The organism is Burkholderia sp. EMB26, from assembly GCF_024730645.1.
In the GTDB taxonomy this organism is placed as follows: domain Bacteria; phylum Pseudomonadota; class Gammaproteobacteria; order Burkholderiales; family Burkholderiaceae; genus Burkholderia; species Burkholderia cenocepacia.
In genome coordinates, this window is record NZ_CP078070.1 from 1410480 (window position 1) to 1468030 (window position 57551).

The 57551-nt window shown below is 64.6% G+C and carries 49 protein-coding genes, 2 tRNA genes, 1 pseudogene and 1 other annotated feature (2 of these 53 cut by a window edge); of the genes and pseudogenes, 37 read left to right on the forward strand and 15 right to left on the reverse strand.

Features of this window, described 5'->3' with window-relative positions; translation table 11 throughout:
• Positions 1–104, reverse strand: the 5' portion of a protein-coding gene (locus KU887_RS06780) for a class I SAM-dependent methyltransferase (protein WP_006490597.1). It extends 709 nt beyond the left edge of the window; the window shows 104 of its 813 coding nt (coding positions 1–104); its start codon is at positions 102–104; its stop codon lies beyond the left edge, outside the window.
• Between the two features lie 18 nt (positions 105–122).
• Between KU887_RS06780 and gloB the strand changes: the two genes are divergently transcribed.
• From gloB to KU887_RS06820, 8 genes are all read left to right on the forward strand, one after another.
• Entirely contained in the window at positions 123–944 is an 822-nt protein-coding gene (gloB, locus tag KU887_RS06785) for a hydroxyacylglutathione hydrolase (RefSeq protein ID WP_006490521.1), read from the forward strand.
• 151 nt (positions 945–1095) lie between these two features.
• Positions 1096–2682: a transglycosylase SLT domain-containing protein gene (locus KU887_RS06790; RefSeq protein ID WP_060211622.1), complete on the forward strand. Its 1587-nt coding sequence runs from the start codon at positions 1096–1098 to the stop codon at positions 2680–2682.
• 155 nt (positions 2683–2837) lie between these two features.
• A complete protein-coding gene (locus KU887_RS06795) occupies positions 2838–4055 on the forward strand; it encodes a nitrate/nitrite transporter (RefSeq protein WP_258255318.1) in 1218 nt (405 codons plus the stop codon).
• A gap of 365 nt (positions 4056–4420) precedes the next feature.
• Entirely contained in the window at positions 4421–5566 is a 1146-nt protein-coding gene (gene carA, locus KU887_RS06800) for a glutamine-hydrolyzing carbamoyl-phosphate synthase small subunit (protein ID WP_006490550.1), read from the forward strand.
• 36 nt (positions 5567–5602) lie between these two features.
• Positions 5603–6262 carry a leucine efflux protein LeuE gene (gene leuE, locus KU887_RS06805; RefSeq protein ID WP_006490589.1) on the forward strand — a complete coding sequence of 220 codons (660 nt, stop codon included), beginning with the start codon at positions 5603–5605 and terminating at the stop codon, positions 6260–6262.
• A 49-nt stretch (positions 6263–6311) separates the two neighbouring features.
• Positions 6312–9566, forward strand: coding sequence for a carbamoyl-phosphate synthase large subunit (gene carB / locus KU887_RS06810; RefSeq protein WP_048989187.1), 3255 nt, complete (start codon positions 6312–6314; stop codon positions 9564–9566).
• Between the two features lie 118 nt (positions 9567–9684).
• Positions 9685–10161 (forward strand): transcription elongation factor GreA, encoded by a 477-nt coding sequence (gene greA / locus KU887_RS06815; protein WP_006476345.1) that lies wholly within the window; start codon positions 9685–9687, stop codon positions 10159–10161.
• 14 nt (positions 10162–10175) lie between these two features.
• Entirely contained in the window at positions 10176–10634 is a 459-nt protein-coding gene (locus KU887_RS06820) for a DUF4149 domain-containing protein (protein ID WP_006497614.1), read from the forward strand.
• 68 nt (positions 10635–10702) lie between these two features.
• On the opposite strand, the gene KU887_RS06825 is transcribed toward KU887_RS06820, so the two are convergent.
• Positions 10703–11230 carry a YhbY family RNA-binding protein gene (locus tag KU887_RS06825; RefSeq protein ID WP_006490572.1) on the reverse strand — a complete coding sequence of 176 codons (528 nt, stop codon included), beginning with the start codon at positions 11228–11230 and terminating at the stop codon, positions 10703–10705.
• A gap of 194 nt (positions 11231–11424) precedes the next feature.
• Here KU887_RS06825 and KU887_RS06830 point away from each other — a divergent pair, with 194 nt between their 5' ends.
• The 11 genes from KU887_RS06830 to phoR all read left to right on the forward strand — a co-directional run bounded on the left by KU887_RS06830 (position 11425) and on the right by phoR (position 23647).
• Entirely contained in the window at positions 11425–12087 is a 663-nt protein-coding gene (locus tag KU887_RS06830; protein WP_006476343.1) for an RlmE family RNA methyltransferase, read from the forward strand.
• Positions 12088–12253: 166 nt separating this feature from the next.
• Entirely contained in the window at positions 12254–14152 is a 1899-nt protein-coding gene (ftsH, locus tag KU887_RS06835; protein WP_006490511.1) for an ATP-dependent zinc metalloprotease FtsH, read from the forward strand.
• A 28-nt stretch (positions 14153–14180) separates the two neighbouring features.
• Entirely contained in the window at positions 14181–15122 is a 942-nt protein-coding gene (folP, locus tag KU887_RS06840; protein ID WP_006497612.1) for a dihydropteroate synthase, read from the forward strand.
• A 27-nt stretch (positions 15123–15149) separates the two neighbouring features.
• A complete protein-coding gene (gene glmM / locus KU887_RS06845; protein ID WP_006497611.1) occupies positions 15150–16505 on the forward strand; it encodes a phosphoglucosamine mutase in 1356 nt (451 codons plus the stop codon).
• A 439-nt stretch (positions 16506–16944) separates the two neighbouring features.
• The gene (pstS, locus tag KU887_RS06850) at positions 16945–17979 is read left to right on the forward strand and encodes a phosphate ABC transporter substrate-binding protein PstS (RefSeq protein ID WP_109341199.1); all 1035 of its coding nucleotides are present in this window, start codon (positions 16945–16947) and stop codon (positions 17977–17979) included.
• 94 nt (positions 17980–18073) lie between these two features.
• Positions 18074–19060, forward strand: coding sequence for a phosphate ABC transporter permease PstC (pstC, locus tag KU887_RS06855; protein ID WP_006490596.1), 987 nt, complete (start codon positions 18074–18076; stop codon positions 19058–19060).
• Entirely contained in the window at positions 19057–19950 is an 894-nt protein-coding gene (pstA, locus tag KU887_RS06860; protein ID WP_034178403.1) for a phosphate ABC transporter permease PstA, read from the forward strand. The genes pstC and pstA overlap by 4 nt, the downstream gene beginning before the upstream one ends.
• A gap of 15 nt (positions 19951–19965) precedes the next feature.
• A complete protein-coding gene (gene pstB / locus KU887_RS06865; RefSeq protein WP_006490515.1) occupies positions 19966–20814 on the forward strand; it encodes a phosphate ABC transporter ATP-binding protein PstB in 849 nt (282 codons plus the stop codon).
• A gap of 18 nt (positions 20815–20832) precedes the next feature.
• Complete coding sequence (phoU, locus tag KU887_RS06870; protein ID WP_006490618.1) at positions 20833–21537, forward strand: phosphate signaling complex protein PhoU; 705 nt, start codon at positions 20833–20835, stop codon at positions 21535–21537.
• Between the two features lie 31 nt (positions 21538–21568).
• The gene (phoB, locus tag KU887_RS06875; protein WP_006750313.1) at positions 21569–22270 is read left to right on the forward strand and encodes a phosphate regulon transcriptional regulator PhoB; all 702 of its coding nucleotides are present in this window, start codon (positions 21569–21571) and stop codon (positions 22268–22270) included.
• Positions 22271–22327: 57 nt separating this feature from the next.
• Complete coding sequence (gene phoR, locus KU887_RS06880; RefSeq protein WP_006490622.1) at positions 22328–23647, forward strand: phosphate regulon sensor histidine kinase PhoR; 1320 nt, start codon at positions 22328–22330, stop codon at positions 23645–23647.
• Positions 23648–23734: 87 nt separating this feature from the next.
• Here phoR and ppk1 read toward each other — a convergent pair whose 3' ends face one another.
• Complete coding sequence (gene ppk1 / locus KU887_RS06885) at positions 23735–25798, reverse strand: polyphosphate kinase 1 (protein WP_006490552.1); 2064 nt, start codon at positions 25796–25798, stop codon at positions 23735–23737.
• A gap of 279 nt (positions 25799–26077) precedes the next feature.
• Here ppk1 and ppx point away from each other — a divergent pair, with 279 nt between their 5' ends.
• Positions 26078–27592: an exopolyphosphatase gene (ppx, locus tag KU887_RS06890; protein WP_006490522.1), complete on the forward strand. Its 1515-nt coding sequence runs from the start codon at positions 26078–26080 to the stop codon at positions 27590–27592.
• Between the two features lie 106 nt (positions 27593–27698).
• Here the strand turns inward: ppx and KU887_RS06895 are convergent, their stop codons facing one another.
• Together KU887_RS06895 and KU887_RS06900 are read right to left on the reverse strand one after the other, a co-directional pair.
• On the reverse strand, positions 27699–28139 hold the full coding sequence (locus KU887_RS06895) for a hypothetical protein (RefSeq protein ID WP_034200760.1): 441 nt from the start codon (positions 28137–28139) through the stop codon (positions 27699–27701).
• Between the two features lie 217 nt (positions 28140–28356).
• Positions 28357–28433: transfer RNA gene (locus KU887_RS06900), tRNA-Pro, on the reverse strand.
• A gap of 161 nt (positions 28434–28594) precedes the next feature.
• On the opposite strand from KU887_RS06900, the gene sixA reads away from it, so the two are divergent.
• On the forward strand, positions 28595–29056 hold the full coding sequence (gene sixA, locus KU887_RS06905; RefSeq protein WP_258255338.1) for a phosphohistidine phosphatase SixA: 462 nt from the start codon (positions 28595–28597) through the stop codon (positions 29054–29056).
• Between the two features lie 171 nt (positions 29057–29227).
• Positions 29228–30034 (forward strand): GNAT family N-acetyltransferase, encoded by an 807-nt coding sequence (locus KU887_RS06910; RefSeq protein WP_006490555.1) that lies wholly within the window; start codon positions 29228–29230, stop codon positions 30032–30034.
• Between the two features lie 207 nt (positions 30035–30241).
• Here KU887_RS06910 and KU887_RS06915 read toward each other — a convergent pair whose 3' ends face one another.
• On the reverse strand, positions 30242–30412 hold the full coding sequence (locus tag KU887_RS06915) for a hypothetical protein (RefSeq protein WP_006476323.1): 171 nt from the start codon (positions 30410–30412) through the stop codon (positions 30242–30244).
• 136 nt (positions 30413–30548) lie between these two features.
• Between KU887_RS06915 and KU887_RS06920 the strand changes: the two genes are divergently transcribed.
• Entirely contained in the window at positions 30549–30731 is a 183-nt protein-coding gene (locus KU887_RS06920; protein WP_006490588.1) for a hypothetical protein, read from the forward strand.
• Between the two features lie 19 nt (positions 30732–30750).
• Here KU887_RS06920 and KU887_RS06925 read toward each other — a convergent pair whose 3' ends face one another.
• From KU887_RS06925 to KU887_RS06945, 5 genes are all read right to left on the reverse strand, one after another.
• On the reverse strand, positions 30751–32130 hold the full coding sequence (locus KU887_RS06925; protein WP_258255342.1) for an MATE family efflux transporter: 1380 nt from the start codon (positions 32128–32130) through the stop codon (positions 30751–30753).
• A gap of 10 nt (positions 32131–32140) precedes the next feature.
• Positions 32141–32464, reverse strand: a complete 324-nt coding sequence (locus tag KU887_RS06930; RefSeq protein ID WP_060211628.1) for a DUF2288 domain-containing protein — start codon at positions 32462–32464, stop codon at positions 32141–32143.
• Positions 32465–32536: 72 nt separating this feature from the next.
• Positions 32537–34156, reverse strand: coding sequence for an acyl-CoA synthetase (locus tag KU887_RS06935; RefSeq protein WP_059721259.1), 1620 nt, complete (start codon positions 34154–34156; stop codon positions 32537–32539).
• A gap of 368 nt (positions 34157–34524) precedes the next feature.
• Entirely contained in the window at positions 34525–35217 is a 693-nt protein-coding gene (locus tag KU887_RS06940; protein WP_006490610.1) for a peptidoglycan DD-metalloendopeptidase family protein, read from the reverse strand.
• 132 nt (positions 35218–35349) lie between these two features.
• Positions 35350–36261, reverse strand: coding sequence for an aldose epimerase (locus tag KU887_RS06945; protein WP_062884628.1), 912 nt, complete (start codon positions 36259–36261; stop codon positions 35350–35352).
• A 479-nt stretch (positions 36262–36740) separates the two neighbouring features.
• Here KU887_RS06945 and KU887_RS06950 point away from each other — a divergent pair, with 479 nt between their 5' ends.
• The 4 genes from KU887_RS06950 (at position 36741) to KU887_RS06965 (ending at position 39402) form a co-directional block, all read left to right on the forward strand.
• Positions 36741–37571: an undecaprenyl-diphosphate phosphatase gene (locus tag KU887_RS06950; RefSeq protein ID WP_006490581.1), complete on the forward strand. Its 831-nt coding sequence runs from the start codon at positions 36741–36743 to the stop codon at positions 37569–37571.
• Positions 37572–37751: 180 nt separating this feature from the next.
• Positions 37752–37828: transfer RNA gene (locus tag KU887_RS06955), tRNA-Arg, on the forward strand.
• Between the two features lie 599 nt (positions 37829–38427).
• Positions 38428–38805: a DUF3592 domain-containing protein gene (locus KU887_RS06960; RefSeq protein ID WP_012492498.1), complete on the forward strand. Its 378-nt coding sequence runs from the start codon at positions 38428–38430 to the stop codon at positions 38803–38805.
• A gap of 24 nt (positions 38806–38829) precedes the next feature.
• Positions 38830–39402: a hypothetical protein gene (locus KU887_RS06965; RefSeq protein WP_043205777.1), complete on the forward strand. Its 573-nt coding sequence runs from the start codon at positions 38830–38832 to the stop codon at positions 39400–39402.
• A 1-nt stretch (position 39403) separates the two neighbouring features.
• Here KU887_RS06965 and tssF read toward each other — a convergent pair whose 3' ends face one another.
• Complete coding sequence (tssF, locus tag KU887_RS06970) at positions 39404–41281, reverse strand: type VI secretion system baseplate subunit TssF (RefSeq protein ID WP_062910791.1); 1878 nt, start codon at positions 41279–41281, stop codon at positions 39404–39406.
• A 139-nt stretch (positions 41282–41420) separates the two neighbouring features.
• On the opposite strand from tssF, the gene KU887_RS06975 reads away from it, so the two are divergent.
• The 10 genes and pseudogenes from KU887_RS06975 (at position 41421) to KU887_RS07020 (ending at position 52386) form a co-directional block, all read left to right on the forward strand.
• Complete coding sequence (locus tag KU887_RS06975; RefSeq protein WP_258255348.1) at positions 41421–43532, forward strand: type VI secretion system Vgr family protein; 2112 nt, start codon at positions 41421–41423, stop codon at positions 43530–43532.
• 11 nt (positions 43533–43543) lie between these two features.
• The gene (locus KU887_RS06980) at positions 43544–44887 is read left to right on the forward strand and encodes a DUF2169 domain-containing protein (protein WP_060263189.1); all 1344 of its coding nucleotides are present in this window, start codon (positions 43544–43546) and stop codon (positions 44885–44887) included.
• Entirely contained in the window at positions 44880–46622 is a 1743-nt protein-coding gene (locus KU887_RS34570; protein ID WP_080331214.1) for a DUF4150 domain-containing protein, read from the forward strand. The genes KU887_RS06980 and KU887_RS34570 overlap by 8 nt, the downstream gene beginning before the upstream one ends.
• A gap of 3 nt (positions 46623–46625) precedes the next feature.
• A complete protein-coding gene (locus KU887_RS06990; protein ID WP_077056230.1) occupies positions 46626–47042 on the forward strand; it encodes an Imm70 family immunity protein in 417 nt (138 codons plus the stop codon).
• Positions 47043–47097: 55 nt separating this feature from the next.
• Complete coding sequence (locus tag KU887_RS06995) at positions 47098–47688, forward strand: suppressor of fused domain protein (protein WP_227746363.1); 591 nt, start codon at positions 47098–47100, stop codon at positions 47686–47688.
• Between the two features lie 117 nt (positions 47689–47805).
• A pseudogene (locus KU887_RS07000) lies at positions 47806–48570 on the forward strand (IS3 family transposase); the annotation flags it as partial.
• Positions 48011–48127, forward strand: a sequence feature (AL1L pseudoknot). (Overlaps the previous pseudogene by 117 nt.)
• A 127-nt stretch (positions 48571–48697) precedes the next feature.
• Positions 48698–50050, forward strand: coding sequence for a nitrate regulatory protein (locus KU887_RS07005; RefSeq protein WP_258255350.1), 1353 nt, complete (start codon positions 48698–48700; stop codon positions 50048–50050).
• Between the two features lie 333 nt (positions 50051–50383).
• Positions 50384–51226, forward strand: a complete 843-nt coding sequence (locus KU887_RS07010) for a formate/nitrite transporter family protein (RefSeq protein WP_077056232.1) — start codon at positions 50384–50386, stop codon at positions 51224–51226.
• 88 nt (positions 51227–51314) lie between these two features.
• Entirely contained in the window at positions 51315–51494 is a 180-nt protein-coding gene (locus tag KU887_RS07015; protein WP_077020057.1) for a hypothetical protein, read from the forward strand.
• Between the two features lie 331 nt (positions 51495–51825).
• Positions 51826–52386 (forward strand): hemerythrin domain-containing protein, encoded by a 561-nt coding sequence (locus tag KU887_RS07020; RefSeq protein ID WP_006492112.1) that lies wholly within the window; start codon positions 51826–51828, stop codon positions 52384–52386.
• A 296-nt stretch (positions 52387–52682) separates the two neighbouring features.
• Here KU887_RS07020 and glmS read toward each other — a convergent pair whose 3' ends face one another.
• The 3 genes from glmS to KU887_RS07035 form a co-directional block, all read right to left on the reverse strand.
• Positions 52683–54500: a glutamine--fructose-6-phosphate transaminase (isomerizing) gene (glmS, locus tag KU887_RS07025; RefSeq protein WP_196433218.1), complete on the reverse strand. Its 1818-nt coding sequence runs from the start codon at positions 54498–54500 to the stop codon at positions 52683–52685.
• 49 nt (positions 54501–54549) lie between these two features.
• On the reverse strand, positions 54550–55638 hold the full coding sequence (locus KU887_RS07030) for a hypothetical protein (RefSeq protein ID WP_048989025.1): 1089 nt from the start codon (positions 55636–55638) through the stop codon (positions 54550–54552).
• A gap of 92 nt (positions 55639–55730) precedes the next feature.
• Positions 55731–57551: the 3' portion of a polysaccharide deacetylase family protein gene (locus KU887_RS07035; RefSeq protein ID WP_006497592.1), read on the reverse strand. The gene runs 318 nt beyond the window's last position; 1821 of the gene's 2139 nt are visible here — the last part of the coding sequence; its start codon lies beyond the right edge, outside the window; its stop codon occupies positions 55731–55733.

Genomic DNA, 57551 nt, shown 5'->3' on the forward strand with positions numbered 1-57551 from the left:
TCGGATACGATCCGGTCGAGCTGCGCCTGCTCCCAGCCCAGCACGTAGCGGCCGGGCGGCGAGTCGGTCCAGGCGGGCCAGTCTATAATTTGACGGTCAGACATAACGATGATTGCGCGCCTATGAACGAGCTGGAATACGTGCCGGTTCCGGCATTCGAAGACAACTATATCTGGCTCGTCTCGGACGGCCGCGATGCGATCGCCGTCGACCCGGGTGAAGCCGCGCCCGTACGCCGGGTTCTTGCCGAACGAGGCTGGCGGTTGACCGCTATTTTACTCACGCACCACCACGCCGACCACGTCGGCGGTGTCGATGCGCTGCTGCATAGCCAACCGGCCGATGCGCCGCTCACCGTTTACGGCCCCGCCGCCGAAGCGATCGACGTGGTCACGCGGCCGCTGTCGGGCGGCGATCGCGTGACGCTCGACGCGCCGGCCGTCGCATTCGACGTGCTCGACGTGCCGGGCCATACGCGCGGCCACATTGCGTATTTTCAGGCGGCCGGCCAAGGCGCGGCCGGCCACGGCAACGCGGTGCCGCACGTGTTCTGCGGCGACACGCTGTTCTCGTGTGGCTGCGGCCGCCTGTTCGAAGGCACGCCCGCGCAGATGCTCGCGTCGCTCGACGCGCTCGCGGCGCTGCCGGATGATACCCGCGTGCATTGCGCACACGAATACACGCTGTCGAACATCCGCTTCGCACTCGCGTGCGAGCCGGGCAATGCGGCGCTCGCCGCGTGGCGCGACGACGCGCAGGCGCTGCGTGCGCGCGGCGTGCCGACGCTGCCCACTACGATCGCCCACGAACGTGCCGTTAACCCGTTCATGCGGGCCGACAGCGCGGCGATCCACGCGACGCTCGAGGCCGAGCTGCACGAAACGGTGACGGATCGTCTGGCGGCATTCACGCTGATGCGCGAATGGAAAAACCGGTTCCGATGACGTTTTCCGGAGGACTCCAAAGCTCAAGCGGTGTCTGTAAAAATTGCTCCAAATGTAGGATTTCGCTGAGTTTTCGGTGTTTTTATTGACGTGAAGCACGCACTTCCGTAGTATCGCCTGCAATTTCCAGCCGTCGGAAGCCGAGATTTTCATGCGACTTATATTGAGTGCGATGGTGGTGCTGCTACTCGCCGCTTGTGCGAGCCAGCCTCCTGTCGCCAACAACGCCGCCGATTCGCAGGCGACGTCCAACTACCTCCGTAAATCAGCCACCGCCAAAGAAACTGTCGACGTCGACAAGCAATCCGTCGGCGACCTGACCAGTGCAGACTCCGATCTCTGGGCGCGCATCCGCCGCGGCTTCCAGATGCCCGATCTGCAGAGCGATCTCGTCGACATGCAGACGACCTGGTATACGCAGCGTCCCGATTACGTGCAGCGCATGACCGAGCGCTCGCAGAAGTACCTGTATCACATCGTCGAGGAACTCGAGGCGCGTCACATGCCGACCGAGCTCGCGCTGCTGCCGTTCATCGAGTCCGCATACAACCCGCAGGCGCTGTCGGTCGCGAAGGCGGCCGGCATGTGGCAGTTCATGCCCGGCACCGGCCGCACGTACAACCTGAAGCGCAACATGTGGCAGGACGAGCGCCGCGACGTGCTCGCGTCGACGAGCGCCGCGCTCGACTACCTGTCCCGTCTGCACGACATGTTCGGCGACTGGTATCTGGCGCTGGCCGCGTACAACTGGGGCGAGGGCAACGTGCAGCGTGCGATCGCGCGCAACCAGGCGGCCGGCCTGCCGACCGACTACCAGAGCCTGCGGATGCCGAACGAGACGCGCAACTACGTGCCGAAGCTGCAGGCGGTGAAGAACATCATCGCGAGCCCGCAGCAGTACGGCCTGACGCTGCCGGATATCCCGAACCACCCGTATTTCGTGACGGTCACGACGTCGCGCGACATCGACGTGGCGGTGGCCGCGAAGCTCGCGAACCTGCCGCTCGACGAGTTCCGCTCGCTGAACCCGTCGTTCTCGAAGCCCGTGATCCTCGGCGCGACCGAGCCGCAGATCCTGCTGCCGTTCGACAACGCGTCCGCGTTCGAGAAGAACCTGAAAGCCTATAGCGGCCAGTTGTCGTCGTGGACCACCTATACGGTCAGCGAGCGTGCGCGTCCGGCTGCGATCGCCGAGAAGATCGGCGTCGACGCCGATACGCTGATGTCGGTCAACAAGATTCCGGCCGGCATGCGCCTGAAGCCGGGCTCGACGATCGTCGTGCCGCGCGGCGATGACGACGACGAGGACATCAGCGCCGACGTCGCCGAAAACGGCGCGCTCGCGATGGAGCCCGACGTTCCCGATACGCGCAAGATGCTGATCCGCGTGCGACGCAAGCAGTCGATGGCGGCGCTCGCCGGCCGCTACGGCGTGTCGGTCGGCCAGTTGAAGGCGTGGAACCGGACGCACCGCGATATCGTGATGCCGGGGCAGGCGCTCGTGCTGCACGTGCCGGTCGGCCGTTCGGTGCCGGCGGAGCCCGGTCCGGAGCGGATCGCGACGTCGACGGGCGGTGCGCACATCGAGCGCGCGAGCCTGGCGGTCGGCGGCAAGTCGCACGGCAGCAAGCGCGGCGCCGCCAAGTCGTCGGCCCGGCCGGCGGCGAAGTCGGCGAAGGCCGCTCCCGCGAAAGCCGCGCCGGCCAAGACCGCCGCGCACAAGGGCAAGAAGAAGTAAGCGCGGCTAGCGTGGCGGCCGGTCAGGCCGGCACGATTGCGCTATCATCCGACGAATTCGACGAAACGCCGTCACCGAGGTGACGGCGTTTTCGTTTGTGCGCGGCGGGCGGCGCTACGTCGCGCGTCTTCATCTTCATGGGGCAAGGGGGAGCGATGTCGTCGGTGCAGGTGAGAGTACTCGCGCTGTTTTCGATCGGGTATTTCGTATCGTATGTGTTCCGCGGCGTCAATCTGGGCTTCGCGCCGTTCGTCACGCACGAGCTCGGCCTGTCGGCCGCCGATCTCGGTCTCCTCACCAGCCTCTATTTCCTCGGTTTCGCGGGGGCGCAGATTCCGGCCGGCGTGATGCTCGACCACTTCGGCCCGCGTCGCGTGACGGCCGGCATGCTGCTGTTTGCGGCGGCCGGCGCGGCCGTGTTCGGCGCGGCGCACGGCATCGGCACGATGATGGTCGGCCGGCTGCTGATCGGCGTTGGCGTATCGGTGTGTCTCGGCGCGGCGTTCAAGGCGCTCGCGCAGCATTTCCCCGTCGGCCGGCTGCCGCTCGTCAACGGCCTCGTGATGGCCGTGGGTGGCCTCGGCGGCGTGATGGTCGGTTCGCCGCTGACCTGGCTGCTCGGCTGGGCGAGCTGGCGCGCGATCTGTCTCGGCCTCGCGCTGCTGACGGTGGTCGTCGCGGCATCGATCGGCTTCGGCGCGCCCGACGCGCAGCAGGCGCGCCATCAGGGCGGGCTCGTCAGCCAGTTCAAGGGCACGTGGCACATCCTGGGTAGCCGCGCGTTCTGGAAGATCGCGTCGTTCTCCGTCGTCACGCAGGGCGTGTTCTATGCGATGCAGTCGCTGTGGGTCGGCCCGTATCTGCGCGATGTCGGCGGGTTCGATGCGCCGCATGCCGCGCGCCTCGTGTCGGTGCTCGGCTTCGCGATGATGGCCGGCTGCGTCGGCTTCGGCGCGGCGGCGCGCGTGCTCGAGCGGCGCGGCGTGTCGGTCTACGCGACTTGCGGCATCGGCATGGCGCTGTTCGTCGCGACGCAATTCGCGATCGTCGCGCGCGTGCCGTTGCCGCCGGCCGTGCTGTGGGCCGCCTACGGAGTGTTCGGCGGCGTGGGCATCCTGACCTACGCGGTGATGGCCGGCCACTTTCCCGCTCATCTGATCGGCCGCGCGAACACGACGCTCACGCTCGTGATCTTCCTGCTGATCTTCGCGTTCCAGATCGGCGTCGGCGCCGTGCTGTCGCACTGGCCGGCGGTCGATGGCCGTTATCCGGCCGCCGCGCACTTCACCGCCTGGGGCGTGCTGCTCGCGCTGCAGCTCGCGAGCGCGGTCTGGTATGTGTGGCCCGCGCGCGGCGCTGGCCAAGCGCACTGATCCGGCGGTACGCTGACAGGCAGGGCGGCCGCGAAAACAGGGCCGCAGCACGTCGCGCCGGGCGGCAGGGCGCGGCGCGCGTACGATCGGACGGCCATATCGATTGAAGATAGGCCCATTTTCAGGCTATAATTTGAAAGTTTGTGCTGATCAACCTCGCACCCTAGCGCCTACCTCATTCATCCCGTTCATCCGCCGCACGCCGCCTGCCGGGCGATGCCGCGAAGCCTCGTGCGCCACGCGCCGGGTTCGCGTCTCGACAACGCAGGCCGCGTCCAGCTAGCGACCACGCGCGCCCACGCAGCGCGGCGCTCGCGCGGCAGGGTAAACAGGTCGGCAGCAGGGTGTTCCCCAAGGAGCCTCCCGTGTTGCCGTCTTTTTCTCCCGCCTTGCTTGCACTCGCCGACGGCACGGTCTTTCGTGGTTATTCGATCGGGGCCGAAGGCCATACGATCGGCGAAGTCGTGTTCAATACCGCGATCACCGGCTATCAGGAAATCCTGACTGATCCGAGCTACTCGCGCCAGATCGTCACGCTCACCTATCCGCATATCGGCAACGTCGGCGTCAACGCCGAGGACGTCGAAGCCACGAAAGTCCATGCCGCCGGCCTGATCATCCGCGATCTGCCGACGCTCGCATCGAACTTCCGCATGGACCGCACGCTCGGCGACTACCTGCGCGACGAAGGCGTCGTCGCGATCGCCGGCATCGATACCCGCAAGCTGACCCGCATCCTGCGCGACAAGGGCGCGCAGAACGGCTGCATCCTGACGGGCTCCGACGACGAAGCGAAGGCGATCGAGCTGGCGCGCTCGTTCCCGGGCCTCGCCGGCATGGATCTCGCGAAGGTCGTGTCGACCACCAAGCCGTTCGAGTGGAAGCAGACGGAATGGCGTCTCGAAGGCGGCTACGGCATGCAGGAAGCGCCGAAGTACCGCGTCGTCGCGTACGACTTCGGCGTCAAGTACAACATCCTGCGCATGCTGGCCGAGCGCGGCTGCCATGTGACGGTGCTGCCGGCGCAGGCGAGCGCGGAAGATGCGCTCGCGCTGAATCCGGACGGCGTGTTCCTGTCGAACGGCCCCGGCGATCCGGAGCCGTGCGATTACGCGATCGCGGCCACGAAGGCATTCATCGAGCGCGGCGTGCCGACCTTCGGCATCTGCCTCGGCCATCAGATCATGGGCCTCGCGGTCGGCGCGAAGACGCTCAAGATGAAGACGGGCCACCACGGCGCGAACCATCCGGTGAAGGACCTCGGCGACGGCCGGGTCGTGATCACGTCGCAGAACCACGGCTTCGCGGTGGACGCCGATTCGCTGCCGGCCAATGCGCGCGTGACCCACGTGTCGCTGTTCGACGGCACGCTGCAGGGTTTCGAGCTGACCGACAAGCCGGCGTTCTGCTTCCAGGGCCACCCGGAAGCGTCGCCCGGCCCGCACGACATCGGCTACCTGTTCGACCGTTTCACCGCGCTGATGGATGCGGCGAAGCAGCGCAACGCGTAAGTCACTGACGCAACCGAAGGACGGGAGATTCACATCATGTTCGGCCACGCACTCGGCATCACGGATATCTGGACCTACGTGTTCGGCGTGATCTTCATCATCCTGCTGCCGGGGCCGAACTCGATGTACGTGCTGTCGCTCGCCGCGCAGCGCGGCGTGAAGGCCGGCTACCGCGCGGCCTGCGGCGTGTTCGTCGGCGATACGGTGCTGATGGTGCTGTCCGCCGCGGGCGTCGCGTCGCTGCTGAAGGCGAACCCGCTGCTGTTCTCCGTCGTCAAGTACGGCGGCGCCGCGTACCTGCTGTACATCGGCACCGGGATGCTGCGCAGCGCGTGGAGCAAGCTGCGCGCGCGCGGCGATGCACCGGTCGATGCGCCGCAGGCGGTGGACGGCGAACGTCCGTTCCGCAAGGCGCTGATCGTGAGCCTGCTGAATCCGAAGGCGATCCTGTTCTTCATCTCGTTCTTCATCCAGTTCGTCGACCCGGCATTTCCGCATCCCGCGCTGTCGTTCGTCGTGCTCGGGGCGATCGCGCAATGCGCGAGCTTCCTGTACCTGAGCACGCTGATCTTTGCGGGCGCGCGGCTCGCCGAGCATTTCCGCCGCCGCCGCAAGCTCGCGGCAGGCGCGGCGAGCAGCGTGGGCGGCCTGTTCATCGGTTTCTCGGTGAAGCTGGCGCTCGCGACCATGAGCTGAGCGCCGCCGGCCGACCCACGACAACGATTACTTATTGAATTCACAAGCCATGCCAAAACGCACAGACATCAAGAGCATCCTCATCATCGGCGCCGGCCCGATCATCATCGGCCAGGCGTGCGAGTTCGACTATTCGGGCGCGCAGGCTTGCAAGGCGTTGCGTGAGGAGGGCTACAAGGTCGTTCTCGTCAACAGCAACCCGGCGACGATCATGACCGACCCGAACACGGCCGACGTGACCTACATCGAGCCGATCACGTGGGAAGTCGTCGCACGCATCATCGAGAAGGAGCGCCCGGATGCGATCCTGCCGACGATGGGCGGCCAGACCGCGCTGAACTGCGCGCTCGACCTGCACCACCACGGCGTGCTCGAGAAGTTCGGCGTCGAACTGATCGGCGCGTCGCCGGAAGCGATCGACAAGGCTGAAGACCGCCAGAAGTTCAAGGACGCGATGACCAAGATCGGTCTCGGCTCCGCGAAGTCGGGCATCGCGCACTCGATGGAAGAAGCGACCAAGGTGCACGCCGAGATCATGGCGGCCACCGGCGGCAGCGGCTACCCGGTCGTGATCCGTCCGTCGTTCACGCTCGGCGGCTCGGGCGGCGGCATCGCGTACAACCGCGAAGAGTTCGAGGAGATCTGCAAGCGCGGTCTCGACCTGTCGCCCACGCGCGAGCTGCTGATCGAAGAGTCGCTGCTCGGCTGGAAGGAATACGAGATGGAAGTCGTGCGCGACCGCGCCGACAACTGCATCATCGTCTGCTCGATCGAAAACCTCGACCCGATGGGCGTGCACACCGGCGACTCGATCACGGTCGCGCCGGCGCAGACGCTCACCGACAAGGAATACCAGATCCTGCGTAACGCATCGCTCGCGGTGCTGCGCGAGATCGGCGTCGACACGGGCGGCTCGAACGTGCAGTTCTCGATCAACCCGAAGGACGGCCGCATGGTCGTCATCGAGATGAATCCGCGCGTGTCGCGTTCGTCGGCGCTCGCGTCGAAGGCCACCGGCTTCCCGATCGCGAAGGTCGCCGCGAAGCTGGCGGTCGGCTACACGCTCGACGAGCTGAAGAACGAAATCACCGGCGGCCAGACGCCGGCGTCGTTCGAACCGACGATCGACTACGTCGTCACGAAGATCCCGCGTTTCGCGTTCGAGAAGTTCCGCGAAGCCGATTCGCGCCTGACCACGCAGATGAAGTCGGTCGGCGAAGTGATGGCGATCGGCCGCACGTTCCAGGAATCGTTCCAGAAGGCGCTGCGCGGCCTCGAGGTCGGGGTCGACGGCCTCGACGAGAAGTCGACCAACCGCGACGAGATCGCGATCGAGATCCACGAGCCGGGCCCGGACCGCATCTGGTACGTCGGCGATGCGTTCCGCATCGGCATGACGGCCGAGGAAATCTTCGCGGAAACCGCGATCGACCCGTGGTTCCTCGAGCAGATCGAGCAGATCATCCTGAAGGAAAAGGCGCTGTCGGGCCGCACGCTCGCGTCGCTGACGTTCGACGAGCTGCGCTACCTGAAGCAGAGCGGCTTCTCCGACCGCCGCCTCGCGAAGCTGCTCGGCGCGACGCCGGAAGACGTCCGCCGCCGTCGCGTCGAACTGAACGTGCGCCCGGTCTACAAGCGTGTCGACACGTGCGCGGCCGAGTTCGCGACGAAAACCGCCTACATGTACTCGACCTACGAGGAAGAGTGCGAGGCGCAGCCGACCACGAACAAGAAGATCATGGTGCTGGGCGGCGGCCCGAACCGGATCGGCCAGGGCATCGAGTTCGACTACTGCTGCGTGCACGCGGCGCTCGCGATGCGCGAGGACGGCTACGAAACGATCATGGTCAACTGCAACCCGGAAACGGTGTCGACCGACTACGACACGTCCGACCGCCTGTACTTCGAGCCGCTGACGCTCGAGGACGTGCTCGAGATCGTCGACAAGGAAAAGCCGGTCGGCGTGATCGTCCAGTACGGCGGCCAGACGCCGCTGAAGCTCGCGCTCGACCTCGAGGCGCACGGCGTGCCGATCGTCGGCACGTCGCCGGACATGATCGACGCGGCCGAAGACCGCGAACGCTTCCAGAAGCTGCTGCAGGACCTCGGCCTGCGCCAGCCGCCGAACCGTACCGCCCGCGCCGAAGACGAAGCGCTCGCGTTGGCCGACGAAATCGGCTATCCGCTGGTCGTGCGCCCGTCGTACGTGCTCGGCGGCCGCGCGATGGAAATCGTCCACGAGCCGCGCGACCTCGAGCGCTACATGCGCGAGGCCGTGAAGGTGTCGAACGATTCGCCGGTGCTGCTCGACCGCTTCCTGAACGATGCGATCGAGTGCGACGTCGACTGCATCTGCGACGGCGAAGCGGTGTTCATCGGCGGCGTGATGGAGCACATCGAGCAGGCGGGCGTTCACTCGGGCGACTCGGCATGCTCGCTGCCGCCGTACTCGCTGTCGAAGGAAACCGTGGCCGAGCTGAAGCGCCAGACGGGCGCGATGGCGAAGGCGCTGAACGTGGTCGGCCTGATGAACGTGCAGTTCGCGATCCAGCAGGTGCCGCAGGCGGACGGCTCGAAGCAGGACATCATCTACGTGCTGGAAGTGAACCCGCGCGCGTCGCGCACGGTGCCGTACGTGTCGAAGGCGACCAGCCTGCCGCTCGCGAAGATCGCGGCGCGCGCGATGGTCGGCCAGAAGCTCGCGCAGCAGGGCGTGACGAAGGAAGTCGAGCCGCCGTACTTCAGCGTGAAGGAAGCTGTGTTCCCGTTCGTCAAGTTCCCGACCGTCGATCCGGTCCTCGGGCCCGAAATGCGCTCGACCGGCGAGGTGATGGGCGTCGGCCAGACGTTCGGCGAAGCGCTGTTCAAGTCGCAGCTCGCGGCCGGTTCGCGCCTGCCGGAGTCGGGCACGGTGCTGTTGACCGTGATGGACGCGGACAAGCCGAAGGCCGTCGAAGTCGCGCGCATGCTGCACGACCTCGGCTACCCGATCGTCGCGACCAAGGGCACGGCAGCCGCGATCGAAGCGGCCGGCGTGCCGGTGAAGGTCGTGAACAAGGTGAAGGACGGCCGTCCGCACATCGTCGACATGATCAAGAACGGCGAGATCGCACTCGTGTTCACGACGGTCGACGAGACGCGCCAGGCGATCGCCGATTCGCGCTCGATCCGCATGAGCGCGCAGGCGCACAAGGTCACGTACTACACGACGATGTCGGGCGCGCGCGCGGCGGTCGAAGGCCTGCGCTACCTGAAGGATCTGGAAGTCTATGATTTACAAGGTCTTCACGCTCGCCTAAACTAAGCGGTCAGTTACCTGTCGAAGCAACACGTGCCGCGATTAGGCGGTGTTTCCAGTGCATCGGAAGCGCGCTTAATCGCGGTGATTTTTTTTATAGCCGTTTTTAGCGATTGAGCCGTTTATGAGCACCATTCCGTTGACAAAGCGTGGCGCGGAGCAACTGCGCGATGAATTGCAGCGCCTCAAGTCCGTCGAGCGGCCGGCCGTGATCAACGCGATCGCGGAGGCCCGCGCACAGGGCGATCTGTCCGAAAACGCCGAATACGACGCAGCGAAGGAAAAGCAGGGCTTTATCGAGGGCCGCATCGCGGAACTCGAATCCAAGCTGTCCGCCGCGCAAATCATCGATCCCACGGTGCTCGACGCCGATGGCCGCGTGGTGTTCGCCGCGACGGTCGAACTCGAGGATCTCGAGTCGGGCGACACCGTCAAGTACCAGATCGTCGGCGACGACGAAGCCGATATCGATCACGGCCTGATCTCGGTCAGCTCGCCGATCGCGCGTGCGCTGATCGGCAAGTCCGAAGGCGACGTCGCGGCCGTGCAGGCGCCGAGCGGCGTGCGCGAGTACGAAATCATCTCGGTCAGCTACATCTGAAGCGGGGCGACGTGATGCCGCATCGCGTGTTCCGTCTGCTGTCGGCCGTGTGGGTCGGCAGCCTGCTGACGATCGGGTATGCGGTCGCGCCCGTATTGTTCAAGACGCTGGAGCGGATGACGGCCGGTTCGGTCGCCGCCCAGCTGTTCCGCATCGAGGCGATCCTCGGCGTCGTGTGCGGCGTACTGCTGCTCGCGCTGTCGAATCAGCAGGTGCGGCGCGGCAGCAGCGAGTATCGCCGCGTGCGCTGGATCGTCGCCGCGATGGTCGTATGCGTGCTGGTCGGGTATTTTGCGCTGCAGCCGTTCATGAACGCGCTGCGCGTGGCCGCGATGGATGCGGGCACCGATATCGCGAATTCGCCGTATGCGAGCCGCTTCGGGATGCTGCACGGCGTCTCGAGCGTGTTCTATCTCGTCGAAAGCGTGCTGGGGCTGATGCTGATCTGGCGTCTGCCGGCGCGCGACGCCTGAACGCCCGTCGCTGCGCGTTGCGCAACGACGGGGCAGGGCGGCACGGCAATCCGTGCCGCACCGGCGTGTTACTTGTCCTGGAACGGCCGCTTGGTGCTGGCCTGGCGCTTTTTCGCGCGCTTCACGGTACCGCCTGCCGTCACGCGTTCGTTGCCGCGCACCGTGACCTTGACCGGCCGCGGACGGCGCACGGGGCTCGCGTTCGGCGACACCTTGACGACCTTGACGGTGCGCGGTGCACGGCCTTTCTTGTCGTCCGCGGCTTCTGCCGCGCTCGGCAGCGCACCGGCACGACGGCCGCGGGCCGGCGCCGCAACCGCGGCCTCGGGCTTCCAGATCACCAGCAGCTTGCCGATGTGTTGAATCGGCGCCGCGTTCAGGCGGTCGCAGATCTCGTCGTAGATCGCGATGCGCGTGTCGCGCTCGTCGCCGAACACGCGGATCTTGATCAGCTGGTGCGCATCGAGGTGCACCTTGATTTCCTTCAGCACGGCGTCGGTCAGCCCTTCGGCGCCGATCAGCACGACGGGCTTGAGCGCATGGGCCTGGGAGCGCAGCGCGGAGCGCTCGGCGGGAGAAAGCGAAAGGGCGGGCATGGAAATGTCGAAATCTAAAATAAGGGCGCGCTGGCTGAAAAGCGATCGCGGGACGTTACCGCGTCAGCCGTGCGCCGAAACCACGTAAAATCGCGGCTTGGGCCTGAAAAGGGGCCGCAGCCGCGCGAAGAAGACGCGTATTATCCGCTAAAAGCGCGGCTTCACGAAGCAATTGGCAGCAATCTCTCTCTCGAATGGCAAAAAACCGCTTCAACCAGCACTGGCTGCACGACCACATCAACGACCCGTACGTCAAAATGGCGCAGCGGGAGGGCTATCGCGCGCGCGCCGCGTACAAGCTGAAGGAAATCGACGAGCAGGACAAGCTGATCCGTCCGGGCCAGGTGATCGTCGATCTCGGCGCCACGCCGGGCAGCTGGAGCCAGTATGCCCGCAACAAGCTCGCGCAGGGCAAGAAGCGCGACGCGGAGCGCGAAGGCGGCATCGACGGCACGATCGTTGCGCTCGACATCCTGCCGATGGAGCCGATCGCCGACGTCCACTTCCTGCAGGGCGATTTCCGCGAGGACGACGTCCTTCACCAGCTCGAAGAAGTGCTCGAAGGCCGCGCGGTGGACCTTGTTATTTCCGACATGGCCCCCAACCTCTCTGGCGTGGCCTCGGCGGACGCGGCGCGCATCGAGCATCTCTGCGATCTGGCGCTCGAATTCGCGCAGAACCATCTGAAGCCGGACGGTGCGCTGCTCGTGAAGTGCTTTCACGGCAGCGGCTACAGCCAGATCGTCGAGAAATTCAAACAGCAGTTTAAGGTTGTCGCGCCGCGCAAGCCCAAGGCATCCCGCGACAAATCGTCCGAAACGTTCATTTTGGGTCGGCAGCTGAAGCATCCGCGCTGATGCGGAGTGCGGTGCCGCAAACGGGCTCCGGCCCTTGCCAGACAAGCGAAGCGCTATCGCCCCGGTTGTCAATGCTTATGGCGGGGGTGGTCGGACTGGATTAGAATGACCGAGGGGCGCCGCAAGGAAAATGTAGGCGCTCGTCTACGAGTGAAGGAGTGGTGCTTTGAACAACAATATGTTTTCGAAGGCAGCGGTGTGGCTGGTGATCGCACTGGTGCTGTTTACGGTGTTCAAGCAGTTCGACAAGCCCCGCGTCCAGGAAGGCGTGTCCTATTCGCAGTTCATGGACGACGCCAAGAACGGCAAGGTCAAGAACGTCATCGTTCAGGGGCGCAACCTCACCGTCACTCCGGCTGATGGCCAGAAATACCAGATCGTGTCGCCCGGCGACATCTGGATGGTCGGCGATCTGATGAAGTACGGCGTGCAGGTCAGCGGCAAGGCTGACGACGAGCCGAACGCGCTGATGTCCGCGCTGTACTACCTCGGGCCGACGATCCTGATCATCGTGTTCTGGTTCTACATGATGAGGCAGATGCAGGGGGGCGGCAAAGGCGGCGCATTCTCGTTCGGGAAATCGCGTGCGCGGCTGATCGACGAAAACAACAACGCGGTGAACTTCTCCGACGTCGCGGGCTGCGACGAAGCGAAGGAAGAAGTGTCCGAGCTCGTCGACTTCCTGCGCGATCCGCAGAAATTCCAGAAACTGGGCGGTCGCATTCCGCGCGGCGTGCTGCTGGTCGGCCCTCCGGGTACCGGCAAGACGCTGCTTGCCCGCGCGATCGCGGGTGAAGCGAAGGTGCCGTTCTTCAGCATCTCGGGTTCGGACTTCGTCGAAATGTTCGTCGGTGTCGGCGCGGCCCGTGTGCGCGACATGTTCGAGCAGGCGAAGAAGCATGCGCCGTGCATCGTGTTCATCGACGAAATCGACGCGGTCGGCCGTCATCGCGGCGCCGGCATGGGCGGCGGCAACGACGAGCGCGAGCAGACGCTGAACCAGATGCTCGTCGAGATGGACGGCTTCGAGGCGAATTCCGGCGTGATCGTGATCGCCGCCACCAACCGTTCCGACGTGCTCGACAAGGCGCTGCTGCGTCCGGGCCGTTTCGACCGCCAGGTCTATGTCGGCCTGCCGGATATCCGCGGCCGCGAGCAAATCATGCGCGTGCACCTGCGCAAGGTGCCGATCGCGAACGACGTCGACGCGGCAGTCATCGCACGCGGCACGCCGGGCTTCTCGGGCGCCGATCTCGCGAACCTCGTGAACGAGGCCGCGCTGTTCGCCGCACGTCGTGGCAAGCGCATCGTCGAGATGCAGGACTTCGAGGACGCGAAGGACAAGATCTTCATGGGTCCGGAGCGCAAGTCGGCCGTGATCCGCGAGGAAGCGAAGCGCGCAACCGCCTATCACGAGTCGGGCCACGCGGTGATCGCGAAGCTGCTGCCGAAGGCCGACCCGGTGCACAAGGTCACGATCATCCCGCGCGGTCGCGCGCTGGGCGTCACGTGGCAGTTGCCGGAGCATGACAACGAGACGTATTCGAAGGATTACCTGCTGGACCGCCTCGCGATCCTGTTCGGTGGCCGGGTGGCCGAAGAGCTGTTCATGAACCTGGTCAGCACCGGCGCATCGGACGACTTCAACAAGGCCACGCAGACGGCGCGTGCAATGGTCGCCCGGTTCGGCATGACCGACGCGCTCGGGCCGATGGTCTATGTCGACGACGAGAACGATGCGTCGCCGTTTGGCCGGGGCTTCACGCGCACGATCTCGGAAGCGACGCAGCAGAAGGTCGACTCGGAAATCCGCCGCGTGCTCGACGAACAGTACGGCCTCGCGCGCCGCCTGCTCGAAGAGAACCGCGACAAGGTCGAAGCGATGACGGCCGCACTGATGGAGTGGGAGACGATCGACGCCGATCAGATCAACGACATCATGGAAGGCCGTCCGCCGCGCTCGCCGAAGAGTTCGCCGGCTGTCGGCGGCGATTCGTCGGGCGGCGGCAGCAGCGCCGAGGTGAAACCGGGCAACGCGCCGGCGCCGGCCACGCCGGCGGCATAATCTCCGCTTTAACGCCGTTCACGGGCTGGTGTGGCTTCACACCGGCCCGTTTTGCATTCATCCACATCCGTTGCTCGTGTCCGACTCCGCAGTGTCCCCGTTCCTTCCCGCGCCGCTCCAGTGCGGCCGCTTCGAACTGACGTTCGAACGCCCGCTCGTGATGGGCATCCTCAACGCCACGCCCGATTCGTTCTCCGACGGCGGCCGCTTCCTCGCGCGCGACGATGCGCTGCGCCGGGCCGAGCGGATGATTGCCGAAGGCGCCGACCTGCTCGATATCGGCGGCGAATCGACGCGCCCCGGTGCGCCGCCCGTGCCGCTCGACGAAGAGCTCGCGCGCGTGATCCCGCTCGTGGAGGCGCTGCGGCCGCTGAACGTGCCGCTGTCGATCGATACCTACAAGCCGGCCGTGATGCGCGCGGCGCTGGCCGCCGGCGCGGACCTGATCAACGACATCTGGGGGTTCCGCCAACCGGGCGCGATCGACGCGGTGCGCGACGGCAACAGCGGCCTGTGCGCGATGCACATGCTCGGCGAGCCGCAGACGATGCAGGTCGGCGAGCCCGACTACGGCGACGTCGTGACCGACGTGCGCGATTTTCTCGCCGCGCGCGCGCAGGCGTTGCGCGACGCCGGCGTGGCGGCGGAGCGCATCTGCGTCGATCCCGGCTTCGGGTTCGGCAAGGCGGTCGTCGACGACAACTATGCGCTGCTGGCCGCGTTGCCGGACACGGCGCCCGCGCGGCCCGACGGGCGCGCCTACCCGATTCTCGCGGGCATGTCGCGCAAGTCGATGCTCGGCGCGGTGATCGACGGCAAGCCGCCGCTCGAGCGCGTCGCGGCGAGCGTGGCGGCCGCGTTGTGCGCTGTCGAGCGTGGCGCCGCGATCGTGCGCGTGCACGATGTCGCGGCGACGGTCGATGCACTCAGCGTCTGGAACGCCGTGCGCGCAGCCGCGCGGCAACGATAAGTCAGAAAACGAAGGAGGAAGGACCCCATGGGACGTCGATATTTCGGCACGGACGGTATTCGCGGCACGGTGGGCGACGCGCCCATCACGCCGGATTTCGTATTGCGTCTCGGTTATGCGGCCGGCAAGGTACTGGCCGGCTCGGCCGACGTCGCGGCAGGCTCGCGTCCGACCGTGCTGATCGGCAAGGACACGCGCGTGTCGGGCTACATGCTCGAAGCCGCGCTCGAGGCCGGCTTCTCGGCAGCCGGCGTCGACGTGATGCTGGCCGGCCCGATGCCGACCCCCGGCGTCGCGTACCTGACGCGTGCGCTGCGCCTGTCGGCCGGTGTCGTGATCAGCGCGTCGCACAACCCGTATCACGACAACGGGATCAAGTTTTTCTCGGCTGACGGCAACAAGCTGCCGGACGACACCGAAGCCGCGATCGAAGCGTGGCTCGACAAGCCGCTCGAATGCGCGGCGTCCGACGGGCTCGGCAAGGCGCGCCGCCTCGACGACGCAGCCGGCCGCTACATCGAATTCTGCAAGAGCACGTTCCCGGCCGCGTTCAACCTGCGCGGACTGAAGCTCGTGATCGATTGCGCACACGGCGCCGCGTACCAGATCGCGCCGCACGTGTTCCACGAACTCGGCGCGGACGTCATTCCGATCGGCGTCGCGCCGAACGGCTTCAACATCAACGACGGCGTCGGCGCGACCGCGCCGGACGCGCTGGTGCGCGCGGTGCGGGCGAACCACGCCGATCTCGGCATCGCGCTCGACGGCGACGCCGATCGCCTGCAGGTCGTCGACGCGGCCGGCCGCCTGTACAACGGCGACGAGCTGCTCTACGTGCTGGTGAAGGACCGCATCGTCACCGACGGCAAGGTCGAAGGCGCGGTCGGCACGCTGATGACCAACCTCGCCGTCGAAGTCGCGCTGCAGCGCGAGGGCGTGAAGTTCGTCCGTGCGGCGGTTGGCGACCGCTACGTGCTCGAGCAGTTGCGCGAGCATGGCTGGCAGCTCGGCGCGGAAGGGTCGGGCCACATCCTGTCGCTCGACCGGCATTCGACCGGCGACGGCATCGTGTCGGCGCTGCTGGTGCTGGCCGCGCTGAAGCGCAGCGGCCGTACGCTCGCGCAGATGCTCGACGGCGTCACGCTGTTCCCGCAGAAGCTGATCAACGTGCGGATGAAGCCGGGCGCCGACTGGAAGGGCAGCGCGTCGATTCGCGCGGCGATCGACGCAGCCGAAGCCGCGCTTGCCGGCAGCGGCCGCGTGCTGATCCGCGCATCGGGCACGGAGCCCGTGCTGCGCGTGATGGTCGAGGCGCAGCAGGCGGCCGACGCGGTGCGCCATGCGGAGACGATCGCCGACGCGGTGCGGGCGGCGACGACCTGACCGGGACAGGGCGCGCGGCGGCCCGGCCGCTTGCGCGCCCGTTTTCGGTGAATGTGCATGCGGCGCCCTCGGGCGCCGCGGTTTTGTCGGACGCAAAGGTTTGCGACACCTAATAGAAGGGTCCTTCGCCAAACATTCTTCCGATCAATTCAGGCATCCGACCCCGGAATCACGCCTGCCGCCGAACCGGGCTTCCCGTCCGGCCGACCCTGCGCTACGATGCGCGCGCACGCCCTTGAAAACGGGCGTTCACCCCGTCCCTCCGAGGCAGGCAATTCGTGCCGCCAGCGCCGCTGCGGCGCCCCGACGCGCCACCCGATACTCCCTTTCAACCAGTCATGTTACTGTCACGCCAGTTTCATCGATTGTCACATTACCGTCATGAGCAGCCCCTAACCTTCGCGGTGCCGTAGTCATCCGCTCACACACTGGAGGTCTCATGAAATTGATGCAAACCGCGATTGCCGGCCTGGCTGGCGCGCTTTTCGCCCTCGCCGCCCACGCTGCCGACATCACGGGCGCAGGCAGCACGTTCGCGATGCCGATCTATACGAAATGGGCCGCGGACTACCAGCAGTCCGGCGGTTCGAAGGTCAACTACCAGGGCATCGGCTCGTCGGGCGGCCTGAAGCAGATCGTCGCGAAGACGGTCGATTTTGCCGGTTCGGACGCACCGCTGAAGGATGAAGAGCTCGCGAAGGAAGGCCTGTTCCAGTTCCCGACGGTGGTCGGCGGCGTGGTGCCGGTCGTCAACGTGCCGGGCGTGAAGGCCGGCGAACTGACGCTGTCGGGCCCGGTGCTCGGCGACATCTACCTCGGCAAGATCAAGAAGTGGAACGACCCGGCGATCGCCGCGCTGAACCCGAAGGTCAAGCTGCCGGATACGGACATCGCCGTGGTCCGCCGCGCTGACGGTTCGGGCACGAGCTTCATCTGGACGAACTACCTGTCGAAGGTCAACGACGAGTGGAAGTCGAAGATCGGCGAAGGCACGACGGTCAACTGGCCGACGGGCACGGGCGGCAAGGGCAACGACGGCGTCGCGGCCTTCGTGCAGCGTCTGCCGGGCGCGATCGGCTACGTCGAGTGGGCGTACGCGAAGAAGAACAACATGACCTACACGGCCCTGAAGAATTCGACGGGCACGGTGGTCGAGCCGAAGACGGAAACGTTCAAGGCCGCGGCAGCCGGCGCGAACTGGTCGAAGTCGTTCTACCAGATCCTGACGAACCAGCCGGGCAAGGAAGCATGGCCGGTCGTCGGCGCGACGTTCGTGCTGCTGCACGCGAAGCAGGACAAGCCGGAGCAGGGCGCGGAAACGCTGAAGTTCTTCAGCTGGGCGTTCAAGAACGGCGAGAAGGCTGCCGACAGCCTCGACTACATCTCGCTGCCGGCGACGGTCGAGACGGAAATCCGCAAGCAGTGGAAGACGAAGGTGACGGACGCTTCGGGCAAGCCGGTCGCCGCCGAGTAAGCCATCCAGCGGTTCGCTGCCCGGCCGTGCCGGTCGGGCAGTGTGTGCGGTAAAGCCGGGCGTCACGGCGCCCGGCGATCAAAAGCAGGCACCCATGTCTGATATTTCATACACGTCCTCCCGATCGCCCGACAGTGCGCAGCAGCGCGCGCCGAGCCGTCTCGGGGATGTCCTGTTCGGCGGCCTCGCACGGCTCGCCGCGATCGTGACCCTGCTGCTGCTGGGCGGGATCATCGTTTCCCTGATCATTGCGTCGATGCCGACCATCCAGAAGTTCGGCATCGGCTTCCTGTGGCAATCCGAGTGGGATCCGAACTCGGATGTGTACGGCGCACTCGTGCCGATCTACGGCACCATCGTGACGTCGATCATTGCACTCGTCATCGCGGTGCCGGTCAGTTTCGGCATCGCGCTGTTCCTCACCGAGCTGGCGCCCGTGTGGCTGCGCCGTCCGCTCGGCATCGCGATCGAGCTGCTCGCCGCGATCCCGTCGATCGTGTACGGCATGTGGGGCCTGCTCGTGTTCGCGCCGATCTTCGCCGAATACTTCCAGAAGCCGCTCGGCCGCCTGTTCAAGGACGTGTGGGTGCTCGGCCCGCTGACGTCCGGCCCGCCGATCGGCATCGGCATCCTCGCGGCCGGCGTGATCCTCGCGATCATGATCATCCCGTACATCGCATCGGTGATGCGCGACGTGTTCGAAGTCACGCCGGTGCTGCTGAAGGAATCGGCATACGGGATCGGCTGCACGACCTGGGAAGTGATGTGGAAGGTCGTGCTGCCCTACACGAAGACCGGCGTGATCGGCGGCGTGATGCTCGGCCTCGGCCGCGCGCTCGGCGAAACGATGGCCGTGACGTTCGTGATCGGCAACACGAACCTGCTCGACAGCGTGTCGCTGTTCGCGCCCGGCAACAGCATCACGTCGGCGCTCGCGAACGAATTCGCGGAAGCGCAGCCGGGCCTGCATACGTCGGCGCTGATGGAACTTGGCCTGATCCTGTTCGTCATCACGTTCATCGTGCTGTCCATCTCCAAATTGCTGCTGCTTCGTCTCGAGAAGGGAGAGGGCAAGAAATGAGCGAGCCCATCATGAATTTCCCGGGGCCGGACGGCGCCGTGCTCGACGCGATGCGCAATCGTCTGCAGCGCCAGCGCAAGGTCGTCAACGCGATCGCGCTCACCGCGTCGCTCGGCGCGATGGCTTTCGGCCTGCTGTGGCTCGTGTGGATTCTCTACACGACCGTGCACCTCGGCGTCGGCGGCCTGTCGCTGCAACTGTTCACCGAGTCGACGCCGGCCCCGAACACGGAAGGCGGCGGTCTCGCGAACGCGATCGTCGGCAGCCTGCTGCTGTGCGGCTTCGGCACGCTGGTCGGCACGCCGATCGGCATCCTCGCGGGCGTCTATCTCGCCGAATACGGCCAGAAGAACCTGCTCGCCAGCACGATCCGCTTCATCAACGACATCCTGCTGTCGGCGCCGTCGATCGTCATCGGCCTGTTCGTGTACGCGATCGTCGTCGCGAAGTCGGGGCGTTTCTCGGGCTGGGCCGGCGTGATCGCGCTCGCGCTGCTGCAGATTCCGATCGTGATCCGCACGACCGAGAACATGCTCAAGCTCGTGCCGAACGCGCTGCGCGAAGCGGCCGTCGCGCTCGGCACGCCGAAGTGGCGCATGGTGCTGAAGATCACGCTGCGCGCGTCGGTCGGCGGGATCGTGACGGGCGTGCTGCTCGCGGTCGCGCGGATCGCCGGCGAAACGGCGCCGCTGCTGTTCACCGCGCTGTCGAACCAGTTCTTCTCGGTCGACATGAGTCAGCCGATGGCGAACCTGCCGGTCACGATCTACAAGTTCGCGATGAGCCCGTTCGCTGAATGGCAGTCGCTCGCATGGGCGGGCGTGTTCCTGATTACGCTCGGGGTGCTCGGACTGAACGTCCTGGCGCGCTCGATCTTCTCGAAAAAGTAACGGCGGAGCAATCCGATGAATATGGCAGAAAGCCACCTGAATCCCGTCGAGCGCACCGCTGCGCCCGCCGGCACGCAAGACGCGGCGCACGGCCGTCCGCTCGCGCCGCTGAACGCGAAGATCGAGGTCAACAACCTCAACTTCTTCTACAACAAGTTCCACGCGCTGAAGAACATCAACCTGCGCATTCCCGAAGGGAAGGTGACGGCGTTCATCGGCCCGTCCGGCTGCGGCAAGTCGACGCTGCTGCGCACGTTCAACAAGATGTTCGCGCTCTATCCGGAGCAGCGCGCCGAAGGCGAAATCCTGATGGACGGCGAGAACCTGCTGACGACGAAGCGCGACATCTCGCTGCTGCGCGCGCGGATCGGCATGGTGTTCCAGAAGCCGACCCCGTTCCCGATGTCGATCTACGACAACATCGCGTTCGGCGTGAAGATGTTCGAAAAGCTCACGCGCTCGGAAATGGACGACCGCGTCGAGTGGGCGCTCACGAAGGCCGCGCTGTGGAACGAAGTGAAGGACAAGCTGGGCCAGAGCGGCTACGGGCTGTCGGGCGGCCAGCAGCAGCGTCTGTGCATCGCGCGCGGCATCGCGATCCGTCCGGAAGTGCTGCTGCTCGACGAGCCGTGCTCGGCGCTCGACCCGATCTCGACCGGCCGCATCGAGGAGCTGATCGCGGAGCTGAAGAGCGACTACACGGTCGTGATCGTCACGCACAACATGCAGCAGGCCGCACGCTGCTCGGATTACACGGCCTACATGTACCTGGGCGAGCTGATCGAGTTCGGCGAAACCGAAAAGATCTTCATCAAGCCGGTGCGCAAGGAAACGGAAGACTACATCACCGGCCGCTTCGGCTGATGACGGAGAACAACAGTCATGTCGGATAAACATCTGTCGAGCCAGTTCGACGCGGACCTGAATGCCGTGTCGTCGAAAGTGCTGGAAATGGGCGGACTCGTGGAGTCGCAGATCGTCGGCGCGATGCACGCGCTGAACGAATTCGATCGCGAGCGTGCCGAGAAGGTGATCGCGGCCGAGGAAACGCTAAACGCGATGGAAGTGGACATCGACCAGGAATGCGGCAACATCATCGCGCGGAGACAGCCTGCCGCGCGTGACCTGCGTCTTTTGATGTCGATCTCGAAAACGATTACGAACCTCGAGCGTGCCGGCGACGAAGCGGAGAAGATCGCGAAGCGCGTGCGTCGCCTGATCGACGAGCCGGCCGCGCGCGCGGTCAACATCGCCGAGATCAAGGTGTCGGGCGAGATGGCCGTGACGATCCTGCGCCGCGCGCTCGACGCGTTCGCGCGCCTCGATACGGTGGCCGCCGCGCAGATCGTCAAGGACGACAAGGAAATCGACCAGGAATTCCGCGCGTTCGTGCGCAAGCTCGTGTCGTACATGCAGGAAGACCCGCGCACGATCTCGGTCGGCCTCGAATACCTGTTCATCGCGAAGGCGATCGAACGGATCGGCGACCACGCGAAGAACATCGCCGAATTCATCATCTACATCGTGAAGGGCACCGACGTGCGGCACCAGCCGCGCGACACGCTCGATCGCGAAGCCAACAGTTAATCGACTCCGTACAGGAAGAACAGAGGTGCCGATGCCCAGCAACATTCTCGTCGTTGAAGATGAGCCCGCGATTTCCGAACTGATCTCGGTGAATCTCCAGCACGCCGGTCACTGCCCGATCCGTGCGTACAACGCCGAACAGGCGCAGAACCTGATCAGCGACGTGCTGCCCGATCTCGTGCTGCTCGACTGGATGCTGCCGGGCAAGTCCGGCATCGCGTTCGCGCGCGACCTGCGCAACAACGAACGGACCAAACACATCCCGATCATCATGCTCACCGCCCGCGGCGACGAGCAGGACAAGGTGCTCGGCCTCGAAATCGGTGCGGACGACTACGTGACGAAGCCGTTCTCGCCGAAGGAACTGATGGCGCGGATCAAGGCCGTGCTGCGCCGCCGCGCGCCGCAGCTGACCGAGGACGTCGTGTCGATCAACGGGCTGCGCCTCGACCCGGCCACGCATCGCGTCGCCGCGCACGGCGACGGCAGCGAGATCAAGCTCGATCTCGGCCCGACCGAGTTCCGCCTGCTGCATTTCTTCATGACGCATCCGGAGCGCGTGCACAGCCGCACGCAACTGCTCGACCAGGTGTGGGGCGACCACGTGTTCGTCGAGGAGCGTACCGTCGACGTGCACATCAAACGATTGCGCGCGGCCTTGAAACCGGCCGGCTGCGATGCGATGATCGAAACCGTGCGCGGCAGCGGCTACCGCCTCGCCAAGCACGCGTAACGTATCCGGGCATGCCGTGTGCCGCGGCATGCCGTTCCTTCTTTCGGACGCTGAATCATGAACATCATCTGGGCGCGCTTCCTGGTGTCGCTCGTGCTGCTCGTGCTGATCGGCGTATTGGTCGGCGTCTTCGCCGGCCCGACCGCGGGCCTCGTGTTCGTGGTCGTGATGCTGGTCGCGCAGGGCTTTTTCAGCACCTTCCATACGCAGCGTCTGTGGCGCCTGCTCGATGCGCCGGTCTACGGCGAAGTGCCGAGCGCGCCGGGCATCTGGGGCGAGATCTACTATCGGCTGCACAAGCTCGCGAAACAGTGGCATGCGCAGGTGCGGCAGGTCGAACAGCAGCATTCGCGCTTCATCCAGGCGATCCAGGCGTCGCCGAACGGCGTCGCGATGCTCGACGACCACGACCAGATCGAGTGGTGCAACGCGATCGCCGAGGTGCATTTCGGCCTCGATGCGAAGCGCGACCTGCGCCAGCACATCACGAACCTCGTGCGTCATCCCGATTTCGTCCGCTACCTGAACGCGCAGCATTACGACGAGACGCTGTTGATGCGCGGCATGGGCGACTCGCGGCAGAACGTGCTGGCCGTGCAGGTGTTTCCGTACGGCGAGAACCGCAAGCTGCTGCTCACGCAGGACATCACCGAGCTCGAGCGTACCGACGCGATGCGGCGTGACTTCGTCGCGAACGTGTCGCACGAGCTGAAGACGCCGCTCACCGTGCTGTCGGGCTTCCTGGAGACGATGCGCGAGCTGCCGCTGAACGAGGAGGACCGCGCGCGCTATCTCGACATGATGGAGCAGCAGGCGTCGCGGATGCGGCACATCGTGACCGACCTGCTGGTGCTCGCGAAGCTGGAAGGCGAGAGCAAGCCGCCGGTCGATCACGCGATCGACATGCGTGCGGTGTTCGACCATCTGAAGGAGGATGCGCAGACGCTGTCGAGCGGGCATCACGACATCGCGTTCTCGATCGACGAGACGCTCGGTGTCACCGGTGCGCAGACGGAATTGTTCAGCGCGTTCGCGAATCTCGTCACGAACGCGATCCGCTATACGCCGGACGGCGGCAAGATCGTCGTGTCGTGGCGGCGCGAGGGCGCGCAGGGCGTGTTTTCCGTCACGGACAGCGGCTTCGGGATTCCGGCCGCCGACCTGCCGCGGCTCACCGAACGCTTCTACCGCGTCGATCGCAGCCGTTCGCGCGACACGGGCGGCACGGGCCTCGGCCTCGCGATCGTCAAGCACGTGCTGCAGCGGCACGATGCGCATCTGTACGTGCAGAGCGAGGAAGGGCGCGGCAGTACGTTCACCGCGCGGTTCCCGGGCTCGCGCATCATCGCGATCCGGCCGGCCGCCTACGAAGCATGATCGCGTCGCGTTCCGGCGTTAAAAAAGCAGCCCGCGGGCTGCTTTTTTCATGGCGATGCGGTACGTCGCCCGCATCGCACCGACGGCTCACGAACAGAACTTCGCGAGCAGCCCGAGTTGCGCGTTGCGAATCGTCTTGCCCGCGCGGCGCCGGCGATAGTGGCCGTCGCTGTGCATCTGCCATGCCGACTGGTTGTCGCCGAGGCACACCGACAGCCCCTCGGCGATCACGCGCCGCTTGAGTTTGCGATCGCGGATCGGGAACGCGACTTCGACGCGGCGGAACAGGTTGCGGTCCATCCAGTCGGCACTCGACAGGTAGACGTCCTCGGCGCCGCCTGCGTGGAAATAGTAGATCCGGTGGTGTTCGAGGAAGCGGCCGACGATCGAGCGCACCGTGATGTTTTCCGACAGCCCCGGCACGCCGGGCTTCAGCGCGCAGACGCCGCGCACGATCAGGTCGACCTTGACGCCGGCCTGCGACGCTTCGTACAACGCAGCGATCACCGACGGCTCGAGCAGCGCGTTCATTTTCGCGACGATGCGCGCGCGCTTGCCGGCCTGCGCGTTGTCGATCTCCGCGCGAATCGAATCGATGATGCGCGGATGCAGCGTGAACGGCGACTGCCACAGCTCGTGCAGCGTCAGTTCGCCGCCGATGCCGGTCAGTTGCTGGAACACGTGATGAACGTCCTCGCAGATCTTCTGGTCAGCCGTCATCAGCCCGAAGTCGGTGTAGAGGCGCGCGGTGCGCGGATGGTAGTTGCCGGTGCCGAGGTGCACGTAGCGGCGCAGCGATGCCTTGCCGGCCTGCACGACGCGCCGCACGATCAGCATCATCTTCGCGTGGCACTTGTGGCCGACCACGCCGTACACGACATGCGCGCCGACGGCTTCGAGCTGCGACGCCCAGTTGATGTTGGTTTCCTCGTCGAAGCGCGCGAGCAGCTCGACGACGACGGTCACTTCCTTGCCGTTGCGCGCGGCTTCCATCAGCGCGTCCATCAGCGGCGAGTCGGTGCCGGTGCGGTAGATCGTCTGCTTGATCGCGACGACGCTCGGATCCTTCGCGGCCTGCTGCAGCAGCTCGAGCACCGGCTGGAAGCTCTCGTACGGGTGGTGCAGCAGGAGGTCGCCGGCGTCGATCGCATCGAACATCGTCGGCGCGTTGGCGATTGCCGCGGGAGTCGACGCGGTGAACGGCGTGAACTTCAGGTCGGGTCGATCGACGAGATCGGGAATCTGCATCAGGCGCACGAGGTTCACGGACCCGGCCACGCGATAGCAGTCCTTGTCGCCGAGTTCGCTTTCCTCGAGCAGGCGTCGCACGATGTGCAGCGGCGTGTCCGCCGATACTTCGAGGCGTACCGCGTTGCCGAGGTGGCGCGCGGGCAGCTCGCCCTGCAGCGCGACACGCAGGTTGGTGATTTCGTCTTCGTCGACGAACAGCTCGCTGTTGCGCGTGATGCGAAACTGGTTGCAGCTCTTCACGACGAGTTGCGGGAACAGTTCGCCGACGAAGCGCTGCATGAACGAGCTCAGCAGCACGAAGCCGTGCTCGAAACCCGACAGCGCGTGCGGCATGCGCACCACGCGCGGCAGCGCGCGCGGCGCCTGCACGATGCCCATCACGGCCTGGCGGCCGAACGCGTCGCGGCCTTCGAGCTCGACGACGAAGTTCAGGCTCTTGTTCAGCACGCGCGGGAACGGGTGCGCCGGATCGAGGCCGATCGGCGTCAGCACGGGCAGCAGCTCGTCGAGGAAGTAGTGTCGCGCCCATTCGAGCTGCTCGTCGTTCCACGTGTCGCTCGCGTGGAAGTAGATGCCTTCCTGTTCGAGCGCGGGCAGCACGGTTTCGTGCAGCATCGTGTACTGTCGATGGACGAGCCGCTGCGCGCGTTCGACGACGAGATCGTAAGCGTGCTGTAACGACATGCCGTCGGGCGTCAGCGCGCCGGGATTGTCGCGGATCTGCTCCTGCAGGCCGGCCATCCGGACTTCGAAGAATTCGTCGAGGTTGCTGCTGGTGATGCAGATGAAGCGCAGGCGCTCGAGCAACGGGACTTGCGGATCGGCCGCCTGGGCCAGCACGCGCTCGTTGAAACCGAGGATGCCGAGTTCACGATTGAGAAGCGGGTAACGGACGGACATCGGCAGAGTAGGGGGTAATTCAGGCGATGATTCGAAAGGACGCTCGGAAACTCTCACGGTACGATGACGTGCTGATGACAATAATGGTTTTATATCGGGAAATTCTACGCCGTAACCCTTTCGTCGCATAAATGTTTCGGCTATATGGAATCGAGCAGTGTGCATGCCCGTGAAGCGTGGCAACGGCAAGCGTTCCACGCTTAAAATGTCGCCTTTGATTGATCGCCCTCGGTTGCCGGAACGGCTGCCGCGGAAGAACGCGCACGGAGCCCCCTTCTGATGGTTACAACTCCCCACTTGCTGGCTGCCGTGGATCTCGGCTCGAACAGCTTCCGGCTGATCGTCGGGCGCGTCGAGGAAACGCCGGCAGGCAGCCAGATCTATCCGGTCGACGCGCTGCGCGAGCCGGTCCGGCTGGCCGCGGGCCTGTCGAGCGACAAGATGCTCGACCGCGCGTCGCAGGAGCGTGGCTGGGAGGCGCTCAAGCGGTTCGGCGAGCGCCTGCGCGATTTTCATCCCGATCATGTGCGCGCGGTGGCGACCAACACGCTGCGTGTCGCGAAGAACGCCGCGGAATTTCTCGGCGAGGCCGAGGCGGCGCTCGGGTTCCCGATCGAAGTGATCGCGGGCCGCGAAGAGGCGCGCCTCATCTATGCGGGCGCCGCGCACTCGGTGCCGGCGAGCGCCGGCAAGCGGCTCGTCGTCGACATCGGCGGCGGCTCGACCGAATTCATCATCGGCTCGCACTACACGCCGATCGTGATGGAGAGCCTCTATATCGGCTGCGTGAGCCATAGCCGCACGTTCTTCCCGGCCGGCAACGTCGACGAGTACACGATGCGGCAGGCCGAACTCGCGGCCAAGCGCGAGATCCAGATCATTTCGAGCGAGTACAAGAAGGCCGGCTGGGACCAGGCGATCGGCTCGTCCGGCACCGCGCGCGCGCTCGCGGAACTCGTCGAGGCGAACGGCTTCAACGATCCGGGCATCACGCACGGCATTTCGCGCGGCGGCCTCGAGCGGCTGAAGCGCGCGCTGATCAAGTCGGAGAACGTCAACCGGCTGAAGCTGATCGCGCTGAAGCCCGACCGCGTGCCGGTGCTCGCGGGTGGCCTGGCGATCATGCTGGCGGTGTTCGAGGAACTCGGCGTCGACTACGTCGACACGACCGACGGCGCGCTGCGCCTCGGCGTGCTGTACGACCTGCTCGGCCGGACGCAGCACGAGGACATGCGTGCGGTGACCGTCGAGGGTTTCACGCGCCGCTACGGCGTCGATCGCGCGCAGGCCGAGCGGATCGGGGCGCTCGCGGCGCGTTTCTACGACGAGCTCGAGGAAGACGACGAGGAAGCGCGCGAGGAAGGGCGGATGTTCCTCGGCTGGGCGGCTGCGTTGCACGAGATCGGCCTGTCGATCTCGCACAGCGCGTATCACAAGCATTCGGCCTATATCGCGAGCAATGCGGACATGCCGGGTTTTTCGCGCACCGACCAGGCCCGGCTCGCCGCGCTCGTGCTCGGCCATGCGGGCAAGCTCGGCAAGCTGTCGCAGTCGCGTGAGGTCGAGTGGCCGCTGCTGTTCTGCCTGCGGCTCGCGGCGCTGCTGTGCCGGCGCCGGACCGATGCGGGGCTCCCCGATATTTCCGTCTCGCAGATGAAGAAGGGCGGTTATGAGGTGCGCCTGCCGAACGCGTGGGTCGAGCAGAACCCGTTGACCGACTACAGCCTCAGCCAGGAGGCGGCGGAGTGGGAGAAGGTCGGTATCCCGTATCGCGTGGTGTATACCGGCGCGTGACGGGGCGATAGCGGGCCCGGAAGGTGTTTCGGGATGCCACGAGCCGGGTGGGCGGTATGCTGCGCCATCCGTTCGGCGCGGCCGCACGCTCGTGCTGGCGGCCCGCTCAGTCCGACGAGCAGACGATCGCGGTCAGGAACGGGAATGCCTGCTTGACGGTGGCGTCGCTGCCGGCCTTGCGCACGGCTTCCTCGACCGAGCCCTTCGTGCCGCGTACGACGACGCCGTAGGCCCAGTCGCCGATCGGCGTGCCGTCGCCCGGACGGAAGATCGGGTCGTTCGCCTGGTAGCCGAGCACGACATAGACGCCGAAGCCGTAGGCCGTCAGCGGGTGGTTCGTGCGGAACGCATTGACCGAGTTCGATTCGACGTGCATCGGCTCCGACTGGATGTCGCCGGCGGCGAGCAACGGTGCGACGAACTTGTGGCCGGTCGAATGGCAGTCGAGCGCGTCGTCGAGCGCTTTCGCCGACGCGGTGCCGGCGGCGGTGGTCGCGAGCATGAGCAGCGACGCGCAGAGGGCTGGCTTGAGAACGTTGTTTTTCATGCGCGGTTGCCGGGTTGTTTCACACGTATTATCGCGTGTTCCAGCAAGTTTCGTGCGCGGGCTTGACGGCGGATGCGCGGGCGCATCGACGTGGTGGCGGGCCCGTACCCGGGCCGCCGCGCGCTGCGGGAAATGGGTAGGCGATTCAAGGGCCGGTAAAAAGCGCCCGTAAACGGAAAAGGGGCTACGGTGTTCAACCGTAACCCCTTGATTCCTGTGGTCGGAGCGAAAGGATTCGAACCTTCGACCCTCTGATCCCAAATCAGATGCGCTACCAGGCTGCGCTACGCTCCGACGAGCCAAAGATAATAACGTCGAATGGCCGATTCGGTCAATCACGATATGCGGGTAAATGCCGCGGCGGCGAGCGGTCCGCGATTTGCGACAATTCACGGGACGATCGGCCGGCCCGTACGCATGCGCGCGCGGGCGCTCGCCGAAGCAAGGAGAACATCATGATGAACCTGATCCTGTGGCGTCACGCCGAAGCCGAAGATTACGCAACGAGCGATCTCGCGCGCCAGTTGACCGTGCGCGGCCGCAAGGACGCGCAGGCGATGGCCAAATGGCTGCGCGGGCGGCTCGAGACGAATACCGTGATTCTCGCGAGCCCGGCGGCGCGCACCGTGCAGACCGCGGAGGCGCTGACCGACCAGTACCGGACCGTCGACGCGCTCGCGCCGGGCGGCGGCGTCGACGACGTGCTGACGGCGGCCGGCTGGCCGGAAGGCATCGCGCCGACGGTCGTGATCGTCGGCCACCAGCCGACGCTCGGCAGCGTCGCCGCGCAGCTGGTCGCCGGCAGCGACGACAGCTGGAGCGTCAAGAAGGGCGGAATCGTGTGGCTGGCGAGCCGCACGCGCGACGGCAACCGGCAGGCCGTGCTGCGGGCGGTACTGACGCCCGAACTGGTGTAAAGCCCCGTCTGAATAGGTTTGAAGGGATTGATCATACGGTTTCGCAAGCTTTCTGCTAAAGTCAATTCGGCGACACGTCATTGAAAGGACACGGTCGTGCCACATAACGGTCACGGCCGATTACTACATTGGCGGGCATGTCGTCCTATTCCTTACGACCAGGAAAGCCTAATGCGAGAACTGCCGACGCCTACGCTCCCCTTTGCCTCGCTGCCCCTCGACACGTCGCGGCGCCACCTGCCGCGCGCCAGTGAAACCGTCACATCCGAGTATCGCCTGCGCGCCGCATGGGCGCGCACGGAAGACGAATTGCGCGAAGCGCAGCGCCTGCGCTTCAGCGTGTTCGCCGAAGAGATGGGCGCGCAGGTCAGCGGCCCGTCCGGTCTCGACGTCGATCCGTTCGACGCGTATTGCGACCACCTGCTGGTCCGCGATCTCGACACGCTGAAAGTCGTCGGCACGTACCGCGTGCTGCCGCCGCACCAGGCAGCGCGGGTCGGCCGCCTGTACGCCGAAGGCGAATTCGACCTGTCGCGCCTCACGCACCTGCGCGGCAAGATGGTCGAGGTCGGCCGCTCGTGCGTGCACAGCGACTATCGCAGCGGCGCCGTCATCATGGCGCTGTGGGGCGGGCTGGGTGCGTACATGATGCAGAACGGCTACGAGACGATGCTCGGCTGCGCGAGCGTGTCGATGGCCGACGGCGGCCACTACGCGGCGAACCTGTACCAGTCGCTGTCGGCCGGCTCGCTGACGGCGCCCGAGTATCGCGCGTTCCCGCACACGGCCCTGCCGGTCGACGAACTGCAGACGGGCACCGTCGTCGCGCCGCCGCCGCTGATCAAGGGTTATCTGCGTCTTGGCGCGAAGATTTGCGGCGCACCGGCCTGGGATCCCGACTTCAACTGCGCGGATTTCCTGACGCTGTTCCGCCTGTCGGACATCAACGCGCGCTACGCCCGCCACTTCCTGGGCTGAGCGGTCCGAATCGCATCGCGCCCTCTGAGGGCGCGCTGCGCGCAAGCGAACGCCGTCGCGTGGCAGACGTCACGCGACGGCGTTCGTGTATCCGGTCGATGTGTGTGTATCGGGCCCCGATAATTTCGGCGACATGCGGCGATCACCGTGCCGCCGAGCGGCACGTTCGCACCGGCCCCGGGGACGGGCCGGACGGCAGCGACGCACTCAGTGCTTGCGCCGCCAGTCGAGCAGGTGGTGTTCCGCCATCCAGTGGTGGATCATCCCTTCGCCTTCATGGCTGCGCTTGTATTCGCGCGACTCGAAGTACGACAGCGCGACGAGCACCATCAGACCGATGAACAGGCCGATCAGGCCCGCAATTTCTTCAGACGACATGGCAGCCTCCTTTCAACGGCACAGCGCCATGCGTACATAGTAGGACATGCGCGGCGCAACCCCGAAACCCGATTTCCGCTAGACTCGGCGCGGTCTCGGCGTGCGTTCGGCGCGCCGTTTTCCGGAGCCCTACCTGATGACCCGTTTCGTGCTGGCCGTGCTGGCCGCATCCCTCCTTGCCGCTTGCAGCAGCGATCCCCGTCAAGCGCGCCGCGGCCACCCGCCGGAAGATCCGGCCGACTATCACGGCGTGCCGACCGACATGACGCCGCCGTCGATGCTCGACGCGCCGTCGCCGAAACCCGTGCAGTCGCAGTAACGGTCGGCCGGGGCCGCTGTCACGCGCGGGCTGCCGATGCGGCCTGCGGGTCGGCGCCGACCCGCCGCAACAGCGCCGGCAGATAGCGCGCGAGCGTCGCGCCGCGCGCCGCCATGAACAGCAGCAGCGCGAACCACAGGCCGTGATTGCCGAACGTGCCGACGGCGGCGAGCGTGGCCGCGACGAAGATCGACAACGACGCGACCATCGCGCGCATCAGCGATTGCGTCTGCGTGGCACCGATGAACACGCCGTCGAGCAGGAAACCCCAGACCGACACGATCGGCGAGATCGCGGCCCACGGCAGGTAGCGCAGTGCGACGGCGCGGATCTCGGCCTGATCGGTCAGGCGCGCGACGATCCAGCCGCCTGCGGCCCAATAAACGAGCGCGAACAGCAGCGCGCCGAGTGCCGACCAGAACAGCGTGACGCGCACGGCTTGCCGGAATGCGCGGCGATCGCGCGCGCCGGCCGCCGCGCCGACGAGCGCCTCGGCCGCATGCGCGAAGCCGTCGAGGCCGTACGCCATGAAGGTCTGGAAATTCAGCAAGAGCGCATTCGCGGCGAGCGTCGCGTCGCCTTGTTGTGCGCCGAGATGCGCGAACCATCCGAAGGCGCCGAGCAGGCACAGCGTGCGCAGGAAGATGTCGCGATTGAGCGCGATCAGCCGCTTGAGCGCCGCACGGTCGGCAAGCGCGCGTACCGCGAGCGGTGCAAGGCCGCGCGGCCGCAGCCGCCACAGCGTCCATGCACCGAGCGCGAAGCCGCACGCGTCCGCGGTGGCGGTCGCGGCGCCGATGCCGGCGATCCCCCAGCCGAAACCATACACATAGAGCAGCACGGCACCGATGTTCACCGCATTGATGAACACCTGCGCGACGAGCGCGAGTCGGACGCGCTGCATGCCGAGCAGGTAGCCGAGCACCACGTAGTTCGCGAGCGCGAACGGGGCGCTCCAGATCCGTGCGTGGCTGTACCCGAGCGCCGTCGCGCGGACGGCCTCGCTGCCGCCGAGCGCGGACAGCGCGAACGACAGCAGCGGCACCTGCAGCGCAAGCACCGCGGCGCCGAGCGCGAACGCGACGATCAGCGCGCGCAGCAGGTTCAGGCGGATCCCGGCCGCGTCGCCGGCGCCATGCGCCTGCGCGACGAGGCCGGTCGTCCCCATCCGCAGGAAGCCGAAGCCCCAGAACACGAAATTGAAGAACAGCCCGCCGAGCGCGACGCCGCCGAGATATTGCGCGCCGTCGAGGTGGCCGGCGACGGCCGTGTCGACGGCGCCGAGGATCGGTTGCGTCAGGTTCGCGAGGACGATCGGGAACGCGAGCGCGAGGACGCGCCGATGCGTGACGGCGGCCGACGCGCTACCGGCCCCGTGCGGTAAGGCGGATTCGGACATGGTGGACGCGTCAGGCGCGTTCCTGCACGCAGACCCACGGCGAGACGACGACCGCCCACAGCTCCGGATTGCGCGCCGCGTAGTCGACGGCGGTCTCGGCCGGCATGCGCGCGACGAGGCCGGACGACAGCCAGCGCGTGACCTGTTCGGTGTCGTCGCTGGCGACCGCTTCCGCGACGCTGACGAGATCGAGGTCGCGCGCAACGGACAGCAGCTTGCCCTGCGCGAAGAAGCGCTCGAGATCGCACCAGTCGATCTTGGCGGTTTCGCCGAGGAGTTTGGCGTAGAGCGGGCTGTGCGACGCGCCCGCGGCGGCGTGTTGATCAGAGGACATCGGTTTCTTGGAAAGACTGCGTGGCGCCACTATAAACCATCCGGCCGGGCGGGCCGAGCGGGGACAGTGCGCTCACGCGTCGCGCAGCGCGCGCCGCACGATCTTGCCGGTCGCGGTCATCGGCAGGCTGTCGACGAACGCGATCGCGCGCGGATACTCGTGCGCGGCGAGCCGCGTGCGCACGTGGGCCTGCAGTGTGCTGACGAGCGCTGCGTCGCCGACGTGGCCGGGGTTCAGCACGACGAATGCCTTGACGATCTCGGTACGCGTCGCGTCGGGCACGCCGACGACGGCCGCCATCCGCACCGCCGGATGCGTGAGCAGGCAGTCCTCGATCGGGCCGGGGCCGATCCGGTAACCGGCGCTCGTGATCACGTCGTCGTCGCGGCCGACGAAGCGCACGAAGCCGTCGGCGTCGATCGTGCCCGTATCGCCGGTGAGCAGGTAGTCGCCCGCGAACTTGTCGCGCGTCGCGTCGGGGTTGCGCCAGTATTCGAGAAACATCACCGGGTCGGGGCGGCGCACCGCGATGCGGCCTTCGACGCCGGGCGGCAGCGGCGTGCCGTCCGCATCGACGATCGCGACCGCATGACCGGGCACCGCCTTGCCGATCGCGCCGGGCTGCGCATCGAACAGCGCCGCGCATGACGACAGCACCATGTTGCACTCGGTTTGCCCGTAGAACTCGTTGATCGTCACGCCGAGCGCGTCGCGGCCCCACGCCGTCAGTTCGGTGCCCAGCGATTCGCCGCCGCTCGCGACCGATTTCAGCGACAGCGCGTAACGTTCGCGTGGCGCCGTGACCGCGCGCATCAGCTTCAGCGCGGTGGGCGGCAGGAACGCGTGAGTGACGCCGTGCCGCGCCATCAGCGCGAATGCCGCGTCGCCGTCGAATTTCTCGAAGCGGCGCGCGAGCACCGGCACGCCGTGATGCCATGACGGCAGCAGCACGTCGAGCAGCCCGCCGATCCATGCCCAGTCGGCGGGCGTCCAGAACAGGCGCGCGTCGCGCGGGAAGCACTGCTGCGACATCTCGACGCCGGGCAGGTGGCCGAGCAGCACGCGATGCGCATGCAGCGCGCCCTTCGGCTTGCCGGTCGTGCCGGACGTGTAGATGATCACGGCCGGATCGTCGGCGGCCGTATCCACCGGCACGAAATCCGGCGCTTCGGCGGCGAGCGCCGCGTCGTAGCGCCACACGCCCGGCACGTCGGGCGCATCGTCGCCGATGCAGTAGACGGTATGCAGCGCCGGCAGTTGCGCGCGCAGCGGCGCGATCTTCGCGTAGCCGGCCGCGTCGGTGACGAGCGCGGCTGCCTCGCTGTTCGCGAGCCGGTACTCGAGCGCGTCGACGCCGAACAGCGTGAAGAGCGGTACCGCGATCGCGCCGAATTTGTACGCGGCGAGGTGCGCGATGGCCGTTTCGGGCCCTTGCGCGAGAAAGATGCCGATCCGGTCGCCGCGCCGCAGGCCGGCACGCGCGAAGCTGTTCGCGAGCCGGTTAGAAGCATTCCTCAGGTCGTCGAACGTGAGGCGCGAAACGTCGCCTTGCGCCGTTTCGTGGATCAGCGCGAGGCGTCCGCTGCCGTCGGCCCATTTGTCGCACACGTCCACGCCGATGTTGTAGCGCGCCGGAAGGTCCCATCGGAAGCGGGCGAGGAGGTGATCGTAGCGGTCGGCGGCGGGCAGCATCGCGTGGTCTCCTGATGTCGAGCGGGGCGTCCGGTGAGCGGCTTACATCAGGATTTCACGCAGACGAATCCACAATGGTGTTTGCTGATAGGGAATGTTCGGACTCGTCCAGTAGGCGAGCCTCAGTGCACGATTTCACAATGACGCATAAGATCAAGACAAAACAGTGGTGTGACCATGGATTTGCTTCTGATAGCTGCGGGGTTCAGCCTGATCGGAATCGGTGTGCTGGTGGCGTTTGCTCGTCATGTCGATCCGTTGTCCGGCCGTGTCACCGGACGTCTGCGCAAGCGCTGACGCGACTTTTTTCCGTTTTCGCCGCGACGGCACGCGATGCGTGCCGGCATCGCGCGCCGTCTGTCGTGCGCTCAACGCGCCGGCAGGTAGCGTGACGGATCGATCGAGCGGCCGCCATAGCGCAGCTCGAAATGCAGCGCGACACGATCGCTGTCGCTGTTGCCCATCTCGGCGATCGATTGCCCTTGCGTGACCGATTGGCCTTCCTTCACCAGCAGCGCGCGGTTGTGCGCGTAGGCCGTCAGGTAATCGGCGTTGTGCTTCAGGATGATCAGATTGCCGTAGCCGCGCAGCCCGTTACCGGCATAGACGACGACACCCGGCGCGGCCGCGACGACCGGCGTGCCCGGCGAATTCGCGATGTCGATGCCCTTCGATTTCGAGCCGTCGAACGTGCGTACCACGTTGCCGGCCGCCGGCCAGATCAGCGCAATGCTCGTGGCCGGCTTCACGGCCGATTCGACCGGCGCGGAAGGGGCCGGGCGTGCGCGGCCCGCGCTGCCGGTGCCGGTGGTCGATGCGGTGGTCGTGCCGGGCGGCGGCGCGACGCGCAGCACCTGGCCGACTTCGATCGCATCGGGGTTCGTCATCTGGTTCCAGCGCACGATGCTCTGTACCGACGTGCGGTTGTCGCGCGCGATCTTGTAGAGCGTGTCGCCACGCTCGACGCGATAGAACCCGGGGCCGACGGGCGCGGAGCCGCACGCGACGAGCAGGGCGGCGCAGGCGGCTGCGAAGAGTCGCTTCGTTGTTGTTCCGAACATTGAACCTCGCAAAACCCTGCCGCGCGTGACGCGGCAGGCAACACAAAACGTCCGATTTTAACGGGTTCGACCCGCGCACCGCAGTTTCGGTCGCTACCGGGGCCGCCGTGCCCCGGTTCGGTGCGTGTCGAATCAGCCGGCGAGCGGGGCGACACGGATCCGCAGCGTGGCCGTTTCAGTCGCGCCCGGCGCGAGCATGCGCAGGCCGCGGCCGTTGTGGATCGCATCGGGCAGGCCGAGCCACGGCTCGACGCAATAGAAGTCCGAATCCGGCTTTTCGGTCCACGTCGTGACTGCGTACCACGGGATCGAGCCCGGCACGTCGAGTGCGATCTCGATCGTGCGGCGGCGGCCCGGCATCACGATGCGCACCGGTGCGGACGGCTCGCCGTCGAGGCAGTGGAAGCGGTCGAGGATCTCCGGATCGTCGAGGCGGTAACGGACCTCGCCCGGTTCGAGCGGGCTGATCGAGCCGTCCGCGCGCTGGTGGCAACGGCGGGTCGGTGGCAACTCGAGGCGGGTGTCGGCCCGCTCGCCGTGCGGCAGCGCGAAATAGAAATGGTGGCCGGCGTAGTAGGGCAGCGGCGTGTCGCCGCGATTGGTCGTCGTCAGCGCGACTTCCAGCGTATGGGCGTCCGCCAGGCGGTAGGTCGTTTCGAACCGGAAATCGAACGGATAGCTCGCGCGCAGCGTGTCGTTCGCGTCGAGCGTCATCGACAACGCGGCGCCGTCGGCCGACGGCTGCGCGTCGAACGGCAGATCGCGCGCGAAACCGTGCATCGGCAGGTCGCGAACCACGCCGGCGGCGTCGCGCCAGCGGCCGAGTTCGCCGTCGACGCGGTGGCGGCCGAGGAACGGGAACAGCAGCGGATTGCCGCCGCGCACGCGGGCGAGGTTGCTCCAGTCGGCGGTTTCCGGCCAGAAGATCACCGGTTCGCCATCGACGTGCCAGGACAGCAGGCGGCCACCGAATTGCGGGGCGACCCGGACGAGCGACGGGCCGGCGTGAAGTTCGTGAATGTCGTGTTGCTGGAAGATCGGCATGGCGAATCGGGTTGGGCGGGTGAGGGGAGCAACGTGCGTTCCATTATCGGGCCGCGACCGCTCGGGGAAAACCCTTCTCGGGAAATTGCGAGTTTTTAACACTGTCGACGGTCTGGATAATGCCTCTAAACCGGTGATGTTGCCGGGTCATGACACTTCGTGGAGGGGGCCATGGATCTGGCAATGGCAATGGGTATCGCACTGTTCGGCATGTTTACCGGCAGCACGGTATTATTTTTCTATCAGATCGGCCGCTGACGGCAATTCCTGCCGAAGTGGACAAGCCCGCCATGCAAATGGCGGGCTTTTTGCTTTCTGCGCGCTTACAAATTGCAAGTGTTTGTGTGCATTGCCGCAATATCCTGCCAAATGCCTTGGCGCAGTAATCCTGGCTCGGCATAATCGGGGCGCGTTTTTCAGGACGCGCATCGCGTCGTCCGCCTTCCTTCCCGCTTAATCTTTACTAAAAGGACCGACGCGTGAGCCTCTGGTTTCTGGTATTCCTGAGCGTCCTGCAGGGCGTCACCGAACTCTTCCCCGTCAGCAGCCTCGGCCATACGCTGCTCGTGCCGGCGCTGTTCGGCATGCACATCGACAAGCATGCGCCGCAACTGCTGCCCTTCCTCGTCGCGCTCCACCTCGGCACCGCGCTGGCGCTGCTGTGGTACTTCCGCGCGCGCTGGATCGCACTGATCGGCGGTTTCTTCGCGCAGCTCGGCGGCCGCAAGAACGACGACGGGCACCTGATGTGGGCGCTGATCATCGGTACGATCCCGACCGGCATCGTCGGCCTGCTGCTGGAAAAGCGCATCGAGCGCGTGTTTCATGATCTGCGGATCGTCGCGATTGCGTTGATCGTCAACGGCGTGTTGCTGTGGCTCGGCGATCGCATCCAGCGCAGCCGCGCCCATCAACCGCCCGAGAAGATGACGTTCAAGCAGGCGTTCTTCGTGGGCCTCGCGCAGATCGGCGCGCTGATTCCGGGCTTCTCGCGCAGCGGGCTGACGATGATCGCCGGCAACGCGGCCGGGCTGACGGCGGAGAAGGCGGCGGAATTCTCGTTCCTGCTCGGCACGCCGATCATCTTTGCCGCGGGCGTGCTCGAATTGCCGAAGCTGTTCCATGCGCGCGACCAGCTCGCCGATGCGCTGCTCGGCGGCGTGCTGACGGCGATCGCCGCGTACCTGAGCGTGCGATTCCTGATGCGCTATTTCGAGGGGCGCGGCCGGCTCGCGTCGTTCGGCGTGTATTGCGTGATCGCCGGCGTGTTCTGCCTCGGCTGGTTCATGCTGCATCCGCAGCCGGTTTGATGCTGCGAGCGCCGGTCTCCGTGATCTGGCGCGATGATCGGGTATAATTTCGGGCTCGGCTTCGTGCCGGGCCCGTTTTGTTTCGGGGTTTCGAGTTGTTTGGGGCGGCGTCGCTGCTGCTTCGTGACTCAAACCCGATGCCGAATGCGGCCCGTGTCAGACCGTGTCTTTTCTCTTTGACCGCCCTTAGCTCAGTTGGATAGAGCAACGGCCTTCTAAGCCGTAGGTCACACGTTCGAATCGTGTAGGGCGGGCCAGGATTCTTCGCTTATTCAGTCACTTAGTCACGCGAGCGACTGCTGTCAAGTTGGCTCCCTTCGCCGTTCGGTGTGAACGGAGTGTGAATGAATTCCACCCGATGACCGCCCGATACTTTGCCGGAGGCCGCGTCATCATCTGTTGAGCGCTTGGGTTAGCAGTGTTCCTCCAACGCCCTGCACTGCGCCCATGACGGCCGCTATCAATTTAGCGAGGATGTCATTGCGCTTTCGCTGCCAGAACGATTTCCGGGCGTCACGTCGGATGCCATAAAACACAGTGTCCCGTCTTGGGTCTGGCCTAAATACGGCTATGCACATCGCAAGGCCGATACCGGCTAGGCAGGCGAAGGGCGCCACTTGCCACGATTTGTAGTGGAGCGCTGCTTGCCCAATTCCAAACCAACTTACGGCTCCCGAAATGAACACAACCCATCCTCGATCTCGGAGACCATTCGCAAGCGCGCCACTTGCCGAAGGCCTGATAGCGCACCAGCCGGACAGTCTGGCGTCCAGGTGAGGATGTTTTAGAATTTGGCAGGCTGATACGATCAGCATGGAGCACCCGAATAATTGTAGGGAATGTAAACGAGGGCGTCATGTTTAAGGGCATCAGTGCCATTGTGATTGGGGTGGGCCTTCTTGTCGCTGCTGCAATCAGCGCACAGTCGACTAGAGAATTTCTTCGAACATCGATTGTGGTACCGGGCCTCGTCGTTAAGCTCAATGCTGGCGGATACCATCCCGAGATTCAATTCACCACCAAGACAGGACAGCAGATTTCGTATCCGCAAGGCGGGATTGTCACGAAAGTGGAGCTCGGTCAGCGAGTCGAGGTGCGGTACCAGGCCGACGATCCTGATGGCAGCGCAACGATGAATGTCTTCGCCGCGATCTGGGATTCGACGATTGTTTTTGCCTTCATGGGTGCAGTTGCAATCGTGTGCGGGATTATGAATCTGCCGTCACGAACATAACGAGAAGCAGAAGAGAGAGGGCGTATGTCGTATCTTCGAAAGAGCAAGTGGAAATATGACACTGGCGCGGGCGGTGGGGTGAGCGTTGACATCGTAGTTGCGACGGGGGGGAATATCATTCTCACTGATCCACAGAAACATTCGCAAAGCTTCTACTACGGTGGTGTGGGTATTGGTTACGGCTGGGGCGCCAGGATTCCGAAAATCAAATTGCCGAGGTTCACAATCCCAGAATTGAAATTGCCGAACTTCGGTAGCCATGATGCAAGTGCTGCTGGCTCGACGTATGATTTCCCGAGTCATGGGACCGTTTACATGACCAGTGCATTCAAGGGCAGTGAACTTACGCGGTCGGATTTGCAAGGCGGAACCGTTTATCTCGACGGTTACGGTGGGGTGGTTGTCGCACAGGGAGCGACTGTGATGCTGTTGGGCATCAATCCGGCAATGCTTGCGTTGGGCTTGACAAGCCCGGCCATGTCGATGATTTTGGCGGACGCCGTTGCGAATGCTCCGGCGCTGCTATATATGCACGGTCGAACGGCTGGCTTTCAAGCTGGTGTGGGTGGGGGGATTCTGGCTGGCTATCTCCACTGACCTATACCAGCGGTTGTGTCCCAGGGCGTGGAGCGCATCGCAACAGCTCCTTGCCGCTCTCGGCCGACAACACGACGAGTTGAACGTAGCTGTTTGACTGAGCGTACGGGCCGAAGAATCGGTCCATGACAGCCGAGAACCGATGCAGGCTGACATCTCGTGTCGCCGCCTCGGAGAACGAAAGCAGGATCTCCACACCGCGAACAAATGACGGGAAGTGATTGTCGAGAGACATCCACCTGATCGCTGGTTTGCAGTCGAGAGATGCGATCGCGTCGATGCAGCGTTGGGCAACCACGCTGGAACGCGGAGCATGGAAACGGAGAAACTCCTTCAGCGCGGGTAGTCCGGTCCGCGTCAGGTCGAGCGGATGCGGCGCCAGTGCCGACAGGACGCGCCAAAGTGCACCGCCCCGCGGCAAGGCAGCCGGCAAGGTGGGGCGGGAGAGCAGCATGATCGGGCACGCCAATGCCGAACCCTCGTACAGAAGATCGCTATCGGGGGCCCCGATCGGCAACCGGGACGGCATTGCTCCGTTGGTTGCCAGGACATCGACATCGACCTGAGGGTGTCGCGGATGAGCGGTTTGACCCTTTAAGTCGACCAACGCCAGTTGCGATTCCGCCAGCGCGCCGTCCGGCATGGTCTCCGGATCTCGGTAGGCCAGCCAATAGATGGCGGACGAATCCATGGGCCGCGCGTGACTGAATGCACGATACGGCCACACCTGCGTGCGCGGTGCCGCATGTGAAGCGATGGCGGCCTTGTCTTCGCCCGACTTCGTACGCTCGCCCAGATACACGGCCTCAACCGAGTAGACGCTCAGCGGAATGCCGGTTGCCAACGGGGTCGGCGTGATCGGATAGGTGGCATCGTGACTGGTTAGCTGGATAGGCGTTGCCGCGCGTTCGAACAGGTTGACGACCGGTGTGCAAAACAATCGGAACGTGCTGGTGTTCAGCGTTGCCAGGATCTGAGCGGTGCCGGAATCATGGGCGGTGCCTTGCACGGCGACGTGAAGCGTCAGTCGTCGAGCTGCTTCGGCGCGCGCGGCGCGACGCATTCGACCCAGGTCGATGTCGACGAAATCAAACTTCTCGGGGAAGGCAAAATACTCGATCAGATGCCTGAACGATTGTGCGCTTGTATCGTCTTGCTTCGGCAACAATCGCTCGCCATCGGCAAAGCCGGCCGCCTCAATGGGGACTTTCGACAAGCGGGTCCAGCGTCCGCTTTCGTCCACCTCCACGTAGGCGGCCGATGCACGAAGCAACAGCGTATCGGAAAGCGCAGCGACGAGCGGCCGCTCTCCGGACAGATGTACCCGCACTGGGGTGGACGGAATGGCGTCATCGAATGCTTGCGACGCGGATTCGCTTGTAAAGGTAATCGAAATGATCCCCGTCACTTCTGCCGGGATGCGCGCCGCTGCTGGCGCGAGCGTCGCTGATGAATAGCGTGCCGAGTAAATACGCAACGGCGATAACGTGACGTCGTAGAGTGTACGGAAGCGGCACGGTGCGGCATTGGCGTCCAGCATCGTGCCGCGCGCTATCGTCAGCGGTTCGGTAAGCTGACCGAACAGAACCGATGGGTCGAACGAGGCAACCGCGCATGACGGGACCGTGCGCAGATAGTGCGGATAGGCAATTTCGAGAAGTGCCTCGGTGAATTGCGGATAATCGTCATCAAGCTTCGCATCGACACGAGCCGCTAGCAGCGCGAACGTCTGTACCATTCGGTCGACGTGCAGGTCTTCGACGTGGCCACCAGACATGCCCAGGCGTGCTGCAATCTTCGGAAAGCGTCGAGCAAAGTCCGCCAGACTGCGTGCAAGCAGTCCGACTTCACGTTCGTAATGTGACAGCAGATGGTCCATTCGCTGCAATATTCAATAATCCGCGATAATCGGTCCCCGTTTTCCGGAGCCGACATCTAGTCAAAATGGCGCGCAGGCATATTAAAATGGCCGCGCCGACAAAAAATTGCCCCTCCGCTGAGAGATTCCGAGGCTATATATGCAAATGTCCGAAATTGCGAGCTTCTTCCAGCTCCAGAGCAATCGCCTGTTTACGATTGAAACGCCATTGAAAGGTCGATCGGATCTCGTGCTCGTCGATTTCCATTGTACCGAGGGGTTATCTCAGAATTTCGAGATGCATGTCCGGCTCGCGTCGCAAGACAAGAATATCGAGCTGAAGAAGTTGATCGGCCAACCTGTGACAATCACGTTGCAGTTGACCGATGCGCTCGCCAGCTCGGAAGAGCGTTACTTCCACGGGTACGTCGCGGCGTTTTCGCATCTCGACACCGATGGTGGTTTTGCGATGTATAGCGCAACGATCCTGCCGTGGCTCTGGATGCTCTCTCGCCGACAGGACATTCGGATCTTTCAGGAAGAGAACACAGAGGCGATTCTCGCGCGCGTGTTTCGGGAGTACGGCAAGCTCGCGTCGTTCGAATTCCGGCTCTCGAAAGGAACGCAGAATCGCAGCTATTGCACGCAGTACCGTGAGACGGATCTTGCTTTCGTCGAACGGCTGATGCGAGAGGATGGCTTGTTCTATTACTTCGAGCATGCGAAGGATGGGCACAAGCTGATCATCGCCGATAACTCGGTGACCGCGAAGCCGATCGACGGGCGCAGTCCATCGCTGCAATACAATCAGGGCGAGGCGATGGACAATCTCGCCGTCATCACGTCATTTCAAGCACAGCGTCAGCTTGCACCGGACACGGTCGGACTGAAAACGTTCGACTACAAAATTCCTCATGCCCGGCGATTCGTGTCGGGCGGCACGGAAGTCAATCAAGGCGACGTACCGTCCTACGAGATCTACGACTACCTCGGCGAGCATGGTTTCGCTGACAGTGATCGGGGCGAAGAGCTCGCGCGCTTCCGGACGGAAGCGCTGGCTGCACACAGCAAAACGTTCGTCGGGGTGACGACGGGTCGGCGGATGATGCCGTGCCGATACTTCGAGCTGGACGACCACTACGATCACGCCAGTACCAAACAGGAAGACCGGCAATTCCTGTTGCTGACTGTGTCGCACACAGGCACGAACAACTACGAGCCTGGCGAGGGGACTTCTGCGTATTCATGCAGCTTCACCTGCATTCGCAAGAAAATTCCGTACCGTCCGGCATTCGAGGGCGAGCGTCCGACGATCGTCGGGCCGCAGACGGCGATCGTCGTAGGTCCGAAAGGCGAGGAGATTTATACGGATAGTCTCGGCCGGGTGAAGGTGCAGTTCCACTGGGATCGTCTCGGCAAACGCGACCAAGGGAGTTCCTGCTGGGTGCGCGTGAGCCAGCCGTGGGCGGGTAGCGGTTTCGGGATGATTCAGATCCCGCGAATCGGGGATGAGGTGGTCGTGAGTTTCCTTGATGGAAATCCGGACCGTCCCCTCGTGACGTCGCGCGTTTACAACTCGCAGAACATGCCGCCGTGGGCGTTGCCAGCCAACGCGACACAGAGCGGGATTCTGACGCGTTCGACCAAGACCGGTAACGTCAACACGGCCAATGCGATCCGCTTCGAGGACAAGAAGGGTGAGGAAGAGGTCTGGCTTCACGCCGAGAAGGATCAGCGCATCGAGGTCGAGCACGATGAGTCGCATTGGGTAGGTAACGACCGCACCAAGAACATCGATCACGATGAGACTGTGCACGTCGGTCACGATCGTACGGAAACGGTCGACAACAACGAGACGATTCACATTGGGGTGGATCGCACCGAGACCGTTGGTAACAACGAGACGCTGACGGTCGGCGGCAACCGGAACGAGACCATCCAAGGGATGGAGAATCTCCTGATTGCGCTGACGTCGACGGAGACGGTGGGGCTTGCAAAAGCACTGACCGTGGGCGGCGGCTATCAGGTGACAGTGGCCGGCGCAGTCAACACGTCGGCGGGGCTGGCTAGCGCTGAAGAAGTCGGCCTGTCGAAGACCACGATGGTCGGCAAGACGTACACGATCACGGCTGGCGACCGTATCGAGCTCAAGACCGGTAGCTCGGTGCTCATTATGGAGAGCAACGGACACATCACGCTGCGCGGCACGCAACTGCTAATCGAGGGCTCAGGGCCGGTGCAGATCAACGGCAAGGATGTTGACGTCAACTGACGGGAGCGGCGATGGAGTTCTCCAATCACACGCCTTTCCCGGCATTGGCGTTCGAGTCGTTTGCGCCGGACGGCGCATCGTTCCATACCGTTGTCTTGCGCCAGACTTTCGAGCTGCGAGACGGCGTGTTGATGCTTGCACAGGAGCAGAGACCGCTCGCGACATCAGATCGTTTCCACGGCGAGCCGAATCAGTCCAGCGTGGCAGAGGAAAGCGATCTCGCGCCATATAAACCGCTTTGCGATGTACTCATCAACGGGACGGCCTATGCGCCGCAGGGGCGATCGTTGCCGCGATTCGCAGCGGGCATTCGAATTGTGTCGGCACCCATGCGATCCAACAACGACACGGGTGTGCCGACGACGAAAGTCCTGCTAGATCGTAGGTTGTTCGTGACCGGCCCAAGGTACTTTGCTCGACGATCGACGTTTGGTCGAAGCATGAACCGACTCGTGAAGATCGCCTCGCTCGGCATCGTGCGTCCCATCGACTGGTGGTTGACGCCGCCTGAGCCAATCGCAGCGCTGCCTATGCGTTACGAATACGCATGGGGCGGGCAGTGTCGGATCGACGCGCAGGATCCGGCTGCGAAACGTGTGCCGAAGGCATCTCGGCTCGATGACAAGCAGCAGGCTGCGCATCCCGATCAAGATAACGTCCCGGTGGCGCATACGGCCTGCGAAAACAATCCGATCGGTCTGGGATTTGCTGAACGTTGGTTCCTTGATGCGACGAAGCTGCAGCGGGTCGCTGCTCCGCAGATCGAAGCCAGCAGCGAACCCATCTCAATACAAGCGTGGCTCGCAGCTGTGAATGGGCAGGCGCCTCCGTCGCTGCATCCGGCTGGCGTCGGTATCGTCGGGAAGGCGTGGAAATCGAGGCGTGAGCTTGCTGGCACGTACGATGACCAGTGGCTCGCTGAGCGCCATCCGGGCTTGCCGGACGATTTTCAGTTCAGGTACTGGAATGGCGCGCACCCACAGATGCAGGTGCCGCACCTGAAGGGTGACGAGACGATCGTGCTGACGAATCTTGTTCCAGTTGGCACGCCCGGATCGACCGTCGGCGAACGGGGCAATACGATCCTGCGCATCGCCTTGCCAGGCCATCTACCGATGGGATGGGTCTACACCGACCAGTCGCTCAAGTTCGCGCCGCTGCTGCTCGATACGTTGTCAGTTGATGTGTCGGACGCAGCGAACCCCGTGGTGACGTTGGCGTGGCGCGCAACGCTGATGAAATCAGTGCGTGCGCAGCGCTTCGAGGCAAGGTTTGTCGACCGGGCGGGGCTGGAGCGGCTTGCCGCGACATCGTCGGGTAACGCGGTCGATCCGGCGGAGGTGCGGCATGGCTGAACCACTAACGGTCACCATCACCGGAGATGCGGGTGACGTTTTTCGGGAGCATTTCAACATCCAGAGTGTGGAGCAGGCTCGTGACGCAGTAAAAAATCTCGACTCTTTGTGGAATACGCCGAATCCGTGGAGCGATCGCCCGGACCTGCGCGATATATTCGATGAAGCGGGGAAGTCAGTCCAGAGGCGCTTTGAAACGGGCGTCTATAAGCCGCAGGATCAGGCGCAGCCGTCCGATCACTTCTCCAAGGGCAATCGGATTGCGTCGAGGCAGGACGGCAGCTTCAAGGCCGTGAGTAGCACGCCCGATGTGTGCAAGACTCCGATGGGCAGCTCGACACCACCGGTACCCTATCAGGTCGTGTCGGATCTGAGCGGGTCGTCGGGCGTCGTGCCGAGCGTGCGATTCAACGGCAAGCCGGCGTACGTGCTCGATCAGAGCGTGGTCCCGACATGTACGGGCGACGAAGCGGGCTCAGCCGATGGGGTACGTTCCGGCACGGTGGGAGGCGAGACCAAGCCGACGAAGGGAAGCACGACGGTTCGCGCGGGTGGCCATCCCGTTATTCGTGACGGTGACCCGTGCACGATGAACTCCGGCAACTGTACGGGCACTTACGTAACTGCGCCCGCGCCGGGTAGCTCGGTGGATGCGAGCGGGAACGTCGTGGGGGATGCGAATCCGCCACCCGAGAAGGGCGTCATGCATCAAGTTGGCGGGTTCTTCAAGGGGGCCGGCGGCGCGGTGTGGGACATGGCGAAGGGCTTGGGCGGGCTGGCGGTCGGAGCGGCCAAGCTATCGCCAGTGTCGCAGGCTGCTGAGGGTCTGTCTGATCTGACAGGGTTATACGACTACCACGGGTACTCGCAGACGTTGGACTCAGCCGGAAAGACGGCGCAGGCGATCTACGATCATCCTGGCGCGATCGTCGATGGCATCACCAAGCCGTATATGGAGGCGTGGAGCCAGGGCAACTATGGTGAGGCGCTGGGGCGCGGCGCGGTCGACATCGGCGGATTGTTTGTTGGTGGTGTTGGTGCTGCCGGCAAGGTCGGCGAAGCGGGGAATGTGGCAGGCAAGGTTGGCGAGGCGGTGAATGTTGCCGGAAAGGCAGGCGAGCTTGCTGACGTTGCAAATGTCGCGGGAAAAACGGGAGAGGTTGCGAACGCGGCTGGGAAGACTGGCGAGGTTGCCGAGGCGGCTGGCCAAGCAGGCAAGGCCTCTGACATTGGAGGTGCGGCGGCGAAGGGAGGCGAGACAACCGAGGCGACCGCTGATGCAGCGAAAGCCGCAGGGGAGGCCAACGCAAAACCTGCGGGAGATGGACTGAAAGTCCAAGCCAAGCCTAAGAGGCCGTCTTGGAGGCAGAGTGAGAAGGATGTAGGGAAGAAACTCGGGCAAGGATACAAAGAACAAAGGTCCTTCAAGGACGGGAAAGAGGTTCCCTATGGCACCAAAGGAAGCACACGTCCTGACTGGTATAAAGATGGTTCGAGCGTTGAAGTGAAGAACTACAATATTGAGACGCCCGCAGGCCAGGAACGATTGATCGATAACGTATCGAATCAGGCGATCTATCGTGCGCAACAATTGCCTCCGGATACCGTCCAATCGCTTTTTGTAGATATTCGTGGTCAAGTAGTCAGTCGTGGTGAGCTGCAAAACGTTATTCAGTCAATCTCCACGCGCAGTAACGGTATAATTCAGCCAAGTAACATTACCATATTGAGGTAGCACATGTCAGTTGGCGTACGAGTCGGATCGATAGTTGACGAGGTCGGAGCATCGAGCTTTTTTAACTCGTTCTTTTCCACAATCTGGGGGCTCTTGGAGTCCAACGGTCCGGGAACCAAGTTTCCCGTTATATCGAAAGAGTTTTATGAGGGGCGTGTGCCAGCGGAGCACGTTGGGCAGGCGCTAGAGGAGTTGAAGAAAATTCGTGAAGAGTTGAATAATTTTCCGCCCTCTTCGGTAATATGGGATTATGAAGATCGAACCAAGCAACCTCCTTGGGGGGCGGATATTAGTTCAGATATTACTTCGATGGGTAATTACTTTGTATCTAGTACGGGGCGCGATTTGTTTGATCTGTTGATTGAAGCTTTTGATGATGCGCTGAAGAATAAAGCGGATGTTGTGATTGAAGAGATTTAGTCTATCTCGTTTACGCATCGTGCTTCAACCGTGAGCGCTCATCTCGAATCGTGACATGACAAAAGGCCCAATTTCTGCTGGCCGAAAAGCTGTGGGGCGGCACGCCTTGTCGGTGTTCGACGGCATGCCCAAGGTGCAGGAATATCTGCACGATGACTTGCCCATGGCGGTCGACGTACTCTCAGTCGCGGACTCGCCTGACCCCGATCTCGTGTCTTACAGCACGATAGGTCTCTTTGAGACTGCTCTTGGCGGCGAGACGGAGTTAGGGACTCGTGTTGAGTTGTGTGGTGCAATGCCCGCTGATATTGAGCACTGGCCAAATGTGCTTGCGTTTGCTGCTTTTGCGCTAATGCGATCACGGTGGGCGGTGATGCCAGGGGGCGTGCTGGAAGGGTATGTCGCGGAATGCTACAGCGACACGTTAGTCCCACATCTGTATCTGACAGCACCGTTTCTGTGGAATGACGGGCATTTCAAGCAACTTGACTTGGAGAGCGGAGAGAAAGTCAATTGGTTGCAAGGAATCCCTATTTCTGATGCAGAACTTGAGATCCTCCGCACGCGCGGGGATAGTGAATTTGAAGATTTGCTTGAACAAGCGGATGTAGATGTATTTGACTTGTATCGATCTTCGTTGAAGTAAAGCTACGTTTGCCTGCAAAGCCGTTTGGGCCGGTTCGCGCGTCCAGTCGACGGAGCTCAGCATCTGCGCAGCTACGACTCATCTGTCTGGGCAACCTAACGCCTGCGCTTCGCCGCCGAACATCCGGCGATGTGGGCAGCGGTCGAGTCGATTGCGCCGATGATTGGGTGTACGCCGCAGACGCTGCACGAATGGATCAAGCGTGATCAGGTTGACCAGGGGAGCGCGATGGCGTGACCACTGACGAACGCGAACGGCTGAAGGCCCTGGAGCGCGAGGTCAAGGAACTGCGTCGTGCCAACGAGATTCGCAAGGTTGCGAGCGCGTTTTTTGCCCAGGCGGAACTCGACCGCCGTTTCAAGTCCTGACGGCGTTCGTCGATCAGCATCGCGACACCTTCGGGGGCGAGCCGATCTGCAAGGTCTTGCGGAGCGCCCCGTCGGGCTGCCGATGCCATGCGGCACAGCTTCGCGATCCGTCCAGACGCAGCGCCCGCGCGAAACGCGATGAGATTCTGCAACCCGAGATCAGGCGTGTCTGGCAGGCCAACATGCAGTCTATGGCGTGCCGAAGGTCTGGAAGCAGATGAACCGCGAGGGCATTGTGGTCGCGCGCTGCACGGTCGGTCGGCTGATGAAGCTGCAAGGTCTGCGTGGTGAGGTTCGCGGCAAACGGATTCGCACCACGATCGCCGACAAGAGCGCACCGCGCCCGCTTGACCGGGTCAACCGGCAATTCAACGCGCAGCGGCCGAATCAGCTCTGGGTGTCGGACTTCACGTACGCTTCGACGTGGCAAGGCTGGCTTTACGTCGCGTTCGTGATCGACGTATTCGCCCGCCGTATTGTTGGCTGGCGCGTCAGTTCGTCGATGACCACGGACGGCGCCAGATAGATCGCCTCGTTGCGGACCGCGCCTTCGTCACGAATCTTGACATCCAACGCGTAAAAATAACGAATATTGTCCGCACTACACTGAACCGAGTCCCTGTCTACGGTCAGTATTCACCATGCCCGCCACTGCCCTGCAATTCGCGCTGCTCGCCAAGCAGCAGGAAATCGCGTCGCTGCGCCAGCTGGCCGAGCAGATCGAATTGGTCGACCTGCTCGGCCGCCTGATCCATGCGCTGCAGCGCGAGCGCGGCGCCACCAGCATCTATCTGGCGTCGAGCGGGAAGCGCTTTGTCGCCGAACACGCGGCTTCGCGCGGCGAATCGGCGCCGCTCGTCGCGCAGTTGCGCGAGCGCCTGGATCGGGAGCTGACGCCCGCACGCGGCTCGACGTCGCGCCTGCTGTCGCTGATCGCCTGGGTGCTGCTCGACCTGGAATCGCTGGATGTGCTGCGCGAACAGATCGACCATCTTGCGCTGTCGGCGCCGGATTCGGTCCAGGCTTTCAGTACCGTGATCGGCGGCCTGGTAGAGCTGATTTTCCAGTTTGCCGATAGCGGGGCGGATCCGTCGGTGTCGCGCATGCTGATTGCCCTCGTCCATGTCGTCGAGGGCAAGGAAGAAGCGGGACAGGAACGCGCCGTCGGTGCGCACATGTTTGCGGCGGGCTCGTTTTCGGCGGACCAGCAGCAGCGCCTGCTGTATCTGATAGCCGCGCAGGAGCGCAGTCTCGAAGTCTTCGCGAGCTTCGCAAGCACGGCGCAAAACGCATGGTGGGAAACCCGCCTGACGGAGCCGCACATGGCGGCGCTCGAGAAGCTGCGCCGCGTACTGTGCACGGTGCACGCCGGCGATGCGCTCGATGCCGGCCTGAGCGAAGCATGGTTCGACGCCGCGAGCGCCCGCATCGATGATCTCTGGCACCTTCAGATTGCACTGACGCTGCAGGTGCAGGAAACGTGCGACGCGCGAATCGACGACGCGCACCGAACGCTGCGCGACTCCGAGCGCCTGATGGCGCAGTTGCGAAACAATCCGCCCCCGCATATCCAGGCGCTCGCCCAGTTCTTTGCCGGCGATCCGTTGTCGGCGCGCGCGGCGGTTCACGAGCTGCCGGGACGTCTCTCCGGCTCCGACCCGGGGACGCTCGCCAGCCTGAAATCCCTGCTGGAGGCGCAATCGGCGCGACTGGCCGGCGCGGAGGTCGAGCTCGACGCGGCACGTCGAGCGCTCTACGAGCGAAAGCTCGTGCAGTGCGCGAAAAATACGCTGATGACGCGCTTCAGCCTGCGGGAGGACGAAGCGTATCGGATGCTGCAGAAGGCGTCGATGGACGGTAATCGGCCGCTTGCCGATATCGCGGAAGACGCGCTGACGTCGCCCGAGCGATTCGTCGACGAGCACGCGCCTTTCGCGCGACGCCGTACGCAGCGAAGCGCGCCGGAGACACCGCACGACGACGGCACGACCTGACCGGAACGCACCGCACCGCGCTTCACGCACCACGGCGGCGCCCGAAGCGCGTGCACGAAGTGCAGTTCGCACCGCGCGAGTGCGATTCGCTGCGTTCGGCTGCGGCCTTTCCCCCCGGCATCTCGGGTCCCGCCGGCCTGCATCGCGATATCCCCGCCACTGGTATGAAAGTTGCGAACATCTCGCTCGTCGGGCTAATGGCGGCCTGACGATCACGCCATGTCGAACCGTGGCGGCCGATCACGTGGATAACAGCGTCCGCGCCAGGCACTCGCATGTCGAGCGAGTGCCTGGCGCGTTTTTTTTGCCCGTCCAACTTTACGAGCGCATACCATGGCCTACCTCACACCCAACGAATTCGTCACCAGGATGGTCGATGCCGGTGAATCGAAGCTGTCGATGTCGACCCGCGATACGCTGATTCGCGCGTATATGGCGGGCGCGATCCTCGCGCTCGCAGCCGCCTTCGCGGTCAGCATCACCATCAACACCGGCAACGCGCTGGCCGGTTCGCTGCTGTTTCCGGTGGGATTCTGCATGCTGTACCTGCTGGGCTTCGACCTGCTCACCGGCGTCTTCACGCTCGCGCCGCTCGCGGTGATCGATCGCCGGCCCGGCGCGACCTGGGGTGGCGTGTTCCGCAACTGGACGCTCGTGTTCTTCGGCAATTTCGCGGGCGCGCTGACGGTCGCGCTGTTCATGGCGATCATCTTCACATTCGGCTTCTCGGAAGCGCCGAACGCAATCGGACAGAAGATCGGCGGCATCGGCGAAGCACGCACGCTCGGTTATGCGGCGCACGGCGCCGCCGGTATGCTCACGCTGTTCGTGCGTGGCGTGATGTGCAACTGGATGGTGTCGACCGGCGTGGTCGCCGCGATGATGTCGACGTCCGTACCCGGCAAGGTGATCGCGATGTGGATGCCGATCCTCGTGTTCTTCTACATGGGCTTCGAGCACTCGGTCGTGAACATGTTCCTGTTCCCGTCCGGCCTGATGCTCGGCGCCCACTTCACGATCGTCGACTATCTGCTGTGGAACGAGATCCCGACGGTACTCGGCAACCTGGTCGGCGGGCTGGTGTTCGTCGGCGCGGCGCTGTACAGCACGCACTACAAGACCGCGTCGAAACGCGCGCCCGCTTCGCCGGTGGGTGTCGTCGCGCGCAAGGCCTGATCGCGCTGCGCAAGCCGCAACTGAACGCCGGCGACGCGCGGAAACGCACCGGGGGCGGGCGAGCTTCACGTCGGCGGATGCGCCGGGGTTGATCTACGACGCGATCACGGTCACGCCGACGAGTGTTGCCGCGCGCCGGACAATCGCCCTGCAGCGCGAGCGGCCGGCGCGCCGCGAGTGGTTCGGCGAGCGACTCGTGGAGGCGCCAGCTAGACGCGTCACCTGGTCGCGCGTGGTGTCGACGTCACCCGGCGAAGTGACAACGTAACTTCGCAAACGGTGACGACTTTGTTTGGGGCTATGCAGCGGGGCGGCTGTCGAGACACTCGCAAATGCGCTCAACGTTACAACCCGCGTAGGGATGTGCCGAGCGTGCCATTTCGTGGTTGACGCCCAAGGCGGAACGTCTCTGCTCCATGGCCGGGAACCGCCTGACTTTTCCGATTCTTGCCACGATGCGACCCGCCCTGTGGCGCCGTAACCGTTGAGCATGGATCAAACCTTGCCTTGGCGAGTGCGGCGTCCGCCCCGTTTTCGGGAGCAGGTGCAAGTTTTGCTCCAGTGGCTGGCCGTTATCCACCTTTAGACAGAGGCCAGCCATGGCGAACACGAACGAGACGCAGCGCCACAAGCATGACCGCGATGAAGCTGACACTCCGTCAGCGACCGGCGCTATCGCGCTACTTGAGTCTGACCATCGTGCGGTCGAAAAGCTGTTCACGATCTTTGAAAAAACCGCCGACGAGGACCTCGATGCCAAGCACGCGCTCGTTAGGCGCGCCTGCGAAAAATTGACCGTCCACGCGATGATTGAGGAACAGATTCTTTACCCAGCTGCGCACGATGCGCTGTCCGGCGGCCCCCAAAAGGATGTCGACAAAGCCTACGTCGAGCACTTTCTCGTGAAGACGCTCATCGAGAAATTCGAAACCCTCAAGCCTGGTATGGAAGGGTTTGATGCCACTTTCGCGGTGCTGATGGAAAACGTCCGGCATCACATCAAGGAAGAGGAGACGGAGCTCTTTCCCGAACTGCGCTCATCGGGACTCGACCTTGTCGGACTTGGACTCAAGCTCGCCGAACGAAAGGCGCAGCTGGAGGCCCGACTACCGAAAGACGCGGGCGACCGGACTTGGCCGATGACCCGGATATTTCAGTAGTTGCCAGCGAAAAGGACCCGTGCCGTGTCGCGCGGGCACGGGCAATGTCTGAAGCGTACGAGGTGCGGGATGTCGCTGCAGATAGGCTGAACCCGCAGCGAGGATTCCTGCGTTCGGTGCCAGTCGACGGACCCTGAAGCCGCTGCCGGTTTCGATGCCAACTCGCAAGGCGAGGTCGATCCATCTCGATCAGTGTGACGCCGTGCGTTCTTCTAACCCGTGGGTTACACGTTCGAATCGTGTAGGGCGGGCCAGTTTGTGATCTTCGCGGCTTCGCGCCGGATTGCGCAAACGAATCACTCCACCGTCACCGATTTCGCCAGATTCCTCGGCTTGTCGATATCCGCGCCGCGCAAGCACGCCGCGTGATACGCGAGCAACTGCAACGGCACGACGTGCAGAATCGGCGACAGCAGCCCGTAATAATCCGGCATCCGCAATACCGACACGCCTTCGCCGTTGTCGATCCGCGTATCGGCATCCGCGAACACGTAAAGCTGCCCGCCGCGCGCCCGCACTTCCTGCATGTTCGACTTGAGCTTTTCGAGCAGCGCATCGTTCGGCGCGATCGTGGCAACCGGCATCGTATGCGTGACGAGCGCGAGCGGCCCGTGTTTCAACTCGCCCGCCGGATACGCTTCCGCGTGGATATATGAAATCTCCTTCAGCTTCAGCGCGCCTTCGAGCGCGATCGGGTAGTGCAGCCCGCGCCCGAGAAAGAGCGCGTTTTCGTGCTGCGAGAATTCCGCCGCCCAGCGCTCGATCTGCGGCTCCAGCCCGAGCACGTCCTCGAGCGCGCCAGGCAGGCGCCGCAACTGCGTCGTATAACGCGCGAGCTGCGCGTCGTCGACGTAGCCGCGCAGCCGTCCGAGCGTGACGGCGAGAATGAACAGCGCGACGAGCTGCGTCGTGAACGCCTTGGTCGACGCGACGCCGATTTCCGGGCCGGCGCGGGTCAGGAAGCGCAGGCCGGTCTGGCGCATCATCGCACTGGTCGGCACGTTGCAGATCGCCAGCGTGTCGATGTGACCGAGCGCCTGCGCGTACTTGAGCGCGGCGAGCGTGTCGGCGGTCTCGCCGGATTGCGACACGCTGACCACCAGCGTATTCGGCATCGCGAGCGCGTCGCTGTAACGGTATTCGCTCGCAATCTCGACCTGCGCGGGGATGCGCGCGATCGTCTCGAGCCAGCGGCGTGCAGTCAGGCCCGAGTAATGGCTCGTGCCGCACGCGAGGATCAGCACGTTGTCGATCTGCTCGAACGCGCGCGCGGCGTCCGGGCCGAATACGGCCGGGTCGAACAGCCCGGCATCGGGAATGGTCGCCGCCACGGCCTGTGGCTGCTCGAAGATTTCCTTCTGCATGAAATGCCGGTATGGCCCGAGTTCGACCACGCCCTGCGCGGACGAGACGGTCTGTATCGCGCGTTCGATCGGTGCGCCGCTGCGATCGAGCACCCGCACGCCGCCCGGCGTCAGCTCGACGATGTCGCCTTCCTCGAGAAAGATGAAGCGGTCGGTGATGCCGGCGAGCGCGAGCGCATCCGACGCGAGATAGCATTCGCCGTCCTTCACGCCGACGACGAGCGGCGAGCCGGCGCGTGCGCCGATCAGCCGTTGCGGCTCGTGCTTGCTGAACACCGCGATCGCGTACGCGCCGTGCAGCTGCGAGGTCGCGTCGCGTACGGCGGCGAGCAGGTCGCCGCGATACTTGCTGTGGATCAGGTGCGCGACCACCTCGGTGTCGGTCTGGCCGTCGAACTCGTAGTGTTCGTTGGCTAGTTGCTTGCGCAACGTTTCGTGATTCTCGATGATGCCGTTGTGCACCAGCGCGATCTCGTCGCGCGAAAAGATCGGATGTGCGTTGCAGGTTGCCGGCGCGCCGTGGGTTGCCCAGCGCGTGTGCGCGATGCCGGTGCTGCCGGTCAGGCCGGCGCTGCGCACGTGCGCGTCGAGATCGGCGACGCGCGACATGCTGCGCTCGCGGCGTGCCTGGCCGTTGACGACCGTCGCCACTCCGCATGAATCGTAGCCGCGATATTCAAGGCGGCGCAAACCTTCGATCAGAATCGGGACGATATCCCGTTGCGCGACCGCGCCGACGATGCCACACATGACACGTCTCCTTCCCTGTAGATTGCCCCGGACCGTGCGCACGCGTGGATCAGCGTGACGCGGTCTCCGTTGTCGCCGCCGTCGTGAAGCCGCATTGAGCGGGCGCGACCGGGTCGGCCATCCGGCTTTCGAATGCCAGGTAAAGCGCCTCCTCCAGTACGTTCCAGTGTGCGCCGTGCCGGTACGGGCCCGATCGCGCATGCCAGCACGCGACCGTGTTCCAGTCGTTCATCTTGAATGCGACGAGTGCGATCAAGCCCCACGGATAGTCGGAGCCGGCGAGTTGCAGCCAGGTCTTGCCGTACTTCTGCATCCACTGCGCGTAGATCGTCTCGTTCGATTGTTGGGGAACCTGAATGCCGGACAGGAGCGGAAAGACCTGCGCGACTTTCGCCGGATAGAACGTCGTGTCGCTGATGCGCTGCGTGCTCGCGCGAAAGCCGGACTGTGTGCCGCGCCAGAACACCTTCAGGATCGCGGACGCGAGCCGGTCGGCGCGCTGAGTCCACGGGCCGGCGCGGGCGGCGTCGGCATGCCGGACGTAATACGCGGCGAGCGCCTGGAACGCGCTGTGCACCTCGACGTTGTCCATCAGCAGCGCGACGTGCAGCGTCGACGAGATCTGATAGACGCCTGCGGGCTTGCTGAGCAGCGCGTCCAGATGCGCGGCCGCGCGATTGAGGCTGAGTTCCCATGCGGCGGGCAGGCCCTCGGGCGGCGCGAAGCGGGCGAGCAGTTCGATCCAGGTCGCCATCATCGCATCGTCGGCGTCGGCTTCGGCGCATGAGCTGTACTGGCCGCTCTTCACGCAGTAGCGATCGAAACCGCCGTCCGGACGCTGGCGCGGCAGCAGCCACGCGATCCATGCGAGCGCGGCCCGATGTGCGTCGAGCCCGGCATCCTCGGCGCCGAGCAGTGCCTTCGCCGCGAAATATGGATCGATGCCGGCGCCGTTCAGGCGCACGGTGATCGCCCCGTCGGGGCGTTGATAGAGTCCGTTGAGCTGAAGTTCCGCGGCGCTCGCCTGCAGCGCGATGCCGCACGCGGCGACACAGCAGGCGACGCGCCACAGGCGGCATAGCCGGGCGGTGGCCGCCACGCGTGCGCGTGCGGCCGGGAAAAGCGCGGGCCGGTTCATGATGGGGGGCTCCTGCGCGATGGTCCTGCGCAAATCCCGCCGGGCGCGGCGTTGGCCGCGTCGCGCGCCGACGGGGGTGTCGATGTCGTAACTCAGTGCACCTTGGCGCTGGTGAACTTGAGACTGGTGCCGCTGTTCGCGGTCACGAGCCAGTACGTCGAGTCGGTGATGACGACGCTGCCGAAGCCTTGCGTGATGATCGGCAGTGCGAAGCCCTTCTTCGGCAGCAGCCACGTCATGTTCGCGAGGCTGGTCGGATGGCTGGCGGCGAACGCCCAGCCGCTGCCCGTGTCGGTGGCCGACCACGTGACGTTCAGGCGTGCACGATCGAAGGTCGTGATGTCACTCATCGTGTACCACTTGAACTGACCCGTCAGTTTCAGCGTATTGGCTTGCGAGAAGATCGCGGACAACGTCGACGTGTAGGACGACGCGCCCAGCGGATGCGCATAGATCAGCCGGCTCGTGCGGTTCGCGACGACGAAGTTCATCAGGGATGCGTACCAGTTGTTCACGTCGGCCGTCGGCACCGCGTATTGCTGGAACTCCTCGAACGTCGCGTACTTGCCGAACGGCATCACGGGGTACGCCCACAGGCCGGGGTTCAGCAGCGCGCCGTTGCGGTATGCGCGGGTCGGTGCCGAGCCTGTGTGGCCGGTGAAGTAGTAGCCGTTGAAGCCGTTGCTTTCGAGCCAGTTGACCGACCAGGTCGGCGTGTTGCCTTCCGGCGCCGCGTACTCGACGTCCGGCTGGCCGGTCGCGGCCTGGACGGCCTGGTGGTTCATCACGAGGTACTGCGTGAACGTACTTGCGTTCGTTTCGCTCGCATTCGCCCCCCAGTAATCGTGAATCCAGCCGCCGTGGCTGCCGACGCGATGGCCCTTGGTCACGAAATACCTCAGGAGATTCTGCGCGGTCGGGTTGTTCGCGAGGTTGATGCCGTTGCCGTCGCCGAAGGCCGCTTCATCGGGGCCCGCCGTGATCACGAGCGAGAACGGCCCGTTGTTCCACACGCCGAGGCTCTTCAATTGCAGCGCCGGCTGGATCTGGTCGCCCGCGCAGAAGTGCCAGTTGAACACGAGGCCGGCCATCGCCTTCGGCAGCGGCGACAGCGACGGCAGGTTCAGCATCTGCGTGCCGAAATAATGCAGGTAGCCGTGAATCAGCATGCCGTCGGTCTGGCCGTCGAGGTAGGCGAGCGGCAGGTTGACGAACAACACGCCGCCGTTGCCGTACGTGTTGTAGCCGGACACGAGGCCGAAGGTCGGCGAGGTCAGGATCGTCGTGCCGGTGTACGTGCCCTGCGTGACGAAACTCGGATAGGTGAGGAAGCCGTACACGTAGCCGGAGATGCCTTCGAGCGTGTCGGTGGTGGTGGCCAGCGTCGACGCGAGCGTGTTGGCCGTCTTGCCGGTCGACGTGCTCAGGAGCGAGTTGGCGGTATACGTCGTGGTCTTCTTCAGCTTGCCGGTCACGGTGCCGGTCAGCTTCGGCGGCGTCTGGCTCAGCACGCCGCTGCCCGTGGGCGGCGTCGCGTACTGGAACCAGGCCCCGTGGTTGTAATTGGCGAGGCCGCCCGGATTCGACGGGCTGGCGGCCAGAAACAGCGTGCTGCCCGACGTCGAACTCGTCGACGTGCCGGCGGTGCTGGGCGATGCGAGCGCCGTCGCGGTCGTGGTGGTCGACGACGTCGTGGTCCACGCCATCGACTTGCCGGGCGGCACCTGGAGCGTGCGCAGCCAGCTGCTCATGCCGGTCACGTTGCCGAGGCCGATCATGTTGCCGCCGTATTGGTCATACAGCACGTAGTCCACACCGGCCATGCTGCTGAAGCGCGATTTCGGGCTGACGTAGAAGCCGGCCGAATTCAGCACGCCGAAATCGTAGACGAGCATCACCTTGCCGCCGTTCAG

Excerpts from the sequence above, each read along its gene's own strand:
- gloB (WP_006490521.1), top strand. The coding sequence starts at position 123 with ATGAACGAGCTGGAATACGTGCCGGTTCCGGCATTCGAAGACAACTAT.
- KU887_RS06790 (WP_060211622.1), top strand. The coding sequence starts at position 1,096 with ATGCGACTTATATTGAGTGCGATGGTGGTGCTGCTACTCGCCGCTTGT.
- KU887_RS06795 (WP_258255318.1), top strand. The coding sequence starts at position 2,838 with ATGTCGTCGGTGCAGGTGAGAGTACTCGCGCTGTTTTCGATCGGGTAT.
- leuE (WP_006490589.1), top strand. The coding sequence starts at position 5,603 with ATGTTCGGCCACGCACTCGGCATCACGGATATCTGGACCTACGTGTTC.
- carB (WP_048989187.1), top strand. The coding sequence starts at position 6,312 with ATGCCAAAACGCACAGACATCAAGAGCATCCTCATCATCGGCGCCGGC.
- greA (WP_006476345.1), top strand. The coding sequence starts at position 9,685 with ATGAGCACCATTCCGTTGACAAAGCGTGGCGCGGAGCAACTGCGCGAT.
- KU887_RS06820 (WP_006497614.1), top strand. The coding sequence starts at position 10,176 with ATGCCGCATCGCGTGTTCCGTCTGCTGTCGGCCGTGTGGGTCGGCAGC.
- KU887_RS06825 (WP_006490572.1), bottom strand. The coding sequence starts at position 11,230 with ATGCCCGCCCTTTCGCTTTCTCCCGCCGAGCGCTCCGCGCTGCGCTCC.
- KU887_RS06830 (WP_006476343.1), top strand. The coding sequence starts at position 11,425 with ATGGCAAAAAACCGCTTCAACCAGCACTGGCTGCACGACCACATCAAC.
- glmM (WP_006497611.1), top strand. The coding sequence starts at position 15,150 with ATGGGACGTCGATATTTCGGCACGGACGGTATTCGCGGCACGGTGGGC.
- pstS (WP_109341199.1), top strand. The coding sequence starts at position 16,945 with ATGAAATTGATGCAAACCGCGATTGCCGGCCTGGCTGGCGCGCTTTTC.
- pstC (WP_006490596.1), top strand. The coding sequence starts at position 18,074 with ATGTCTGATATTTCATACACGTCCTCCCGATCGCCCGACAGTGCGCAG.
- pstA (WP_034178403.1), top strand. The coding sequence starts at position 19,057 with ATGAGCGAGCCCATCATGAATTTCCCGGGGCCGGACGGCGCCGTGCTC.
- pstB (WP_006490515.1), top strand. The coding sequence starts at position 19,966 with ATGAATATGGCAGAAAGCCACCTGAATCCCGTCGAGCGCACCGCTGCG.
- phoU (WP_006490618.1), top strand. The coding sequence starts at position 20,833 with ATGTCGGATAAACATCTGTCGAGCCAGTTCGACGCGGACCTGAATGCC.
- phoB (WP_006750313.1), top strand. The coding sequence starts at position 21,569 with ATGCCCAGCAACATTCTCGTCGTTGAAGATGAGCCCGCGATTTCCGAA.
- phoR (WP_006490622.1), top strand. The coding sequence starts at position 22,328 with ATGAACATCATCTGGGCGCGCTTCCTGGTGTCGCTCGTGCTGCTCGTG.
- ppk1 (WP_006490552.1), bottom strand. The coding sequence starts at position 25,798 with ATGTCCGTCCGTTACCCGCTTCTCAATCGTGAACTCGGCATCCTCGGT.
- ppx (WP_006490522.1), top strand. The coding sequence starts at position 26,078 with ATGGTTACAACTCCCCACTTGCTGGCTGCCGTGGATCTCGGCTCGAAC.
- KU887_RS06895 (WP_034200760.1), bottom strand. The coding sequence starts at position 28,139 with ATGAAAAACAACGTTCTCAAGCCAGCCCTCTGCGCGTCGCTGCTCATG.
- sixA (WP_258255338.1), top strand. The coding sequence starts at position 28,595 with ATGATGAACCTGATCCTGTGGCGTCACGCCGAAGCCGAAGATTACGCA.
- KU887_RS06910 (WP_006490555.1), top strand. The coding sequence starts at position 29,228 with ATGCGAGAACTGCCGACGCCTACGCTCCCCTTTGCCTCGCTGCCCCTC.
- KU887_RS06915 (WP_006476323.1), bottom strand. The coding sequence starts at position 30,412 with ATGTCGTCTGAAGAAATTGCGGGCCTGATCGGCCTGTTCATCGGTCTG.
- KU887_RS06920 (WP_006490588.1), top strand. The coding sequence starts at position 30,549 with ATGACCCGTTTCGTGCTGGCCGTGCTGGCCGCATCCCTCCTTGCCGCT.
- KU887_RS06925 (WP_258255342.1), bottom strand. The coding sequence starts at position 32,130 with ATGTCCGAATCCGCCTTACCGCACGGGGCCGGTAGCGCGTCGGCCGCC.
- KU887_RS06930 (WP_060211628.1), bottom strand. The coding sequence starts at position 32,464 with ATGTCCTCTGATCAACACGCCGCCGCGGGCGCGTCGCACAGCCCGCTC.
- KU887_RS06935 (WP_059721259.1), bottom strand. The coding sequence starts at position 34,156 with ATGCTGCCCGCCGCCGACCGCTACGATCACCTCCTCGCCCGCTTCCGA.
- KU887_RS06940 (WP_006490610.1), bottom strand. The coding sequence starts at position 35,217 with ATGTTCGGAACAACAACGAAGCGACTCTTCGCAGCCGCCTGCGCCGCC.
- KU887_RS06945 (WP_062884628.1), bottom strand. The coding sequence starts at position 36,261 with ATGCCGATCTTCCAGCAACACGACATTCACGAACTTCACGCCGGCCCG.
- KU887_RS06960 (WP_012492498.1), top strand. The coding sequence starts at position 38,428 with ATGTTTAAGGGCATCAGTGCCATTGTGATTGGGGTGGGCCTTCTTGTC.
- KU887_RS06965 (WP_043205777.1), top strand. The coding sequence starts at position 38,830 with ATGTCGTATCTTCGAAAGAGCAAGTGGAAATATGACACTGGCGCGGGC.
- tssF (WP_062910791.1), bottom strand. The coding sequence starts at position 41,281 with ATGGACCATCTGCTGTCACATTACGAACGTGAAGTCGGACTGCTTGCA.
- KU887_RS06975 (WP_258255348.1), top strand. The coding sequence starts at position 41,421 with ATGCAAATGTCCGAAATTGCGAGCTTCTTCCAGCTCCAGAGCAATCGC.
- KU887_RS06980 (WP_060263189.1), top strand. The coding sequence starts at position 43,544 with ATGGAGTTCTCCAATCACACGCCTTTCCCGGCATTGGCGTTCGAGTCG.
- KU887_RS34570 (WP_080331214.1), top strand. The coding sequence starts at position 44,880 with ATGGCTGAACCACTAACGGTCACCATCACCGGAGATGCGGGTGACGTT.
- KU887_RS06990 (WP_077056230.1), top strand. The coding sequence starts at position 46,626 with ATGTCAGTTGGCGTACGAGTCGGATCGATAGTTGACGAGGTCGGAGCA.
- KU887_RS06995 (WP_227746363.1), top strand. The coding sequence starts at position 47,098 with ATGACAAAAGGCCCAATTTCTGCTGGCCGAAAAGCTGTGGGGCGGCAC.
- KU887_RS07005 (WP_258255350.1), top strand. The coding sequence starts at position 48,698 with ATGCCCGCCACTGCCCTGCAATTCGCGCTGCTCGCCAAGCAGCAGGAA.
- KU887_RS07010 (WP_077056232.1), top strand. The coding sequence starts at position 50,384 with ATGGCCTACCTCACACCCAACGAATTCGTCACCAGGATGGTCGATGCC.
- KU887_RS07020 (WP_006492112.1), top strand. The coding sequence starts at position 51,826 with ATGGCGAACACGAACGAGACGCAGCGCCACAAGCATGACCGCGATGAA.
- glmS (WP_196433218.1), bottom strand. The coding sequence starts at position 54,500 with ATGTGTGGCATCGTCGGCGCGGTCGCGCAACGGGATATCGTCCCGATT.
- KU887_RS07030 (WP_048989025.1), bottom strand. The coding sequence starts at position 55,638 with ATGAACCGGCCCGCGCTTTTCCCGGCCGCACGCGCACGCGTGGCGGCC.